Raw genomic sequence first — 57,671 nt, forward strand, 5'->3', positions numbered from 1 at the left:
TTTCTCGGTAGTAGACGCTGAATAAATTTACTTTTTCAAATTGATATATGAAGAAAGCTGGTGTATTCTTTTAACTAAATGTTTTAGTGAAGGTGGGAAAAGGGTTTGTCTGTACGTCTACGGGGGTTTATTTATGTAATCAGTGGTTCGATTTTATGGGGATCATCTGGGAGTGTTGCCCAATACTTTTTTGCAAAAAATGCTGTTAGTACGGAATGTATTGTTGGTTTGCGGTTGTTAGGTGCCGGTTTTTTATTGTCGTTATGGGCTTTTTTTACGCAACGAAAACAGTTAACTCAACTGTTCAGTCGGCCGAAAGATATAGGTCATGTGTTGTTGTTTGGTTTTGCTGGTGTTGTGCCATCGCAATTTACTTATTTTATGGCGATCCGCTTGGGTAATGCCCCGACCGCCACTATTCTGCAGTTTCTAAACCCGGTTTTTATTCTGCTTTATTATTCGATACGTCAGAGAACAGCTCCGCGACGAATTGATCTCTTATCGATTGTTTTAGCGATTGCAGGGACCTTTCTATTGGTGACACATGGTAGTTTGAATCAACTCGTTTTATCCCCTTGGGCGGTTTTTTGGGGGATCATGGCTGGGATTGCGGCAACTTTATACACCTTATTACCGAGAACCCTTTTGCGGACGTATGATGCTACCTTAGTAACTGGCTTGGCAATGTTAGCGGCTGGAATTGCTCTATTGCCGTTTATTTTACGGGAGTGGCCGCTGCATTTATCAAGATCGAGTATTCTTTCTTTGGCCTTTATTATTATTTTTGGTACGTTGTTTTCTTATTTATTTTATCTCAAAAGTTTGCAGTTTATCGATCCCACTACGACAAGTTTGTTGAGTTCGTTTGAACCGTTAACGGCCACTTTTTTATCTGTTTTATTCTTGAACACGTTATTTGATTGGTCTTCTTTGGTGGGAATGGGGTTGATTTTATCTACTACAATTTTACAAGCTTTAGCAAGCAAGTTGCCTTTTAGACGTTACCATGATAAAAGGATAGGTGTTGTGGGAAAGCCGAAATGAGATCTTTTAGGGCTTTTGCAGCACTGTAATGAAGAAAATGACAACCAAAAATGGTATGAGAAGGCCGATGATTGGTTGTTGGATTTTTTGAACGGTAAAAATAGTGATGCTGAGAAGACTATGACTTTGGTCTTCTTAGCATTTTTTACTTTGTTTTCAGAAGGTAAAAGTAGCATAGAAAATTCAATTATGGCAACACACGATCATATGATTTTTACTAGGAGTGAAGGATCATTGAATGGAGAGAACTAAAAGAATGGGGGTCATGTTCTAAATACAAATAAACTGCGGGAGCATAAGCAGTTCCTACATAAACAAACCAAAAGCACTTGGAGTGAAACACATCTGTTTCAGCCTCTTTTCTTTCTTCTATAAAACAACTATAATATAAAGTGACGTTAAAAGAGAAGAGGAAAAAGTGTGCGGGTTTTATTTATTGGTGATGTAGTAGGTTCAATGGGGCGAGAAATGATTACAGAGTATCTTCCTCGATTAAAGAAAAAATTTCGACCACAGGTGACGATTGTCAACGGGGAAAACGCAGCTGCTGGAAGAGGGATCACAGAAAAAATCTATAAGAAGTTCTTACAAGATGGTGTAGACGTGGTCACTATGGGGAATCATACATGGGACAATAGAGATATTTTTGAGTTTATTGACCAAGCAAAAAAAATGGTACGTCCAGCTAATTTCCCAGAAGGAACACCAGGACAAGGGATAGTATTTGTCAAAGTCAACCAGCTTGAATTAGCAGTTATCAATATGCAAGCTCGTTCTTTTATGGTGGATCTAGATGACCCTTTCCGTAAAATGAACGAATTGATCGAAGAAGCAAGAAAAAGAACGCCAATTATTTTTGTTGATTTTCATGGGGAAACAACTAGTGAAAAACAAGCAATGGGTTGGTTCCTAGATGGAAAAGTTTCCGCAGTCGTTGGAACACATACCCATGTGCAAACGAACGATGCGCGTATCTTGCCTCAGGGGACAGCTTATTTAACTGATGTTGGTATGACTGGTCCGTATGATGGAATCTTAGGGATGCGACGTGAACCTGTTATCGAGAAGTTCCTAACTGCCCTACCTAAACGTTTTGAAGTGGTAGAAAACGGCAGAGGGCTTTTGAGCGGTTGTTTGTTAGAGATCGATGATGTGACTGGAAAAGCAAAAACGATCGAGTTGATCCAAATCAATGAAGACCGGCCATTTTTAGAATAGAGAGTGAGCGAATATTGCCAAAAGAAGCGAACATTCAAAAAGAAGCAGACAAGCTTATGGAACAATTAAGTCTGAATGAAGTAATCATCCGCTACAAAGAACTAGAAATGAAAGTACAAGAGAATCACTATCTAACGCAACTTACAGAAGAAATCCAAAAAGCACAAAAAGAAGCAGTGAACTTTGCACATTATGGCAAGAAAGAAGCGGAAAAAGAAGCGATTGCACGAGCGAATGAGCTGACTGAAACAATGGATCAGCATCCGCTTGTCTTGGCTTACCGCCACCAATTGGTTGAAGCAAACGACCTTTTGCAACATTTGACGAAGATGATCCAAGAGGAAATCAATGAATGGATAGAGGAGGAAGAGCATGCCTCAAAAAACTAAGAATACTCCGATGATGGAACAATATTTAAGCATCAAGGCTCAATACCAAGATGCTTTTTTGTTCTATCGTTTGGGTGACTTTTATGAATTATTTTATGAAGATGCTATCAAAGCATCGCAAATTTTAGAATTGACGTTAACGAGTCGTAACCGAAATGCAGATGATCCGATTCCGATGTGTGGCGTGCCACACCATGCAGCCCAAGGGTATATCGATATTCTGATCGAAAAAGGCTATAAAGTGGCAATTTGTGAACAAGTCGAAGATCCCAAGACAACTAAAGGAATGGTCAAACGTGAAGTGATCCAATTGGTCACTCCAGGAACAGTCATGGACAGTAAAGGTCTTTCGGCTAAAGACAATAATTTCTTGACAGCTGTAGTGAATGATGGAACTGATTTTGGTTTTGCCTATGTTGATTTGAGTACGGGAGAATTAAAAACAGCCCATTTACATGATGAGGAAGCTGTTTTAAATGAAACTTCTGCTTTGCAGACCAAAGAACTTGTTCTGGGAAATGAAATCAGCGAAACACTTTCTGAACAATTGAAGAATCGTCTAGGTTTAGTTTTTTCAAAACAAGAAACAAGTGAAGAAAATGCGGAATTTAGTTTTTTGACAAGTGAATTGAATGACCCGCTTGAAAAAGAAGTGACTGGCAAATTATTGACTTATTTAGCAGTTACACAAAAAAGAAGTCTCTCGCACATCCAAAAAGCGGTAGAATATCAACCCGATCATTATTTAAAGATGGACTACTATTCAAAATTCAACTTGGAACTAAGTCAGTCTATTCGGACAGGCAAGAAACATGGGACACTCTTATGGTTGCTGGATGAGACAAAAACAGCTATGGGTGGTCGTCTGTTGAAACAATGGCTAGATCGTCCTTTGATCCAGTTGAAGCAAATCAACGCACGTCAGGACATGGTAGATTCACTTTTAAATAGTTATTTTGAAAGATTGGATCTTCAAAGTGCCTTGACGAAAGTCTATGATTTAGAACGCCTAGCAGGAAGAGTGGCTTTCGGGAATGTCAATGGGCGTGACTTGATCCAATTGAAAACTTCATTAGAACAAGTACCGTTACTTCGTCAGTTGATTGAAGGCATCAATGAAGGACAGTGGACAGAACTATTAAAAGAAATGCAACCGATGGACCAATTAGTACGCCTGATCGATCAAGCGATCCAAGATGAACCTCCTTTACAGATCACTGAAGGAAATGTCATTAAAGATGGATTCAATGAACAATTGGATGCCTATCGTTCAGCAATGAAAAACGGTAAGCAATGGCTAGCAGAGTTAGAAGCAAGAGAACGACAAAATACAGGGATCAAAAACTTAAAAGTTGGTTTCAACCGCGTTTTTGGGTATTATATTGAAATCACGAAAGCCAATCTTGCGAACACTGAACTAGAAAAGTATGAAAGAAAGCAAACACTAGCGAATGCAGAGCGCTTCATAACCCCTGAATTGAAAGAATTAGAAACACAGATTCTTGAAGCAGAAGAAAAATCAGTAGATTTAGAATATCAGTTGTTTTTGGCAGTAAGAGAAGAAGTGAAAAAAGCCATCCAACCATTACAAACACTTGCCAAGGCTATTAGTACAGCAGATGTTTTGCAAAGCTTCGCTACTATCAGTGAACGCTATCAATATGTGCGCCCTGAAATGGTTACAAACCGTCATGAACTGGTGATTCAAGAAGGACGCCATCCAGTAGTCGAAAAAGTTTTAGGACATCAAGAGTACATCCCGAATAGTGTGGAGATGGCAGAAGATGAAATGATCTTGTTGATAACAGGACCAAATATGTCAGGTAAAAGTACGTATATGCGGCAGTTGGCATTGACTGTTCTAATGGCACAAATGGGTTGTTTCGTACCCGCGCAAAAAGCTATCCTACCAGTATTCGATCGGATTTTTACTCGTATCGGGGCAAGTGATGATCTTATTGCTGGCCAAAGTACATTCATGGTTGAAATGATGGAAGCGAACCAAGCATTGCTCCATGCTACACCGAATAGCTTGATTCTATTTGACGAGTTAGGTCGAGGAACGGCAACGTATGATGGTATGGCATTAGCCCAAGCAATCATTGAGTATATCCACAAAAACGTACAGGCAAAGACATTGTTCTCTACGCACTACCATGAATTGACTGTTTTAGACCAAGAATTACCTCAGTTGAAGAATGTCCACGTGGGTGCGGTGGAAAAAGAAGGGGAAGTGGTCTTCCTCCACAAGATGATGGACGGACCTGCAGACAAAAGTTATGGGATCCACGTAGCGAAAATCGCTGGCTTACCTCCTAAATTATTAGAGCGGGCAGCCAAAATTTTAGAAACGCTAGAAGCAGGCGATACTATCCATCATTCAGTTGCTGTCGAAGTTGAAGCGGCATCAAGCAAAGAAATCTCGTATCCAGAAGCTGACACGCTACAAGAAGAGCCAGCAGAAACACAACAACTTTCATTGTTCAGTGAATTAAGTGAATCAGAAACAGCTGTCATCACCGCTTTAAAACAAATGAACCTTCTAGAAATGACGCCGATGGATGCATTGAATCAATTATACGAACTAAAAAAACAACTATAGGAAGAAGGCGTTGAGATGGCAAAAATTCAGGAACTATCGGAACGATTAGCCAATCAGATCGCAGCTGGTGAAGTTGTCGAACGGCCAGCATCCGTGGTAAAAGAACTCGTTGAAAATGCCATTGATGCCGGAAGTACGCAAATTGATATTTTAGTTGAAGAAGCAGGCTTGAAAAAAATCCAAGTCATTGATAATGGCGAAGGTATTTTGACTGAAGATGTGGAAAATGCGTTCAAACGCCACGCTACAAGTAAGATCCATAGTCGTGATGATCTTTTCCGTATCCGTACGTTAGGTTTTCGCGGAGAGGCGCTTCCTAGTATTGCATCCGTATCGTTGCTTACGATTGAGACAGCAAACCAAGACGAACCACAAGGAACCTACTTAGAATTGAAGGGCGGAGAAGTAATAGAGCATCGCCCGGCGCCGCTAAGACAAGGAACAAAAATCACCGTTGACAATCTGTTCTTCAATACACCTGCACGGTTAAAATATGTAAAAACATTGCATACGGAGTTAGCCAATATTGGCGATATCGTCAATCGCTTAGCTTTAAGCCATCCCACGATTGCATTTCGTTTAGTCCACGACGGCAATAAAATGTTGGCAACAGCAGGAAATGGAGATCTAAAACAAACGATTGCGGGGATCTATGGATTAGCTACAGCAAAAAAAATGTTGAAAATCGAAGCGAACGATTTAGATTTTGAAGTCTTTGGGTATGTTTCCTTGCCAGAAGTTACTCGTGCAAGCCGAAATTATTTATCGACGATCATCAATGGCCGCTTCATCAAGAATTTTTCGTTAAACAAAGCAATCGTGGCAGGTTACGGCTCGAAACTGATGGTTGGCCGCTTTCCAATTGCTGTTTTAGAAATCAAAATGGACCCGTTATTAGTCGATGTCAATGTCCATCCTACAAAACAAGAAGTCCGTTTATCCAAAGAACAAGAACTGACAGATTTGATTGCTCAGGCGATCCAAACAGCACTATCACAAGAAAACTTGATTCCTAGTGCTGCAGACAATTTAAGATTTAAGAAAAAAGTACCGGATCAACCAAAAGCTGAACAAATCGAGATTGATTTATCTTATGCGTTTGAAGAGCAGAAACCAAAAACCCCGCAAAGTTTGGGTTACGATCAAGCGACAGGTGCATTCTATGTTTCTGAGGAAAAGAGTCCAGTTGTGAACGATTCTGTTGATAACTCTGTGGAAAGTGTTGAAAACAATGAGAGATTTTCTGAAGAAACAGGGAATTATCCAGAAAAACAGGAAAAAACGGTGGATAAACCTGGTGATACTGTGGATAACTTTGTAGAAAAAATAGTGGATAAGTCTGCAGATGAGTTATCCACTGTGGGTAACTTTTTAGAACAAGAAGTTCCTAGTCAAGATGTAGCGGAAACTGTGTACGAGGAAGAATTAGCTTTACATCCAGAATTTGATCTAGGGAAAAAAGATCGTGGATTGGAGCAAGCAATCCAAAAACTCGAGACTGAAAAGGCAACACAACGTTTTCCTCAGTTGGAATATTTTGGACAAATGCATGGAACATATCTCTTTGCTCAAAGCAAAGAAGGACTCTATATCATTGACCAACATGCCGCTCAGGAACGGATCAAATATGAATATTTCCGGGAAAAAATCGGGGAAGTCACAGATGATCTTCAAGAACTGCTTGTTCCTTTTGTTTTAGATTACCCGAATAGCGACGCATTGAAATTAAAAGAGCAGAAACCTGTACTTGAAGAAGTCGGGATTTATTTAGAGGAATTTGGCCAAAATAGTTTTATTGTTCGTGCACACCCAACTTGGTATCCAAACGGGGAGGAAGAAGCGATCATTCGAGAAATGATCGATATGTTATTGTCCACTGGAACGGTTAGTGTGAAGAAATTTCGTGAGGCGACAGCAATCATGATGAGTTGTAAACGATCGATCAAAGCGAACCATTATCTAAATGAAGCACAGGCTAGGGTACTGTTGAACGATCTTGCCCAATGTGAAAATCCGTTTAATTGTCCACATGGAAGACCAGTACTGATCCACTTTACTAATTCAGATATGGAAAGAATGTTCAAAAGAATCCAAGATCCACATTAAGGGGAAGAGGAGAAACAGATGAAAGTTGTTTTGGCTTCACAGTCACCAAGAAGAAAAGAATTACTGGGACGATTGATTTCCACATTCGAGGTTCAACCTGCTGATATCGATGAAACGCCATTTGAAGGGGAAAACCCTAAACAATATGTACAACGAATGGCTCTTGAAAAAGCGAAGGTTGTGAAAAGTAAACAATTACCAGATACATTGGTCATTGCAAGCGACACGACGGTGGTGCTTGAAGACGAGATCATGGGTAAGCCTGAGAATGAGGAAGAAGCGCAAGAGATGCTTCGAAAACTAAGTGGCACCACCCATGATGTCTATACAGCAGTCGTTCTAACAAATCATCAAAAAGAAGAAAAAATCTTAGCACATGCGGCAGTTACTTTCTACGATCTAACAGATGCAGAGATCGCTGCTTACTTAGCAACTGGTGATTATGCTGATAAAGCAGGCGCATATGGTATCCAAAGCCTGGCTGGTGCATTTGTCAAAGCAATTAATGGCGACTATTACAGTATTGTGGGATTTCCCATTGGTGCCGTCAATCAAGCGCTGAAAAAATTTAACTGAAACTAAAAAAGACTCATTGTCAAAGGATAGTGGTAGTGAGAAATTTTGGAATAAATTAGACGAGGTCGAGACAAAAGTCGTTTAGGTTTGATAAATTGGAGAGAAAAACGAACAATACGCTTTTTGTATTGCTCGTTTTTTTTTTTGAAATTTCCGAAAAACCTGATTTTTAGATTTGTTCCATATTCGTTTATTTCTTCTTATTTTTCGGAGCTAAATACTTCTGTCCCAGCCTCCACTATATCAAAAAATAGGAGATACCCTTCTGTAAAAAGGGCTATAGAAAATGTATAACAAACAGTATTGAAATGTATGGTGCTGTATTAGGGATTTTGACAGAAATAGCAATATCTAAAGCCGATGATTTGGAGAAAAAATTTAACAGTACGTCCTGTACGTGCTATAATGTTTATGTCAGGAGGTAGTGCGCATGCCCATGACAATTAGAGAGGCAGAAAAATTACTCAAAGAAGCTGGCTTTGTCGAAGTGAAAGGTGGGAAGGGTTCTCACAGGAAATTTATCAAAGAGAATTTTCCGCGCCCGGTCATTCTTACCTGTCATTCAAAAGAGTTATCACAACGAGTAGAAAATACTGTCCGAAAGGCAGTGGGCTTATAAGCTCACTGTGTCTATCAGAAAGAGGGGGAGATCTTATGAAAAAAGTATATCCAGCTATTTTTGAAAAAGATCCCGTGGGGTATGGTATTTATTTTCCAGATGTGGAAGGTGCAGTGACTCAAGCTGAAACTATTTTAGAAGGGCTGGAAGTCGCTTCGGATGCTCTTGGCATAATGCTTGGTGATTTGGTAGAGCGTAATCTTCCTTTACCTGAGCCAAGTACTATGAAGGAAATTTCCTATGATCCTGAGACGGAGTTTGCTACATTAGTGTCAGTGGAGTTAGATGACTACTTAAAAGATGTAAAACTTGATAAAAAGACGATAAAGATTCCACATTGGCTAAATGTTAGAGCGACAAATGAAGGCATTAATTTTTCGAAAACGATGACTGAAGCGTTAGCTAAAAAACTGAATATATGATATCTAAGGACTCATTATCAAAGGATAGTGGTAATGAGAAATTATTGGAATAATGGCTATTCGTCAAATCGTATTGATGCAAATTTGTATAAAACTCACGATATGTGGTGCATTCTGTGTGCTACGTATTTTATTTTCATAGATTAGTCCTTGTTGCATATAGATGTCAAATTCATTCTAAAGAATTTCAAGCTATCTTTTCTAAACTTTTGAATCATAAAAAATATCGGCGAACTTCACCAACATCAAAAAGTATAGAACCAAAAAAATGAGCCAAGTAACCTCGTTATGCAGAGGTTATCTGGCTCATTTTGTCTTACTTGATCTTTGCTTTACCGACTTGTTCACCATGGCGGGCAAGTCCTGTTCGATCGAGTGATAATCCAGCTACTTTTTCATCGTTAGTTAGAACAACAAGGATATCTGTCTTTTTCCCTGCTTGCTCAACCGCAGCTAGATCCATTTCAGCTAAACGTGTATTTGGTGTGACAAGGTCGCCTTCTTTCACGTGTATAGTGAAAGGTGCTCCTTTTAACTCAACCGTATCAAGTCCCATATGAACAAGGACTTCAAGGCCTGCAGCACTTAAGATACCGATAGCATGTTGTGTTTCAAAAACGCTAGTGACTCTTCCGCTGACAGGTGCATACACATTGTTGTTTGAAGGTTCGATCGCGTATCCTTCACCCATCATTTTTTGAGAAAAGACAGGGTCATCAACTTCGATGATCTCTTTAATTGGTCCATCTGCTACTGCAAACAATTCTTCAGCAAGAGCTACGCTAGTTGTTGCTGTGTTGACTGGTTCGAACTGTTTTGGAGCAACAGTGCTGCCGTCTGCTGTTTGTAATTGGACACTTGATTCAGCAACGGGTACAGCTGGATCAATTTTATTCAAAATCCCTTGACGTCTAAAGATGACAGTCAAACCGAAAGGAACAATGACTGCAATGACCATTGCAATGATAAAAGGTACCCATGCTTGTGCTTGGATAGCCAAGATGCCAGGCAAGCCTCCTACACCGATAGCATTCGCGCGTACACCCATCAAGTTAGCGAACATCCCTGCTAGACCTGAGCCAACCATTGCTGCCACAAATGGATAAACGTATTTCAAGTTGATCCCGAACATTGCAGGTTCTGTTACACCTAAGTAACAAGAGATCATTGCAGGAATAGAGATTTGTTCTTCTTTTTTATTCCCTCTGTGTAAGAAGATGATTGCCAGTACAGCTGAACCCTGTGCGATATTTGATAGAGCAATCATAGGCCAGAGGTTCGTTGAACCAAAATCAGCAATCAACTGCATATCGATCGCATTTGTCATATGGTGCAATCCAGTAATTACTAATGGGGCATATAAGAAACCAAATACTGCACTGAATAGCCAGCTGATTGAAGAAGTCAACCCTGTATTTACGACATTTGAGATCCAGCTACCAATTGTCCAGCCGATAGGACCTAAAATTACATGAGCCGCTAAGACTGTTGGTACCAAGGAGAATAATGGTACGAAGATCATTGAGATCGACTGTGGGATATACTTACGGAAGAAAATTTCCAAATAAGCTAACATGAATCCGGCAAGCATTGCTGGAATCACTTGTGCTTGATAACCAATCATTTGAACTTGTGCAAATCCGAAATCCCAGAAAGGAATATCAGCAGCAGCAGTTGTAGCTACACTATAGGCATTTAATAATTGCGGTGAAACTAATGTGATCCCTAAAACAATTCCTAAAATTTGTGTAGTACCCATTTTCTTTGCGATACTCCAAGTGATCCCGACAGGTAAGAAGTGGAAGATTGCTTCACCTGGTAACCATAAGAATCCATTGACACCATTCCAGAACTGAGAATGTTCAACGATCGTTCCACCAAGACTCGCAAATTGGATACCTTCTAATACATTACGAAAACCTAAAATCAGTCCACCCACGATAATTGCAGGAATCAGTGGTGTGAAAATTTCCGCTAAAACAGCAATTGCTCGTTGGACCGGATGAAGATTTTGCTTGGCTGCGACTTTACTTTGTTCTTTGGATACGCCTTCAACACCAGATACAGCAACAAAATCATTGTAAAATGTGGCTACATCATTGCCGATAATTACTTGAAACTGTCCTGCGTTAGTAAACATTCCTTTGACACTGGGAATATCTTCGATTGCTTTTTCGTCTGCTTTTTGCTGATCATTCAAAACGAAACGCATACGTGTAGCACAGTGACTCACAGCGGCAATATTTTCTTTTCCGCCGATACTCTCTAGTAGTTTTTCGGCATCTACTTGATACTTTGCCATAGGAATAAACCCCTTTCTTTTCAACTTGTGTATACAAGTTGTTCATATCCATACTATACTGTTTTATTTAGTGAATTGCAAGCGTTTTATTTGAAAATGAAAAAATCTTGTAATCGCTATAAAAACGATGGAGTGAATGGAGTAAGAAAGTAGCCAGAACATTGAAATCATAAAAAAGCTGTAGTATAGTTGATTAACGAGTAAGAGATTTCAACTGTTTAGTGGAGGAGAAACGAATGAATAAATTCAATGAAATTTTTTTAGATTTGGAACAAAAAATTTTGGAAAAAGAATATCCTCCCCATACATTGTTGCCAAGTGAGAATCAATTGATCAAGATTTATGGTGTTTCACGGGAAACAATCAGAAAAGCGCTTAATCTTTTGACAACAGAAGGTTATATCCAAAAAAAACAGGGAAAAGGGTCAATCGTATTAGAACGTAATCGATTTGATTTTCCAATCGCTGGTTTAACTAGCTATAAAGAGCTACAAGAAGCACAACATATTCCTAGTGAAACCATCGTGCAGACGTTAGAAGAAACAACAGTTGATCAAGCACTTAGCGATGTTACTGGTTGGGTAAAAGGAACACCGGTCTGGCATTTGATACGTCAACGAAAAATCAATGGAGAAATTGTAATCTTGGATCGAGATTATCTATTGAAGGATGTAGTTCCTGTGTTGACAAAGCAAATCAGTGAAGGTTCTATTTATGAATACTTTGAAGATGAGTTACAGCTGACGATTGCTTATGCCCAAAAAGAAATCACCGTTGAACCTGTGACAGCAGCGATAGAAGAAGCCATGGATCTAAACGGAGACCAATACGTAGTGGTTGTGAGAGGCTTAGTCCATTTAGAGGATACGAGTTGTTTCGAATATACCGAATCGATCCATCGTTTAGACAAATTTCGCTTTGTAGAGTTTGCAAGAAGACGAAAAGTATAAGCTTGTAGCAAAATGAGCAGATTGTTTGCTTCTCCCTCCTTTGTCATTATGATTAAAAGACAAGGAGGCGTTTTTGATGAACGAAATTGAAAAGAAAAAACAAGAGTTAAAAGAACAAGACCCAATTTCCTATGCAGTGACACAAGAAAACGCGACAGAACGACCATTCACAGGAAAATATGATGATTTTTATGAAAAAGGGATCTATGTCGATATTGTCAGTGGTGAGCCACTATTCAGCTCTGCCGAGAAATATGATGCAGGCTGTGGGTGGCCAGCTTTCAGTAAGCCAATCACAAGAAAAGATATCAAAGAAAAAGCTGATTTTTCACATGGGATGCATCGAGTAGAGGTGAGGAGCAATCAAGCAGACTCACATTTAGGGCATGTCTTCAATGACGGCCCCACAGAAAAGGGTGGCTTACGCTACTGTATCAATTCTGCGGCTTTAAAGTTCATTCCTTATGATGAAATGGAACAGCAAGGATATGGCGACTATCGCTCGTTAGTTGAATGAAAGGTCTGACCATGACAAAATTATCAAGTATAATCAAGAAAACGTCCAAGGCGGACAATCAAACGGCTTTCAGTAAAAGAATGACCAATATCTGAACTTTTTATCCACGATCAAGCGCTGTGAACGATGAAATTTGAGGCTGGGACAGAAGTGTTTAACTCCGAGAAATAAGAAGAAATTAACGAAAATTGCTTTTCAAATTTTTGTTAATTTCGGCTTATTTCCGAAGAAGTTGCTTCTGCTCCCGCCGTTTATTCGTTTTTAAAGAATGCGACAAAAGTGTTTCTTACTTCTGGCCCAGCCTCACCTACTGGGGATAGTCACAAATTTCATTGTTTGCGGCTTTTTTCGTCGTATTTTTTATCCACTTATCGAGTCCAGTACTGTTTTTGATCTGTATCCGAGATGCTGGCTAGAGATGAGGACAGAGAAAGCAACACTATCAGATTCAAACAGCTATTTCTCTCTGTTCCAAAGTTTATATGATTTTAGATACATATGACTTGATGATGCGGGAACAAAAATAGCGACCTCTTTTTTCAAAAGCCAAAGTGTGCTACAATAGGAGAAAATATGCGAACGTATGTGTGTGAAAGAAAGAGGATAACAAGATGTATGAATATCTGACAGGTGTGGTCACTTTTATCAACCCCTATTACATAGTAGTGGAAGCAAATGGGATCGGTTATCAAATTGCTTTGGGAAATCCTTACCGTTATAGCAGTCAAATGAACAAAGAAGTAAAAATCTACGTCCATCAAGTCATCCGAGAAGATGCGCATCTTCTCTATGGCTTCGGTTCTCTAGAAGAAAAACAATTATTCTTACGATTGGTCAGTGTTTCAGGCATTGGTCCTAAGAGCGCCTTGGCTATTATGGCTAGTGACGATCATTCGGGATTGATTCATGCAGTAGAATCTGGAGATGTCACTTATTTGACGAAATTCCCGGGTGTTGGTAAAAAGACAGCGCAGCAGATGATTCTTGATCTAAAAGGAAAATTTGGTGAGTTGAGCATCGAGACGCCCTTCAATTTATTTAATGAGACTGCACTGCAAGATGCAACGGCTCTATCTGAGGCAATGGAAGCTTTATCTGCATTAGGATATAGTGAAAGAGAAGTCAAGCGTGTAGAAAAACAACTAAAAGAAGTGGAAAATCAAACCACTGATGAATATTTACGTCAAGCATTGAAATTGATGATGAAAAAATAAGGAGGGCTATGAATGACAGACGAACATCTATTATCGCCTGAAACGGGTGAAAATGAACTTAGTTTGGAAAAATCCCTCCGCCCGCAGTATCTTTCGCAGTATATTGGGCAAAATAAAGTCAAGCAAGAACTAAAGATCTATATCGAAGCAGCTCGTAATCGGGAAGAGCCTTTAGATCATGTATTATTATATGGTCCTCCAGGTTTAGGAAAAACGACAATGGCCATGGTGATTGCAAACGAAATGGCGGTGAATATCCGGACTACGAGTGGACCGGCTGTTGAACGACCAGGGGATCTAGTCGCGATCCTCAATGAATTAGAAGCTGGAGACGTATTATTTATTGACGAAATCCACCGGTTACCGCGGGTAGCAGAAGAAATGCTTTATTCGGCGATGGAAGATTTCTATGTAGATATCATGGTAGGCCAAGGACCGACTGCTCATCCAGTCCATTTTCCGTTGCCACCATTTACATTGATTGGCGCAACAACTAGAGCAGGAATGCTGTCGGCACCACTTAGAGATCGGTTTGGGATCATTTCCCACATGGAGTACTATGAAGAATCTGATTTAAGAGAGATCGTTATCCGTTCTTCTGATATTTTCCAAACAGAGATCATCGAAGAAGGTGCGTTAGAGATTGCACGACGCTCGAGAGGAACACCTCGTATCGCAAATCGCTTGTTGAAGCGAGTCCGAGATTTTGCGCAAGTCCAAGGCGATGGAAAAATTGATCAGCAGATCGCAGATCGAGCATTGACTTTATTACAAGTGGACCAAGCTGGGCTAGATTATGTGGATCAAAAACTGTTGCGGACAATGATCGAATTATATGGTGGTGGACCGGTCGGACTAAGTACTTTATCTGTCAATATCGGGGAAGAACGAGAAACAGTAGAAGATATGTATGAACCTTTTTTGATACAAAAGGGATTTTTAAAGCGTACACCGCGAGGAAGAATTGTGACTGCCTACGCATACGAACATTTTGGCTACGACTATCAGGTCTGATTTTGTAGTGAATTCAATTCTTTAAGTGGAAAGATAGGAGGAATGTGGATGGGTGATACACTGCACACGAAACAATTGATCAAAACCGTGTTTATCGATCTATGTCAAGAACAGTCTCTACAAAAAATCAGTGTTCAGCGGATTGCGCATGAAGCTGGAATCAATCGTCAGACGTTTTATTATCATTTTACAGATAAATATGATTTATTACGCTGGGTCTATTATGAAGACTGTTTACACTATCTAGATCCTGATTCTCTTTCTTTAGACAATTGGGAAGAACAAGCTTTGAAAATGTTAAAAGCAATCGCTGCTCAAAAAGATTTTTATGCAAGCACAGTCGTTTCAGACCAAGAAGTAATGCAAAAAGAATTTATAACGATCATCCAACAATCATTTATCAAGATTTTTGAAGAAATGGACGAGGAAAAGCAATTATCTTCAACAGATAAATTGTTTTATGCCCGTTTTTTCTCCTACGGTTGTAGTGGGGTATTGATCAATTGGATCACTCACGAGTATACTGAAACGCCAATGGAGATTGCGATGCAACTCTTTCGTTTAGCCAAAGATACAGAGTTGTATTCTTACCGGTTGTATGCAAAAGAAGAACTAGAAGAAAATGAATGAGGGGAGAACCTGTCAATGACTAGCGTTTTATTTGTGTGCTTAGGAAATATCTGTCGCTCACCGATGGCTGAGGGACTGTTGAAAAAGCGGATTGCAGATGCTGGGATGTCGCATCGATTTAGGATTGATTCAGCAGCCACTAGCACGTATGAAATTGGACGTTCGCCTCATCCAGGTACGCAAGCGATCTTAGCAAAAGAAAATATTTCTACAGAGGGTATGATTGCCCGCCAAATCCAGCCACAAGATTTCCAAAAATTTGACTGGATCATTGGTATGGATCAGTCGAATGTCGAGGAACTAAAACAGTTAGCACCTACAGATGCTCAAGCCAAAATCCATTTATTTTTGAGTAGTGTACCAGGGAAAGAAGAACAAAATGTTCCTGATCCATATTACACACATGATTTTGATGAAACCTATCAACTGTTGAGTCAAGGTCTTGATTATTGGCTAAAAATATGGAGAAAGTATTAATAAAATAACAATATATATGATAAGTTAACGCTTACTTTTTTTAACCGAAGCAAATCATATTCTTGTTTTTTCGCTAAAAATTAGGTAAAATAGACTTAATTAAGTAACACTTTCTTAGTTAAAGGAGGAGTGCATTCGATGAATGAAGAACCAGTATCACCTATGAAGAAACTGACCAAGTTAGTGACACATACGTCCTACCAGCTTTTTGATTCTTTTGTAAATGACACTGAGAAAATAGCAGAGAATGTACGTCTGCAAGGAAAGTTTGTTCTTGAACTACAGAAAGCGGCAGCGCAACACAGTTTAGTCATTCTGCAAGTCAGAGAAAATCGCATGAGTAATAAATATGAAACGATCTCGGGCTGGGTCGCAACGAAAACAGTGGAAAAAGAGCGGGTCATGATCCGTTTACAAAACCAAGAACAACAAATACGTATGGTACCAATTGAACAAATCGAAAAAATCACTAGCCTTTCACCAGCGGGAGAGCAAGAACGATTATCAAAATAAATCAAATCGAAGAGGTTGGGACAGAAGTGTTTAACTCCGAGAAATAAGAAGAAATTAACGAAAATTGCTTTTCGAATTTTTGTGAATTTCGGCTTATTTCCGAAGGAGTTACTTCTGCTCCCACCGTTTATTCGGAGTTAGAGTCTGTGGCAAAACTGATTTTTAGTTTTGTCCCACGCTCTTTTTTTTGTATCAAAGGATCGAATAAAAGCAGAAAATATAGTAGAAATAAAAAAAAGGTCCTGCTAGCCGGGGAGCTAGCAGGATAAGGAGTTAAAAATGAAAAAGTGTTGTTAGGGTTGTTTGTTGGTATGCTTATATAATAGCGAGGAGTTGTGAATTTTTTGTGACGAAAGTTTTTGAAAGTTGTTAAATTTCTTTGTAAAAATTATTTCTTATTGATAAAAGTTACTTGTTTATAAGAAATGGAAATAATCATCTCCTTAGATAGTATTTTCTATTTAGCTCATGATGAAAGTACGTTGAAGAACGGATAATTATGAAGCAGTTCGCATTATCTTGTTACTAAAGGATAATTGTACGGCTGTTTATCATAAAAAATGAGACGTATCGTTGCTAAAAAATAAGCCTGATAATCAAAAAATAGGTCACACCATTTTTAAATTATCAGGCTATCAAAGTCGATTGTTTTTTAAGTATCATTCATTTCTTTTTGAGAAAAAGTAACTTCAAAAGAAGCTTTACTCAGTCTAGTGCCGGTTCTTTTTTTATGCTACTCCAGATCAGTCCAATGATAAAACCAATGATAGCAGGAACGATCCAGCCCATGCCTAATTGGAAAAATGGAAGATACTGCTTTGCATAATCCAAGATGTGTTGGGCTATAGCTGACTGTTTGATAAAGTCGGGACAAGCATTCAAACCGTCTAAAATAGAAGCAATTAACGTAAAGTACGTAGTCATTCGATAAACAGCTGGACGTTGTTTAAATAATGGCCCCGCAAGAACCAGTAAAATCAGGGTCATTGCTAAAGGATAGATGAACATCAATACAGGTAAAGAAATCTGAATGATGTTTGTCAATCCCACATTAGCCACCAAACAAGCGAGTACACTAGCCAGCGTCACGAAAAATAAATAGTTTCTTTTTGGGAACAAATCAGTGAAAGTCTCTGCGAAAGCAGTAATCAAGCCGATCCCTGTTTTCAAACAGGCCAATACGACGATCAGTGCGAGTAAGATACTCCCGTAAGTTCCTAGATAGTGATCAGCGATTTGGGCAAGGGCGATTCCACCGTTTTCACTTAGCGCAAAACCACCTAGGCTCATGGCACCTAAATAAGAAAGCAACGTATAGATGATCCCCATCAAAACAATACTGATTGCACCAGATTTGATGGTGCCTTTTGCAATAGCAGAAGGTTTCGTGACACCCATATTGCGGATCGTCGTCACGATGATGATCCCAAATGCTAAAGCAGCTAAAGCATCAAGTGTGTTGTACCCTTGAGTGAAACCAGTAAAAAAAGCATGATCTTGGTAACTCGGTTGGACAGCAGCATGTTGCACTGTACCGAGAGGATGAATAAATGCTAGTAACAATAAGAGTCCAAGTAATACTAAGAAAACAGGATTTAAAAATTTTCCTACATAATCGAGGATCTTCGTCGGCCTTCTTGATAGCCACCATGCAGCAAAAAAGAATAGAATACTAAAAATAGCTAAAAACAAAGTTTGCTGATCAGACTGTATAAATGGGGCTAAACCGATTTCATAAGAAGTAGTTGCTAATCTAGGTAATGCGAAGAAAGGTCCGATCACAAGATAAAGCAGAATAGTAAAAACCATTGCATACGTTTGATTGATTCTTTTAGCTAATTCATAGACGCCAGCCGTCTTCGATACGCCAATGGCAATGACACCTAAAAACGGGAGGCCGATTCCTGTTACTAAAAAGCCGAGGTTTGCCCAAAAAATCGAGGCACCTGCTTCTTGTCCCATGTGGACTGGGAAGATCAAGTTACCAGCTCCAAAAAATAAACCAAAAAGCATGGATCCGATAAACATATATTCTTTAAATGTTAACTTCTTTGTCATAAATAACTCCTTTACTTCTATTTTTTTTAAAGTAACAAAAATAGTACAGATTAGCAACCATTTTCTAGATAACGGCAGTAATAAATCTTTAGATATTCCGACCATTCCGTGCTAAAATATGAGGTAACTTACTAATAGGAAGTGATCATGTGACAAAATCAAGATTAGAAGCGTTCACGGATGGCGTCGTAGCCATTGTTTTGACAGTCTTGGTATTAGATATAAAGATCCCTGATCCGCCAGGTTTCCAGTCATTATGGGGAATTCGAAATACTCTGTTAGCTTATGGTATCAGTTTTATTTTTGTGGGAGTCATTTGGGTCAATCATCACCGTGTATTTCAAATGGCAGATAAGATCAATTATCGTGTCGTATGGGCCAATATTTTTTGGTTGTTCTGGTTGACACTTTGTCCGTCAGTCACAAGTTGGGTCGGCCGTAATCCGACTGAATTTTGGCCAGAGCTGTCTTATGTCCTTGTCTACACGATGTGGAGCTTTTCCTTTAGTATCCTGATGAAACAAGTGATGCGAGCGAATAAACCTGATTCGCATGTAGTCAAGACATTGACGAAAGACCATCGAAGTTTTTTGTCGATGTTCATCAATATTTGTCTGATCGTCGGTGTATTTTTTATTCCAATGATCGGTTTACTCGGTCGTTTCCTCGTCTCTGGTTTGTGGCTTTTATCTTACCGAAAAGCCGATGAATACTACCATATCTTTTTTTCAAGAAAAGTTGAATAAAAAAACACCTGGGAATAATCCATTAAGGAAAATCCCCAAGTGTTTTTTATTTTTTCTCATATTTGATTCGATAGATGACCAATAGGCAAATGAACCAGACAGGTGTCAGTAACAAAGCAATACGTGTATCTTTCCCAAGAAGCAGGACAACACAGGTAAAAGCCATGTATAAGAAGACGAGGTAGTTACTGAAGGGATAAAAAGGCATTTTGAATGAATGAGCTTTTTTTCCAAGTATACTTTTTCGGTATTTTAAATGGGTATAGACAAGCATACTCCAAATGAATAGAAAACAAGTCGTTGCGATGCTACTGATCAAAGTGAAAACCTCACTAGGCATGATATAGTTCAAGACGACTGAAATAAAAATCACAATGGTTGAAAAGACTAATGCATTTCCAGGAACACGATGAGTAGTCAGCCGACGAAAACGTTTTGGGGCACTGCCTTCTTGAGAAAGAGAACGGAGCATCCGTCCAGTACTGTAAATCGCACTATTACAAGCTGAAGCAGCGGCACTCAAGACGACTAGATTGATCAATGAAGCAGCAATCGTAATACCGATTTCTGAGAAAACTTCCACAAAAGGACTGTTGTCTGCATTTAAGCTGTTCCAAGGATAAATAGACATGATCACGAATAAAGATCCCAAATAAAAGAGAATGATCCGAATGGGGATATTATTGATTGCTTCTGGGAGTACTTTTTCAGGATTTTTAGTTTCGCCAGCTACTAATCCGACTAATTCGATTCCAGCAAAAGCAAAGGTGACCATTTGAAAGGATAGGATAAATCCTTTTCCGCCTTTCGGGAAAAAGCCGCCATGCGACCAGAGATTCGAAATACTTATGGTACCGGCACTTGTTTTATAGTGTGTGATGATCATATAGGCACCTATGATAATAAAAGCGATGATCGCTACTACTTTGATCAGTGCAAACCAAAATTCTAATTCTCCAAAAAGAGAAACAGCGACCATATTCAATCCTAATAATAAAACTAAAGCAATTATCTCAGGTAGCCATTGGGGGACGCCAGGTGCCCAATATCGGACATACATACCCATAGCAGTAAGATCAGCCATGGCGATAGCGATCCAACAAAACCAGTAAGTCCAGCCCGTCACAAAAGCTGCTTTTTTTCCAAGATATTCTGCAATAAAATCCAGAAATGAATGGTTATTTGTATTTGATAATAAAAGTTCGCCTAATGCACGCATAATGAAAAAGCAGATGCATCCTGTGATCAGATAGGCAAAGAGGATCGATGGTCCAGCCAATTGGATCGATTTTCCTGAACCGAGAAATAGACCAGTTCCGATTGCACCACCAATTGAGATCAATTGAACGTGCCTGTTCTTGAGACCTCGTTGTAGTTCTTGTTGCTCTTCGTTCATCAGTTTACTCATCCTAACTAAAAATTTGATTACTTCCATATTAAGAGAATTTTCAAAAAATTACAACTTAGATCCAGAAATCGATCACGTGCAGTTTTCATCGATTCATATGAAAAAGCTGACCTTTTTTCATTATAAAAAAGAATCGATAACATATTTACTTGATGTCGATGAAAGAGCCGGCAATCAATCTAAGAGATTTGATATCTTGTTCCGTAAATGGTACGCGTACCAGTAGGAATTTTTGTTTTTTATTTAACTTCATTTTTTGAGGTGTCGTACTGATAACTAAATCTGCTTGTTTTGATTGTGGAACAAAAGTAACAAAATAGCTGTTTTTTAAATTAAGGATGACTTGCTGTTTTAGATAATTGGTCAATAAGTAATTCAAATCAGATTGTAGATTGATTGCCAAACGTGGTCGTAGTTTGTCAAAGGGACACAAAGCAAGACAGATCAGCAATTGATTTTGAAAACGAAAACTATTTTCGGGTACTCGATAGTTGTATTTTTGAGTATATGTGTCAAAGAGAGCGTTGAATTGATGGTAATAAGTTGGTTTTTCATTTTGAACAGCTAAAATCAACTCTTGTTGGTGAAAGAAATTTTCGTCTATTTTGAAGAAGTTGAGGCTGATGAACTCATAGCGATGTAAGCGAACAGCAAGTCTTTTTTCTTCTTCGTCCAACGGTGTAAAGTAACGTTCAAAAAGGTGAAACCAATCGTTTGTAAGTTGATCAAACCACCCACTTAGTTCAGGTGGAAATGGTTGGAAGTCTTCCTCGTATCCAAAGATATCCGATGTCTGGATAAAAGCAATCAGTAGTTGCCAATCAGTTTGGTGCCATTCTGAGAGAAAAGCAGGTTTTTCAGGAATGGAGAGCGTTTTTAACAAGAGGGTTTGCCGTAATGTGAAAGTTAAGCGACTCTCCTGTTCCATTGCATTTAATTGGACGTAAAGCCAGATCGACAATAATTCTAAAGATTGTTCACTGGGGGATACAGCTAAATAAGTAAGGATTTTTCGCGATAGTTCCCAAATGAATTTTTTATTCTTGATCTAATCAATGCGAGAAAACTGACGGTGGATCCCATAGAGAAAAGCGTAGCTAAACATTCGTAGTTGCGCTTCTTCTGCTTTGATCGTTACTTTTGCAGAAACAGAGATGTGCATCTGATAATGATTGACCAACTTATTGATTTCTTTGATCTTCCGTTTTAATTTTGACACACTGACACCGTATTTATCACAGAATTCATTTGTAGAAAATTGTCTCTGCTGGATCAGCTGTTCAATGATTTCATAAAATAAATCTGATGAATAAAAATCATCATATAAATACTGCAGACTAGATGAACGGCGAAATAACTGGATTCCTAAATTAGGAGAGATGATCAGATAAGCCTCTCCATTTGGATAGATAAGTTCCATCTGTTCTTTGATTTCATGACAGCAATTTAAGATCGTCACTTGACTGCCAAATCCTAATTTTTTTTGGATTTCCAAGGAAGTCAAGGGGAGGTTCGTTTCATCCAACAAGTGAACAATCTTGATCTTTAGTTGAGTATTCGTGTCTAAACCGTACATAAAGCACCTCTTTTTTTAGATAAGCAAAAATTAAATGGAGTGGATATTTTACAGTATGTAATAAGGGTATCTTAAACTTTTTCGTTGAACAGCGTATAAAATAGAAGGAATTTTAATTCTTTTTTTATGTCAAACCTTACATTGGATGTTAGTTTTATTCATTTATGAGCGAGTAGAATAATTTTTATATAGGTATAAGAAATGATCTTCGATAATTATTCTTAAAAAGTAACGAATCGAAAAGTGTTCATTTTTGGAGATAACCCAACTTAAAATCTGGTCTTTAATTTAAGAAATAGAAACCCTATAGTTACTTATGAGAATTTTCACGATAAAAAGAAATCTTTATCTCATGGTTGCCTAAAAATAGTAGCAAATACTATTTTTTTGTTTCTGATCATCTAATAGGAGGTGAAGTGAATGAAAAAACAGCAAGTAATCTATTCATTGCTTTTTGTGTGTTTCATTTTATTTGGCACAACGAGTCAAATACGTGCAGCAACAACAGAGACCGTGACGCTCTCCGTTCATAAGCTCCTATTTGAAGATGGACAACTACCAGACTTACAGACAAATGGGGGAGTACTGTCACAAGAAGATTTACCTGCTTATCGTGGTCTAAATGGTGTAACATTCTCTCTTTATGACGTTACTGACCACTATTATTCTTATGTGAAAAAAGGTTTAACGAAAGAACAAGTACGATCTAAGATAGCTAAACAAAATCCCACGCAGTATTTGACATCAGGTGTTACTGAGACACAGCACGCTGAATCGGGAATAGTGAATTTCAATGTTCCAAAGTACAAAGCAAGTGGTTCCTATCAAGGAGAGTACGCTGTTTATTTACTTATTGAAAGCCATGCACCAGCAACCGTTAAAGAAAGAGCAGCGCCACTTGTTGTAACTTTGCCGGTCTACCAAAACGATCAAGAAGAATCAACGATCCATCTATACCCTAAAAATGAAGAAATCGCATATACAAAACCACCTTTCGAAAAACAAGTGTTAGATAAAAAGAACAGTTATGCCTATGGAGATCATGTTTCTTATCAAATTACTACAACGATACCTGTAGACAGCTGGAATTATTCCACCTATCAAATCAGTGACCATGCAGACAATGCCTTAGTCATGAAAGAAGGGTCTCTCCATGTGCAAGTTGGTGAACAAAAAACGATCGATTATCAGAGTTCAGTTGAAAAAAACGGGTTCGCCATCCAGATTTCTCCAAAAACTCTAGCGGAATTTTCAGGAGAAAAAATGACGATCACTTATGAGATGTCATTGGAAAATGCTCAAATCGAACAAACTGATTTTACGAATACGGCGACGTTGACCCCTGGAAATCATCCAGCGATCAAAACGAAAACAACTGTCAAAAGTGGTAGACAAACATTTACTAAAGTTGATTTGAAGAACCGTAAAAAGACGTTAGCAGGGGCAGAATTTATTGTTCAAAATCAAAAAGGTCAAAGTTTGAGTCGTCTTGATGAGAAAAACAAATGGCTTGAGGTAGATAAAACACAACCAGTTGCTTCTTTAGAAAAGCAAGTAGTGATTTTAACATCAGATACAAAAGGAAATTTTAGTATAAACGGATTACCTGATGGAACGTATCAGTTGCATGAGATCAAAGCACCAACGGGATACCAACGTGCAGAAACCCCCGTTGTTTTTAACATTGATGCGATGTTCCCAAGTTCTGAACCTTTATCGGTGATCAATCAAAAAAAGAATGTTCGATGGTTCCCTAAAACAAACGATAGCCAACAAAAAGGTCTGATTGTTTTAGGTATCCTTCTCATTTTTTTAGCAGGCGGCGTGATGGTTTTTAAATGGAAAGAAAAACGAAGGAGAAATAAATGAAAAGAACAGGTAAGGGAAGATTCAACATAGTTTTGGGGCTATTCGTTGTATTGATACCATTTCTTTTAGCAAGTACGGGAGCTGACGTATCTGCTGATGACACAACTAGCAAAGACACAACGGTCACATTGCATAAATTAGGGTATGACAAAGATCAATATCCTGATCAAGCAATTGATAATACAGGTGACTCATTAGCAGATGACGGAACAGTTAAAGCAGGAACACCAATCAAAGGCGTGGTTTTTACTGCCTATGATCGCACAGACATTTATTGGACTGCTTATAAAGCTGCAGATGGGGATGCAGCTGCAAAAATGAAAGCAGGACAGAGTGCAGTCTTAAAAGCCAAGGTTGAACAGACAGAAGCGGGAACGGATTTTCCAGCAACAGATGAGGCAGGGCTTTCAACTGCTAATCTGGCTAACTTAGGCGGAACCAATAGCGACAATGCTGTTTATTTAGTCAAGGAAACAAAAACACCGGATGGAGTAAGCAATCAAAAATCAGGTGATTTCGTGATTGGGTTACCAATTTTTAAGGATGAAGATATTTTAGATAAAAATATCGATATTTATCCTAAAAATATGTTTACTACAAGTACACTAGAATTTATAAAATATGGGATTGCTGTGGATTCGAAAGATGAAACAAAATTGACTCCTGCTTCACCATTAGCGGGTGCGATGTTTGTCTTGAAGGAAGAAAATGGCGATTATCTAAGCAATCAAAACAAGTTCGATGGGACAACTGCTGCGGATGCACAAAAATTCACATCAGATAAGTCGGGGAAAGTCAGCGTACCAGATATTTCATTAACGAGCGGAAAAACATATGAGTTTTACGAAGTGGACTCAACGATTTCAAAGAGCGCAAATGCAGATAAATACCATTACCTTGCAAATCGGGCACCTATCAAAGTAACAGCGAAACGAGGAGCCGCAGACAGCAAGATGGTGTTGACTTATACGTATATAGAACAAGATTCAAAAAAAGAAACTACAGTCATTGGTACTCCAGATAAAGATGGAAAGTATGTATATACTTCAGCAACAGGAGCTAAAACGAATGAAGCAAAAGCATACAACACGGAAGTACCAGAACCCGATAAAACTGTAGATGACAGTGATGTGGATATTGATGAGAATTTGACTTATAAAATCAGTCAGCTTATTCCGAATGATATTGCAGACTATCAGGAGTTCTCTTTGGTCGACACGTATGATCCACAGTTAGCGCTACTAGCGTCAGACAAAGATATTTTAGCAACCGTCACGATCGCTGGAAAGCCAGTATCAGATGTAGCGGGTACTTTTATTGATGATGCGACGCACAATCAATTTACAGTAAACTTTACACCAGCTGAACTAGAAAAATATGTGGGAAAAACGATTCAATTCACCGTGAAAATGAAAGTGAAACCTGGTGCAAAACTGGCTGCAGGGATTGATAATAAAGTAACATTCAACAATGATTTTACACCGAAAGAACACAAAGCAACTGTTAAAACATACGGCAAACAATTCATTAAGACGGAGTGGCTGTCAGGGAAGCAATTAGGTGCCGCAGAATTTATTGTTCAAAGAGGAAACAGCTATTTGCAATATGTATCCAAAGGGCAACCCGTTGCCAAAATCACCGGCTATACCGATACTTCAAAAGATGATCTAGTCTGGGTGACTGATAAAGATCAAGCAACCAAATTGATCTCAGATGATAATGGTCAGTTTGGCGTACAAGGATTAGCACAAGCTGAAGCAGGACAACCAATCGATTATCAGTTGATTGAAACCAAAGCGCCTGAAGGACATGTCATCTTAAAAGATGCAGTGGTATTCAATGCGGATAACGGCACTGAAAAACTTGCCCAAAAAGTAGTGAACCATTCGAAAGGGATCTTACCCCATACAGGAGGAAAAGGAATCATCATCTTTATTGCTACTGGCTGTATGCTGATCCTAGTGTCAATCATCTATTTCAAAAAAAGAAATGGACAAACTGTTTAAGTCTAACCATTCATTGAATGATCATATCAAATAATAATGAATCGTTAACAAATGGATCATTGGAGAAATCAACTGAGATGGTCAATGTTAAAAGAAGATCGTGGGACAAAAGTAAGAAACACTTTTGTCACAGACTTTAAAAACGAATAAACGGTGGGAGCAGAAGCAACTCCTCGGAAATAAGCCGAAATTCACAAAAATTTGAAAAAGCAATTTTCATTAATTTCTTCTTATTTCTCGGAGTTAAACACTTCTGTTCCAACCTCATTTGTTTTTTACAACATCGTACCAAGCACATAATAAAAATTCTTTTCGAAGAAGTCCGTGTCGTTTTATTGGTAATGCGCTAAGGAAGAATGGCAAGATTCTACCAGCAATTTAGCAAAAATTTGCACGGTTTTTTCGGCTACATACCAAAAAAAGGAGGCTTTCAAAATGAAAAAGCCGCCAAGAAAGCGTAAGACTGTTCGAGTAATGGATATCCTTATGCTTTTATTTTTAACAATTGGTGTTTTGTTACTCGCCTATCCTTTTGTTAGTGATGCGTTGAATAATTTCTTGGATCAGCAACTGATCACCGTATATCAACATCAAGCAAACAAAGAAAACCAAGCTGTAGTTCAAAAAGTGATCAAAAAAATGAATGAGAAAAACGCTGAACTAGTTAAAAACAAGGCGGAGCCTGGAATGGATCAGTATGATCAGGCTATCCAAAAAAAAGAAAAACGCAAAGTAGATAAAACCTACTATCAAGAACACACAATTGCTGTGTTGGAGATACCTAAAATCAATCTTTCGTTACCGATTTTTGATGAAACGAATGAATACTTTTTACAAAAAGGGACCTCGTTACTAGAAGGAACAAGTTATCCTACAGGTGGCAAAAACACACATGCGGTTTTATCTGGCCATAGAGGGCTTTCTACTGCCAGGTTATTTACTGATTTACCAAAATTAGCAATCGGTGATACTTTCTACATTGAGATCAATAAGCAACACCATGCGTATAAAGTCGATAATATACAGACGATTGAACCAACGAACACAGAACCTCTGAAAATACAAGCAAATAAAGACTTAGTCACTTTGATGACATGTACACCTTATATGATCAACACGCATCGCTTACTTGTGAGAGGGCATCGAGTCCCTTACAAAGAAACGAATGAAACAACGAAAATGAAGCGAATCTCCTTCATACAATCGCATTTGATCTACTTATGGGGACTGCTAGGGATTATAGGCAGCTGTTTGATTATTTGGATACTTTGGCATTGGACTATTTTAGGAATGTGGGGAAAACGGCAGTATGCTCTGCGGTTTTCATTGATTGACCGAATCAGCTTACCTTTAAACGAAGTACTGATCACAGTCTATGATCCCCACAAAAAGAAAATCATCACTAGAACGCAAGAAGAAATATCGGATGTAACCAATCAGAATGGATTTATTGACTTAGGAGAATTACCTGGGAAATACTATCAGGTGAAAATTTCTCTTTCTCCTACACATTCATTTTTTGTAAAAATACGTCCTAAAAGCAGAACAGAGAACTATTTTATTTTTCGTAAAAATCAATACATCCGAATGATTGGGACAAAGGATCGCCAGTTGGATAGCCCGATCATTCAAATTAGGAGAAAGGATAAGTCATGAAAAAAGCAAGTAACTTTATTATTCTATTATTGATGATCATTCATACGATTATCCCTAGTAGTGCATTTGCCGAACAGACAGCAGAAACGTATCAAACCTATTATGAGAGGCATCCCGGTCAGGAAGATGACTTTTTAGGCGCAGCACAGCATTTCAATGTATTTGCCCGCAATGTCCATATAACAACAGATATAAATGGAAATGTCGCTGCACAAAATTTATATTCTACGCAGCAATCCTTTGATATTTGGCGTGGACGAGAAAAAATGGATCTGATCAAAAATGATGATGACTATATCCAAAATATTTTGGCGGCTGATGGGACCCCTGCACCTATGGGAACTGGAATTCCAGCGAATACGGGAAACAATCAGACAACTTATTTGGCATTAGGAGAGGGCATTGATTACCAGGCGGTTGGAACCGACGGCAAACCAACGATCAATGGGGTAAAAAATGATCAAACAACTGCAAAACAAATTGTTCAAGATCAAAATGGACAAACATTTATTGATTTTGACAGCGAGTTTACTCATTTGAGAAGTGCCAATGATGAGTTAGCAAAAAATGCGCAATCTGCGGATATCGTGGTGGAAAGTGATGATCAATTTCTCAAGGGTACTAAAGGAAAAGATGCAGTCTATACAGCTAGTGGGGATTTGAACAATCGAGTGATTGATGTATCGCAAATTGATAAAGAAGCTGTTGTTATCAAATTGAACGCAGCAGTTTTAGCGGATACTTACACACTGGATATCGTAGGTCTAGAGGCTGCAAATGCCAGTGATACAAATAAAGAAGTATTCATTGTCGTTGATGGCGAAGGTAGTGACAGTGTTACTATCAATGGAAAAATCAAACTGTATTATAAAGCAGGAGAAAATCCTGCAGATGTTACAGGTAATACATTCGTTGATAATCAAGGAAATACGGAACAGGAACGTCTAGAAACTGAGTTGATGGATTTTGCAGATAGTACAGTTTTATGGTCTTTTACAAATACGACCCAAGTGGCTGGAAAACTTTCAATTGGTAAGATGAAAAATATCGAACTCCATTCCCCATGGATCGGCAGTATACTGGCACCAGATGCTACTGTAGACGGGACAGGGGTCAATATTCAAGGATCTGTAATCGCAGATACCTATCTGGGATCAGGCTCGTTATACCGATGGGATTGGCAAGGAGAATTCTCGCCGAACAAAACCAATGGGGAAAAAGTACTGGTCGAAAAGTATGATGGCCATACAAAAGAAAAACTCACAGATGCAAAACTCATGGATACGTTGACTTATACAGTAACGAATTTAGCAAGTAAGCAAACAACTGAGCTGACAGAGAAAAATAACTGGGAGGCTTCTTTTGTACCAGGCGATTATCAAATCGTTGAAACAAATGCGCCTGAAGGGTATGCAGTAGATGCGACCCCGATCAACTTTACCATCGACCAAAAAATGCAAGTGACAAGTGGTAGTCAACTCGTGGATAGCGTTGAGCCAACGTCGAGTGGCCTTTATCTAAAAGACAATCAGCTTGTTTTTCGGCAATTCGATGAACCAAAACAGACATCTGTCAAAAAGAACATCCACCTATTGAAATATGACCAAACAACAAAAAAAGAAGTGGCAGATCTATCAGGCTTAACGTTTAAACTAACGAGTTACCAAGATGAAGCCAGACAACAAGTAAAAGAGCAGATCCCTTTGACAAAAGACTATCAAGCTGAACTAGAACCAGGATTTTATGGTGTCCAAGAAGAAACAGCACCAACAGGGTATGCACTAGAAAATAGTGAATATTATTTTACTATTGATTCAACTGGAGCAGTGAAAGGGGCCGATTCTTCAGCAATCGCCACATGGAGTGATGGTTATTTGACACAAGCTCCTGGATCAGCAGATACGTTATATCAATCAGCGGACCAACTCTATTTCCAGAAGTTTGACCAAAACCAAAAGCAGGCGAAGGAATTCAATTTACAATTATTGAAATATGACAAGTCTACAAAAAAACAAGTTAGTGATCTCTCTGGACTAAGCTTCCAATTGACGCAGTACCAAGCCGGAGAACACAAGCAGGTAATTGAGCAACAAATGATCACAGGTAATCAAATCAGTGACTTTACGATCAAGTTAAAACCAGGTTATGATTATACGATCAAAGAAATCAAAGCACCAAATGAGTATGAACTAAGTAATAGTAATTTTGATTTCAAAATTACCCAAGATGGGCATCAACTTTATTACCAAAAATTTGATAAAAAAATAGCACAAACTGTGACGAAAAAAATCAAATTATTGAAATATGATAAAACTACTCGTACACCAATTGGAACACTGACTGGCTTGAAGTTTACGATCACTCAATATAGTGATGAGAAGTATACAAAAACCAGTCGAGTAATCGATGTAGCGCAGGATTACACTGCTGAATTGACTCCAGGACATTACAGTATTACGGAAACTAGTGCACCAACTGGTTTTTCCGTCGAACATACGCCTTATTATTTTACGATTAAAGCAGATGGAGGAGTGAAGGTGCTTCATGGTAGTTTGAAAGAATGGTCTGCTGGCTATCTTGTAGTAGCAAATACAAATGAAGACCAACTTTATCAAAACAAAGATCAGCTATATTTTGAAAAGTTCGATACAACGCAAATGGATCAGCTACAACTTCATCTGTTGAAATATGATGGGCAAACACAAAAAATAATCAAAAATATCAGTAAATTAAAATTTCAAGTAACGCAATATCAACAAGCTGATCCTACGAAAGTAGTTAAGGTCCAACAGCTCTCTGGAGAAAAAGCCAGCGACTTTACAATGACGGTAAAAGAAAGCAGCATTTATAAGATCCAAGAAATCAGTGCGCCAGAAGGCTACCAGTTAGACGATAGTACCTTTGAATTTACAGTAGATGCAAAGGGGACGTTCCACTTGAAGGGCGGTCAAGCGGCTCCTCAATGGCAAACAAAGGATGAAGCAGTTGCTTCTGCAAAGGTGGACCAGTTGTATCAACAAAAGAGTGAAGCTTATTTTCAAAAAATGGATAAGAAAAAAGCAGTGCCTAGCTTGCCGCAAACAGGTGGACATGGAACGCTTGGATTTTATCTGAGTGCAAGTCTTTTCATCGTATTGGCTGGGATTCTCTATAAAAAAAGAGCAAAAAATTAAACAAGCAAAACAGGGTTAGGCAAAAGTGATTTACTTTTGTCTAACCCTGTTTTGCTTGTTTAAACGCTGAGAACTCTTTTTCAGTTTATTTCTTGGTGCTTAACGATCCTTTTGTCCTGTTTAGTTTTATCCTTTTTGTAAGATACGAGATAAAAATTCTTTTGTTCGTTCTTCTTTCGGATGAACAAAGATGTCTTCTGAAGTTCCTTCTTCTGCAATCACACCTTTATCCATAAAGATCACCCGATCTGAAACATCTTTGGCAAATTCCATTTCGTGGGTCACGATGATCATCGTCAAACCGGTATGGGCCAAATCCTTGATCGTGCTTAATACTTCACCGACCATTTCAGGGTCAAGAGCAGAGGTTGGTTCATCAAAGAGCATGACATCGGGATTCATCGATAACGCACGGGCAATCGCTACCCGTTGCTTTTGTCCACCAGATAGTTGTGAAGGTTTTGCTTCGATATAACGCTCCATACCAACTTTCTCTAAGTTTTCAAGAGCAACTTTTCGAGCTTCCTCTTTGCTTCGCTTCAACACAGTTGTTTGTCCAGAGATACAATTTTCTAAAACATTCATATTGTTAAAAAGATTGAATGATTGGAACACCATTCCAACGTTTGTCCGATATTTAGGTAAATTATATTTAGGTGATAGAACATTGTCACCGTTATAGACGATTTCGCCACCAGTTGGTTTTTCTAATAGATTGATACAACGCAGCAAAGTAGATTTACCAGAACCGGAAGAACCGATGATCGTGACAACTTCTCCTTTGTTGATCGTCATACTGATATCTTTCAATACTTCGTTTTCACCAAAGCTTTTTCTTAAATGGTTGATTTCAATGATTTTTTCGCTCATGATGCTTCCTCCTTATTCCTGCAAGTTTGAATTGTCGATTTCTTCGATCTTTGTATAGGCTGAAGGGCCATCGATTTTCTTCTCAACAAAGCGCAGGATTCTTGTGATAGTGAAAGTCATGATCAAGTAAATGATACCAACGATCGTAAATGTTTGGAAGAACTGGAAGTTCGCACCAGCAGCTGAATTTCCTTGGAAGAACAAGTCAGCAACTCCGATAACACTCAAGACAGCTGTATCTTTGATATTGATAACAAATTCATTTCCTGTGGCTGGCAAGATATTACGCAAGACTTGTGGAACAACTACTTTACGCATCGTTTGACCATGTGTCATCCCGATAGCTTGTGCTGCTTCAAATTGTCCAGGATCGACTGCGAAGATCCCTCCACGAACGATTTCAGTCATATACGCACCTGTGTTGATTGAAACGATGAATAGGGCAGCGATCGTTCGATCCAGTGAGATCCCAAAGGCTAATGCTAAGCCATAGAAGACCACCATTGCTTGAACCATCATTGGAGTTCCACGGAAGACTTCGATATAAATAGAAAGTAGTAGGTTTGCTAATTTCTGGAAGAAACGAGTAACCGCATTGTCTGACTCAGGAATCGAACGGAAGACACCGATCAATAAACCAAGAGTTGTACCAACGATCGTACCGATCAAGGCAATGAATAGCGTTAGTCCTGCACCGCGCAAGAACATGTTGCCATATTGATCCCAGATCGTTTTGAAATCATTTAACAGACCTGAGTCTTCTTCGTCGTCTTCAGTAGAAGCTGGTTGATCTTTAATTGCTTGATCCATGATAGTTGTACGTTCTTTACTTGAGATTCCACCAAGTATTTGATTCACTTTTTGGATGTCAGGATCGCCTTTACGCATCCCAACTGCAATTTGAACATCCTCAGGCTTCGTTTGGAAGCCATTTTCGCCTTTTAATTCAAGCATTTTCAAATCTTTATTGACGCTTGTTGCAGTTACTCCTTCAGGTCGTTCACTGATATAGCCATCGATCATACCTGAAGTTAACGCTGTACGCATTGCAGAAAAGTTGTCCATTGCCTGTTGTTTATCTACTCCAGGGATCTGATCGATCACATCATAATGGAAAGTATTTAGTTGAGCAGTGATCTTTGCGCCAGAAAGATCAGCTAAACTTTTGGCATTTGCGTATTTTCCGTCTTTTTGTACCACGACAACAAGTTGAGATTCATAATAAGGATCGGTAAAGTCGATTTCTTTTTTACGTTCCGCAGTAGGACTCATACCAGCGATGATCGCATCGATTTTACCAGATTGAAGGGCAGGGGCTAAACCATCCCATTTTGTTTGGATAATGACTAATTTTTTTCCTAGACCATCTGCTACTTTTTTGGCGATTTGAACATCATAACCACCAGCATAGCTTTTTTGACCTTGGATCGGTAATCCATTGTTCGCATCGGTTTGCTGTGACCAGTTGAACGGTGCATAACCTGCTTCCATACCTACACGAAATTCATCGTTCGGTGTTTTTTCATCTGCACTTACTAAGTTTCCGATACTGAAAAATGAAAAGATAAATGCAAATAATAGGGTGAGTGTAACTGAACTTTTTTTCATATTCTTTCTCCTTTTCTTTTCACACGCATGAATCAGGATCTTCCAAATAGAAAACCATGAGCCACTTCGTTAGAAAGAACCGCTGAATGGGGAACTTTCTAATCTGTTACGCATAATTTTTGCACGAGCGGTCAAATAAATGCGTTGCAATAGCTTATCAGGAGGAAATAAAAAACGACCACTTCGAGGATATGAAGGGGCCGCTAAATTTCATAGAGTGATAAACCTCTCACAAAACATAGCGCAACTTAGCATCACTGCTAAGACAGTCCATAAGCTCTTAACTTATGTCCCAACGTAAACTTTAAGCAAAAAAGAGTACATTTCGGCGATCCTCCCTAGTCCTGCTTCGACATGTTTGCTTCACTCCACAGGGTTAATGATTCTCGCGACCTCTACCTCATTGATTGAGGTAACTCGTATTCAGTTATTTATACAAAAACAGTTTACGATAGCCAAGATGCTTTGTCAATCCATAACTTGTATTTTTCATAAAAACACTGACTAAACATAGAAAATTTTCATTCGTTTTCATTTTTACCATGATTTTTTGGCGTTTCCCCTTTGATTTGAAAAGAATAAATATTCAATCTAAATCGAAATTGGTCAAAAAAAGAACCTTCCGCAAAAAAATCTTGCAGAAGGTAAAAAAGCGGTGGTATTCAGAAAAAAACTTTGTTTGCCACCATGATCGTTACTGGCTAAAGAAACCAGCAACAACGATCAAGCCGCTTTGTTCACAACCTTTGGCTCGCGGCCTAAGATTGCTTGTAGAATAACTGTTACACCATATATTGCTAATACTAAATAGATCAAACTTGAATATTGTGTGATGCCCCAACCCCAAGTTCGGTAAACAACTAAAGTAATGGCTAAAACGATAGCGGCTAGTACATTGAAAAATGCGAAAGCCCAAAGATTCCCGTTTTCTTTACGTACAAGATAAAAAATCGAGAAATAAATACTTAATGCTAACCAAGCGATACAAGCTAAAATAACGCCCCAATAAATAATGAATGGTACCATGTCAATTCACCTCACTTTGATCTTGTCTGTTTGGTCTAACGAATAAATCTCAGGTTAGTCCCAATGAATACAGCAGTATTGTAGCACGTTTTCATTTTTTTGTCAGTTAAGATTGTGATTTATTTCTCAAAAAATGAAATCGTTTGAAAGTGTATTTCTGCCAGAAGAAACAGGAACAAAAGTGTGCGTGGGGCATATTTTCGATTATAATAGAATTGAGGTGACAAAATATGAAAAAGGTAACTGTAGCAGAAGCAACACAAGCAATCAACGAAAGTAAAAGCATCACCTTTTTGACCGGTGCAGGAGTCTCGACGCCTTCAGGAATCCCAGATTACCGTTCTTTAAAGGGAATCTATCAAGGAATTGAGCAACCCGAGTATTTATTAAGTCACAAGGCAATGGTTCACGAACCGCAGAAATTCTATTCATTTGTTAAAAAAATTTACCATCCGAATGCACAGCCCAATGTCATTCACACAGAAATCGCACGATTAGAAAAACATAAAAAAGTCTGGACGGTGTCCCAAAATATTGACGGGTTACATGAAAAAGCCGGCAGTCAACAACTTGTCAATTTTCATGGAACTCTTTATCATTGTTATTGTAGAAAATGTGGAAAAGAAGTCGCTTGGCAAAGCTATTTGCATAGTGATACGCACGAAAACTGCGGTGGTCAAGTCCGCCCAGCCATTGTTTTATATGGCGAAGGATTTCAAGAAGAAGTATTGGAACAGGCTACATTTGCGGTTAGCCAAGCTGAGCAGGTAGTGATCGTAGGAACGAGTTTCCAAGTACATCCTTTCTGTGATCTGATCCAATTTCGCGCCCCACGCGCAAAAATCTTAGTCATCAATCAGAGTCCGATCTATCTGGATCAGGAATATGACTTTGTCCAGACCGATGGGGTGACGGTGTTCGATAAAATAAAAGAATTAGGAGCAAATTATGACGATTAAATCTGAGAAAGAAAAAATGATAGCAGGCGAATTATACTTTGCGAATGACCCCGAGTTAGTAGCAGATCGCCAATTTGCAAGAAGCCAAAGCCAAATCATCAATCAAGCTGAAACAACAGAACTACGCGCGCAACTCTTGAAAGAAACATTCGGAAAGACGGGCGAAAAAATTTATATAGAACCGATGATCAATTTTGATTATGGGTATAATATTTTTGTCGGCGAAAACTTTTATGCGAACTTTAACTGTACTTTTTTAGATGTAAGTACAATTGAAATCGGAGATAATTGTATGTTTGCCCCAAATGTCCAACTGTATACGGCCACTCATCCGCTTCATCCAGTAAAACGAAATAGTGGACTTGAATATGCAAAGCCGATCAAAATCGGAAACAATGTCTGGCTAGGTGGCGGAGTGATTATCACTCCCGGTGTAACATTAGGGGATAACGTGGTTGTTGGTGCAGGTTCCGTTGTGACCAAATCATTTCCAGATAATGTGGTCATCGCAGGCAACCCCGCACGTATCATCAAAATGGTCGAGGAGGAACAACCGCAAGAAACCCTCGAATCATTGAGACAAACAATCGATAGTCTGGACCAGCAACTGGTGAAACTGTTAGAAAAACGGATGCTGACTGTGACAAAAATCGGTCGAGTCAAAAAAGCAACGAATCATGCGATTTATGACGAAACACGGGAAAAGCAAGTTCTAGATAAAGTAGCAAAATGGGTGGATGATTCCGACTATACGGAAACCATTGTTGCGACCTACCAAGATTTGATGAAACATTCTCGTGATTACCAAAAACAAATGGATAAGGAGAATTCAGATGATTGATGGAGAAACCCGAAGAAAGCAAATCCTTCATACCTTATTGAATGAAGAAAAGCCAGTCAGTGCCAGTAATTTTGCCAAGCGATTTGGTGTCAGTCGGCAGATCATCGTCGGTGATATCGCACTTCTCAGAGCTGCGGGAGAAACTGTTGTCGCAACTGCTAGAGGTTACATTTTAGAAACAAGTGAGTCTACGACTGGTTTAGTTAGTAAAATCGCAGTCCAACACGGACGCGAGCAAACAGAAGAAGAGTTGCGCCTGATTGTTGAAAATGGCGGGGAAGTGCTCGATGTGGTGGTTGAACATCCGCTATATGGAGAACTAACAGGAATGTTACACATCCAAACTGAAAAAGATATCCACTCATTTATGAAACGTTATCAAAAAAGTAATGCTTCTTTGTTATCTGAACTAACAGGTGGTATTCATTTACATACCATCCGCTATCCTGACACGATCACTTTAAAACAAATCAAGCAAAAGTTATTGGAAGCAGGTATTCTATATGAAGGCTAGATAACAGAATTAGCGAAACAACCAGGACTATGTCCGAAAAAAACTAAATAGCATAACAGATAACTGGGCGAAAAAAACGATTATACGTTTCCCCAGTTATTTTATTTACCAGAAAAAAGGAAACCGCTTCATAGACTTAGGTGGTATAAACTAAAAGTCAATGATGGAATAGACTAGAACATTCTGTTTCTCATAAAAAGTTAGGAGTGGAAGATCATGAATGTAGAACTAGGATTACTTTATAAAAGTCCAAAAAGTGAGTTTAAGAATGATGGTGCATTTCCTTTGGTTGAGTCAACAATAGACTATATTGATGCAATTGTACAAGCAATAGTAGTAAACAAGCAAAAACTTGCTGAAAAAGATTTTAGGACACAATTTTTTAATAACCGATTTACTGAACTGGCAAATGCAAAGGATTTGAGTTTATGGAATGAATTTCAACAAGTAAGTCAAAATAGTGCTGTGTTTTCATTGGAAAATATTTTGGCAGAGATCGACTTTGAAGAGGGCGGATTCTCAGAGAAGGACTTGTTCAACCGTTTAGAGGACCCAATCAGTAAACTGGCAATTGAAGTCGTCAAACAAACAGCAACTGTTCAGATGCTCTGTTCCTATGATTATGATCCTCGAGTAGCTTTGTCTGAGCGTATTTATACACGTAAGGTAGTCAAACTGATTGAGAAATTTGATAGTTGGGAGGAGGACGTACGTGAGCAACATAAAATTTATATAAAAGAGAGTAAAGAAATTCCCATCTACGATCTATATAGGGAAAAAGAGGCTTTGAAAGAAAAGATTGTATTATTTGATGCTCAGTCAACTTGTTCCCATCAGTTACCTTGGCAAAAGCAAGAAACCGTGGAAAATAATCAAACAATATATCGCATAAAAGAACCTACCTTTAACGAAAAAACACGTAAACTACTTTGTACAACTAACCCACGACTAGCTGTTGAAGGCGCAGAAAAAATTTCTGATTATACAAAGGTACTTGTTCAGTTTATGAAAGAAAATGAACAAGCGTTAACTAATCCTTTGTTTCGACAAGATTTTTTTGAAAATTTTTCTTTGTATATCTCTTTTAAAGAAAAAAATTTATCGTTGGAAAAGGAATTTCAGCAAGTAAGTAGGGCATTTAAAGAATTTCATTTTGAACATATTTTTCAAAAAATCGATTTTAGCCAAGGAACACTTGAACCCGCAACTTTAACGAAATTATTGAATCACGAAATGAAACGGTTGGCAGTAGAAGTGGCAAAAAAAGACCCTAATGTTGCCCTCTTTTATCGGTATGATCAACAGCTATTCAAACATCTTGCATTTGAAGTTTTCTCGGATGATCAACATGACTATTCTTCAGAGGACCTAGTGGAATTTTTAGATGGATGGAAGGATTTAGTGCGCGAAGAAGAAGAAGGGTTTAGTGCGGATCGGGAAACAAAACTACATGATCTATATCACAGTCGACATGAAATTGAAAAGCAAGTCTTTTTTTTGGATAATAAAAACCAGTTCGTTCGAGCACCATGGGAAAGAGAATTTGATTGGGAAGAATGCTCAAAGCGCTCGCTAACAGAGGCAAGTCTTGCGAAGGTGGATTATCAGGTGTCTAGTTACTCCGAAGAAAAACTGAAACAATTGGCGGATTACATAACGAGGAAAAAAAATTATTTAGTGGATAGGATTTCTGAACAACGTGATGAGGTAGAAAAATCAAGTTTGGTACAAACGATGAATGAATTACAGGAACTACAAGAAAAACTCGTAAATGAACGCGTATTACGGAATAAGAAGGAGCTAGATAAAGTTTTAGCTAAGTTGGATACATATTCTCACACGGAACTTCAGAGCAATATACTTTTGATGAAGGAAAAACTAAATGCAGAATCAGCGAATCCCTACACAAAAGAGGTAATGATAGAGCAATTGAAAACTGCCTTGGAAAAGCTTCAAGTAGAAGCAATATTTTGTCAAAATATAGAGCAGTTAATCAGGAATAGTAGGGACTATTCCCTGAGGCATACTTGTGAATTGATTACGTATGTAGAGGAAAAAACAACCAAATTAGCGAGCCAATCCTTAACTGAAGGGGACTTAATCATCGACCGAGTGAACTATTGGCAGAAGATGCAAGAACAAATGAAGATAGTTATAAGAGTAAAAGAAGAAATTGAACCCATAAAAAAGCTCGTAAACCAAGCTATGCCTAAGAAAAATACTCTTCAAAACGCAGCTCTAAAGGTGGGAGAAGGTATAAGTAAAATAGCCAATCAAGTACCTGAAGCTGATAAATTCTTAGTGTATAACGAATGGAACAAGATAGAATCTGCTATTCGTACTATAATGGAACACTACACGGGTATAGACTTAAATAAGAAAGTAAAACAGTTACTGAGGGATAGTAGAGGCTATGAACTAAATGATGTTTACAGATTTTTTATACAAGTTAGGGATAAAGTAAGTCGATTAGCGAAGCAACCCTCGAATGAAGGAACTTCTATAACAGATCAAGTGAGTTACTGGCAAGGTATGCAAGAGCAAGTGGAAATAATTCTGAGAGTAAAAGAAGAAATAGCACCCATAAGTTGCCTCATAAGTCAAGACTCTCCTGATGAGAGGGAGCTTCAAAACGCACTTCTAAAAATAAAAGAAGCAATAAAGAGAATGAACCGATTGCCCGCAGCCTATCGACCGTTAGTGGATAAAGAGTGGCAAACAATCGAAATTTCTGTCAATCAAGCTATATCGTGGGCTCATTATAAGAAGAATGCTCAAAAAAAACAATCGCTATTTACTAGACTGAGAAAGCTGATATGTAGAAAAAGCCCTCATTCTGCTCAACTGGATAACCACAGCTTGCCTGTTGATCAAAGTGCGTCAAGCACTATCCACAAGGAAGATTTTTCAAAAGAACCATCACTATTTAGTAGGCTGCAAAAGTTGACAAGGGGAGAAAACTCTCGTTCACCTCAAACAAATAAACAAAGATCAGGTGAAAAGGGAGAACGTTGCTGAAATACAGTGATGCTTTACCATCGAGTATATCTTTTTGAGAATTATTTGGGGTGGTTGGTACATAACGGATAGATAGTGGAAATATTAAAAAAGAATATGGAGCAAAAGTAAGAAATACTTTTACTTCACATTCTAAGTATAAACAAATGGCCCAACGGCGAAAACTCGGAAATAAGCCAAGACTCACACAAATTTGAAAAGAAATTTCTGTGAGTCTCTTCTTATTCTTCGAGTCGAGCACTTTTGTCCCGATTTCTTTTTGGGGGCTACTTGTTGAAGTCCATCATATTCGCTTATTCGATCACCAATACGCCTTCTTTAAGGGCGAATGGATTTTGATCATTGATATGGTCATAGAACATGACACCGTTGATATGGTCGATCTCATGTTGGACAACGATCGATTCATAATTTTTCAAACGAATCTTGTGTTTTTCGCCATTCATATCATAGTAAGAAACAGTGATCTTAGCATGACGTACGACATAGCCTGGAACTTCACGATCGACAGAGAGACACCCTTCGCCTTCACCCAAGCAAGCATCTTGTACAGAATGACTCAAAATTTTTGGATTATACATCACAGTACTCAATGTTGGTTCAGTTGCCTCTGGATCAGGACTTGGTACGTGAACAGCAATAATGCGCTTGGAAATATCAAGTTGGGGCGCTGCTAAACCAACACCACCACGTAGATTTAATTCTTCTGCCTTCACAGGATCTTGGCTGTTTTTTAAAAATTCAAGCATTTCTTTTCCTAGTGAGATATCTTCTTCACTTAATGGGAGGGAAACTTCCTCGGCGATTTCGCGCAACGTTGGGTTTCCTTCACGAATGATATTATCCATTGTAATCATGGAATATGTACCCCTTTCTTCTAAAACGATTCATCAGTCTGTTTTCGGATTATAGTTTAACATAAATTTTAAAAAGTAGTAGTAGGATTGTTTGATAAACTAAATTTTCTTAATGATTCTTCACTTGATTTCTAACGTATATTCAGGTAAAGTATAGCTGTGTGCTCAAGGCATACCGCCTGTCACTTGGTTAAGCGAATCACCAACGTTTTACTCAGTCACAGGGGAATAATCGAAAGAGGTGAAAGAAATGGCAATTTCAAAAGAACGTAAAAATGAAATCATCACAGACTATGCACGCCATGAAGGAGATACTGGTTCTCCAGAAGTACAAATCGCTGTATTAACTGAAGAAATCAACCACTTGAACGAACATGCACGTGTGCATAAAAAAGATCATCATTCATACCGCGGCCTAATGAAAAAAGTTGGTCACCGCCGTAACTTGTTAGCTTACTTACGTAAAACTGACGTTCAACGTTACCGCGAATTGATCAAACGTTTAGGTCTACGTCGTTAATTTTAACAAAAAGAGTGGGGTTCAAACGAATCTCACTTTTTTTACTGTGATACCTCAATCAACCATTTCGTGAAAAAGCATGATGGACTCCTACTAACCAAATGAAAGCTATCAAGCTGCGTTTGGCGGTTTTCATTTGTTTAGTAGCGTCTTGCTTTCACGGGAAAGAAAAGGAGTAATTATGTCAGAAAAACAAGTATTCAAAACGACATGGGGTGGCCGTCCCCTACAAATCGAAGTCGGTCAATTAGCAAAACAAGCCAATGGAGCAGTATTAGTCCGTTATGGCGATACAGTGGTCTTAAGTGCGGCTGTAGCATCAAAAGAAGCAAAAGATACAGATTTCTTCCCATTGACAATCAACTATGAAGAAAAAATGTATGCGGCTGGGAAAATCCCTGGTGGTTTCATCAAACGTGAAGGACGTCCAAGTACAGAAGCTACTTTGACTGCTCGTTTGATCGACCGTCCGATCCGTCCGATGTTTGCGGATGGCTTCCGTAATGAAGTCCAAGTAACAAATATCGTGATGAGTGTCGAAACAGATTGTTCACCAGCAATGGCTGCTATGCTAGGTTCTTCACTTGCGTTATCGATTTCTGATATCCCATTTGACGGACCGATTGCTGGGGTAGAAGTTGGCCGTGTCAACGGTGAATATGTCTTGAATCCGACTGTTGAACAATCAGAACAAACAGATATCGAACTAAGTGTTGCGGGAACAAAACAAGCAATCAACATGGTTGAAAGTGGCGCTAAAGAAGTATCTGAAGAAGACATGTTAGGCGCATTGCTTTTTGGTTTTGACGCAATCAAAGAATTAGTGGCTTTCCAAGAAGAAATCGTTCAAGCAGTGGGCAAAGAAAAAATGGAAGTTTCTTTACTACAAGTAGATGCTGGCTTGAAAAAAGAAATTTTTGATGCTTCATACGGTACGATGAAAGCGGCCGTTATGACTGAAGAAAAATTGGCTCGTGAAGACAACATCGAACAAGTGAAGATCGATATTCGTGAAGCGTATGCAGAAAAATTTGCTGGACACGAAGAAGAAGATCACTTATTGAAAGAAGTCAAACAAATCACGGAAGACCTTGAAAAAGATGTGGTACGTGAATTGATCACGATCGATAAAATCCGTCCTGATGGTCGTAAACTAGACGAAATCCGTCCATTGTCTTCTGAAACAGGCTTGTTGCCACGTGTCCATGGTTCTGGGTTGTTTACTCGTGGACAAACACAAGCATTATCTGCATGTACTCTTGCACCATTAGGAGAACACCAAATCATTGATGGACTTGGTGTGGAAGTCAGCAAACGATTTATCCACCATTACAATTTCCCTCAATTCTCTGTAGGTTCAACTGGTCGTGCTGGTTCGCCAGGCCGTCGTGAAATCGGTCATGGAGCATTAGGCGAACGTGCATTAGCACAAGTGATCCCTTCAGAAGAAGACTTTCCTTATACAATCCGTTTAGTAGCGGAAGTATTGGAATCAAATGGTTCTTCTTCACAAGCAAGTATCTGTGCGGGTACATTAGCATTGATGGATGCAGGTGTTCCTATCAAAGCACCAGTAGCAGGTATTGCTATGGGACTTGTATCAGATGGCGAAAACTATACGATTTTAACGGATATTCAAGGATTAGAAGATCATCTAGGCGACATGGACTTCAAAGTAGCTGGAACAAAAGAAGGTATCACAGCACTTCAAATGGATATCAAAATCCAAGGAATCACGGAACAAATCTTAAAAGAAGCATTGACACAAGCAAAACAAGCACGGATGGAAATCTTAGAAGAATTGACTTCAACGATTGCTGCACCACGTGAAGAATTAAGCCAATATGCACCGAAGATCGAAATGATCCAAATCGATCCAGCGAAAATCAAAGATGTGATCGGTAAAGGTGGAGACACTATCAACGGTATCATCGAAGAAACTGGTGTAAAAATCGATATCGATCAAGATGGTAAAGTAAGTATTGCTTCTTCGGATAAAGAAATGATCCAAAAAGCAATTAAAATCATTGAAGACTTAACTAAAGAAGTGAAAGTCGGCGAAGTTTACCTTGGTAAAGTCGTTCGAATTGAAAAATTTGGGGCTTTCGTCAACTTGATCAAAGGAAAAGATGGACTTGTCCATATCTCTCAACTAGCAAACGAACGTGTGAATAAAGTAGAAGATGTTCTTAAACTTGGAGATGAAGTACTTGTAAAAGTTACTGAAATCGACAAACAAGGACGAGTAAATCTTTCAAGAAAAGCAATGCTAGCTGAAGATGGTACTGAAAAAACAACAAACTAATCGAAGAAATTTAGATTCAATGTTTTTTCTAATGAATATGTCTGGAGCAACAGATGGGGAAGAACCTCAATAAATAAGTGGACTTTGCGGGATTTGTTTTTCAAATTTTTGAGAAGACCGATTTTTTGAGAGTAATTCTCACTGTCCACTCCAAACGAAAGAGGTTGGGACAGAAGTGTTTAACTCCGAGAAATAAGAAGAAATTCACGAAAATTGCTTTTCAAATTTTTGTGAATTTCGGCTTATTTCCGAAGGAGTTGCTTCTGCTCCCACCGTTTATTCGGAGTTAGAGTCTGTGGCAAAACTGATTTTTAGTTTTGTCCCAACCTCTTTTTTTTCTGAGCAAAACTATCTGAAACTTACAGTCACATAGCCAACTTCGATAGTTATTGTATCGTGCGCCTACTTTTTTCGGCGTGCAATTCAGCGTTACGTGAAGTGCGGTATTCGCTCATCGTTTGCCCTGTTTCGCGTTTGAATTTTTTATAGAGTACAGAAGGATTGGTGTAACCTAATTTTTCGGCAATCGAGCAAGTCGTCTCATTGGTAAAAGCCAATAATTTTTTGGTATTGGCGATTTTTAGCTGAGTGTAATAAGCGGAAAAACTTAGATTCAAATTGCGTTGGAACAGCTTTTTCAAGGTGCTGATCGAACAGTTCAACTCTTGGGCTAATTCTGATAACCGATAGACTTTGCCAGGGTGGTCATTTAAGATGGCGGTCGCGCGGTCGATTAGAGTCATATTAAGTTCATTTACAGGTGGTAGGGCATCAACAAATGTGGCTTGGTACTTGCCAAGTTTGATTTTATCTTCCAATTGGGTAGTGATCAATTGTACAATGGATTCACCATGACGCACGAGCAAAGTGATTTTTTCATCTTCTGACAGTGGATGCTGATGGTAAAATTGGATCAATTGAGGAGTGAATTGTTCAACTTCTTTTTTCTGAGCGGATACAACAGACGGAATCAATGTGTAGTTTTGTTGATTTTGCTGTTTCAATTGACCGATAAAAAGGGTGCCGACATGCCGTCCATCAACGTAAATCGGGAAAACGATGTTCACGAATTGATAGGGACAACGATAAATCAAATGCGATTTTTTTTGTTGGATACAGTGAGTAGCAGCGCGGCGATCAGATTGCAAACAAACCTCTTTTGAACGGGCGGCTTCACAAAAAAGACAAGCGTTGGTGATTTCCGTTACTGGTTCACCTTGACTATCAATCAATAAGAGTGAGACGCCTAATAATTTGGTGGTTGTTTCTTGGAGAGTTTGCCAAGTCTTTAAATCCTTTTTCAATTGCCATAACATATGATCACCTCCCTTTTTTAATGAAACTATGTATCGAATACAGAACTTTGTAATTTTTCGCTTTGTTTTTGTATTTCTTCATATTACAAATAATGAAGGCTTTCATCTTTGTTGTGAATATTTTATACTAATACTGATAGTGGTAGTTATTGTTGCATCGTAGTGAATTAGTCCTTTATGTGATATTATCCTACAATGATGGAACTAGTTCCCAAATATTATCACCAACTGCGTATAAGTACATACTATCCCCCTCCTCGCTTTTGATAACTTCATTATGTAGGAGGAATTCATCTTCTTCTTAGAAAAGTATGGTATTTCGTCATAAAAAGGAGATGTGATCATGAACCATTCGAGTTTAATCAAAAAGTTAAGACTGGAACGAGGACTATCGCAAGAAAAATTAGCGCAAGGTATTTCACAAAGAAGCACGTTAGCTTCATTTGAAAATAATGCGACAAAAATATCTTATAATATTTAGACCGAATGAATGTCACCTTAGAAGAATACCAATTTATGCTTGATGACAATAATTTGAGTGAAAAAAGAAAGTTATCAAAAGTTTTTTTTGACAAGCTTCGTCGACCATATGACTCAGAATTTGCCAAATTCCTGAATGAGCAATATTATTCGACGGATGATTATTATTACAAACTTTTGCATGCTAGCTATGTTCTGATTAGGAAAAGAGAAAACGATGCTATTCAAGTCGATTCTATAGATGCTCAAAAAATCATTAAGGATTATCTTGATTCCATCGAAAATTGGGGCAGGTTCGAACTATCGATTTTTATCAATACGTTATTTTGTTTTAGTGATGAGTATATTTTCGACCACTCGAAATGCTCGGTCAAAAAAATGAAAACGTATGTTGATGACCTATATTTTAATCGCGATATGGCATCTTTTTTGATTAATGGAACGCAGTTGGCTTTTGAACGAGGTTCAACTGAACTTTTCACTTATTTCTTTAGAGAACTAAAACAGTTTTCTGACAAATTTAATAGCACGGATGCAAAAATTGCATGGAAAGTTTTCTCTTTTTTATCGACGGATGATATTTACGATCAACAGAAAAAGGCGGAACTGGTTTTTGCTTTACATTTTTGGGAGAAGGATAATTATGTACGCTATGTAGAAGAAAAAATCAATTTGCTGGGTTAAAATGAAGGGACAGATAAATGTTCAGCCAACAAAGTAATAAGCCTCAATTCTTTTGATACATAAAAATGCCTAAAAAGTATAAATATCAGTGATGGAATTCAGTTGGTGTAAATTTGGCGAATTGTACCTAGAATTCGATATCCTTGCAAGTATATTATGGTATGTTTAGGTATTATTGATAGTTCATCGAGATTGAAAATGTACAAATACCCCAAATGGAAGCGAAGAGTATCTCTAAAAACATACCAATTCGTTCTTTTTTGCGATATCATAAAGGTGTTCCAAAAAAATTTTAAGAATGAGTAGACACTAAATTATCTGAATTATCAGAAAAAAGAGAGTTTTTTATTGTCGAACAACAGTATCCATACAAAGTAAATGAAGTATTTCGAAATATATAATTTTAAAAATTGAGTCGAGCAACGAAAGAAAATCGTATCGCAACTTGGATAAATCATAAATTGGTAAATATCTAAGTTTGTTGATGTACAAATAGTAGTATGGAAATAGGGGGTAGAAGAAATGAAAAAAATGGGCTATCTCTTTAGTGGCTTAATGGCGCTTGAACCAGTTTTTACTTCATGGGCGTTCTCAAGAGTTTTTGTCTTGGTTTCAGGACATTCTTATCAAACAATTGTTCAATTTATTGGTTTGGTCTTAGCTTTCTTTGTTTTATTTGCTGGGATAAAGGCGGCTAGAACATGGTTTGTCAATCAATATGTCAAAGAAGTAAACGCGGACATCAAGCATTCGGTACTGATGCAAGAATATGAGAATCAAATAAAGCACGAGACAGAAATTACCCCTGGTAGAGTTGAAAAAACGATTTCCTTTATCCAGAATGACTGTAAACAATATGAAGAAAAAAACTTGATGCTTCGGTTTGACGTTGTCAGATTAGGGACGACAGCTGTCTTTTCCATTCTTTTTGCTGTGTACAATAGTGCTTTATTAGCTGTTATTTTTGTTGCATTTTCTTTTTTGCCGATAATTGTCCAACATTTTACGAAAGATAAAGTAAAAAATGCGACTCAAGCATGGACGAAGCAGGCGAAAGAATTTTATTTTGCGATGACTGAATTTTTAAAAGGCCTACCTGCTTTTTATCAGTACGGAGCGATTGGCGAAAATGAAAAAGTGCTCCAAGGGGAAATTGATAAAATCGAAACAAAAAACAAAAATATGAAAACGACGTTATCTTTGGCTGGAGTAATGATTGAATTGATTGGCTATATTGCTTTTTTCATTCCGATCGGCTTTGGGATTGTTTTTGTGAATGCTCAGATGATTACGTTAGCAGCTTTTATGGCTGTTCTTAACGTGAACAATGGCATCATCAATTCAATCATCAGCTTAATGAATATCAAAAATTCGATTGATAGTGTGTCAGCTATCGAAACCGAGATAAAAGATACAACGAGTACTAAGCTGTCACCAGTTATTGATTTGTCATCGAAAAGCAATCAGTTTGAATCACTGAAATTGGAGGGCGTTCAATTTCAGTATAATGGCAAAGAAATCTTGTCCGCCGTTGATTTGCAGATAAATAGTGGAGAAAGAATTTTGATTCAAGGAAAATCTGGCGCAGGTAAATCAACATTACTAAAAATCATTGAAGGGCGGATCATACCAGATGCCGGTCGTTTGACGATGAATGGGACTTTTGCATCAACATCTGATGTGAACCATCTATTTGGTATCATTCATCAAAAACCTATCATTTTTAAAAATACATTGCTTTATAACTTGACGCTAGGAAAAACGGTCGACTTAAAAATAATCGAAGAGGCATGTGAAAAGGCAAATCTGACAGAACTCGTTGCCAGATTTGGTTTAACGGGGAATCAACTTCTTGACCCTGATTCAAATCTTTCAGGAGGAGAGATGAAACGAATCGAAATCGCTAGATCACTGGTTTTTGATCGACCGATTCTAATCGTTGATGAAGGAACGGCTTCTTTAGACGAACAAACTTCAGCAGAAATACACGAGAATCTATTCTCGTTAGGGCGCACGATCATCGAGGTAGATCACCACATTCCGCAGAATTTATTGAATCACTATAGTCAACGGTTGGTGCTGGAATCTGGTAAGTTGAGCAGAGAGATATAGATCTATTTTTGGGGGTAATCTCATTCTTTTATGAAAGTAACACAGTAAAAAGGAAGAAATATTTAGCTCATGGTGGTTTCATCATGATGCTTTTTTGTTTCTCATGATTAGCTAATTGATTCTCTACAAAATTGGGACTAATCTCTATGGATACCAGATAAAAATCGAACCGCTTAATCCTTGGTCGATTCGCTAAATCAGCGTAAAATAGGCATATAATCAGTTTTTAGAAAAAGGAGGGACGGAGATGCTACACTTTTTACTGACATTGATTGTTGGAGGCATATTAGGACTCATTGCTAGCTTGATATTAAATGAAGAAGTACCAGGAGGTGCAACAGGCATGGTATTGATCGGGTTCTTGGGTAGTTGGCTTGGCGAATCCATTCTTGGAGAGTTGGGTCCTTCTATCAGTGGCTTCTATCTTGTTCCTTCCTTGTTGGGGGCACTTTTTTGTCTAGGTGTTTATACGTTTTTAGCCGATTATATTCGCCGACATTATTGGAAATAAAAAATAGCTGAAATGATTGACACATTAGAATCTTCCTAAGATAATGAGGAGACACTTAGAAAAAATCTGAACAAAGGCAGACTTTCAGGAGTGAATGTTAGAGGAAATGAGGAAGAAAGTTGACAACAAAACATAATACTAAGAAGATTTCAATGGCCGGTCTTTTAGTGGCAATGGGCGTTGTATATGGAGATATCGGTACCAGTCCATTGTATGTAATGAAAGCCATCGTCGAAGACAACGGCGGACTACGCGGAATCAATCCGGATTTTGTGATCGGTTCTGTATCATTGATTTTCTGGACGCTGACGTTGCTTACTACAGTCAAATACGTGGTGATTGCATTGAACGCAGATAACCACGGTGAAGGAGGAATCTTTTCTTTATATACCTTGGTAAGAAAAGGTGGCAAGTATCTGATTATTCCTGCGATGATCGGTGGTGCGGCTTTACTAGCAGATGGTGTGTTGACGCCTGCGGTAACTGTCACAACGGCAATCGAGGGGTTAAGAGGTATTCCACAATTTTTTGATCGTTTTGGGAATGATCAAAATATTATTGTTATTATTACTTTAGTGATTATCTTAGTGTTGTTTATGGTTCAACGTTTTGGGACAGAAGTTGTCGGTAAGGCGTTTGGACCAATCATGTTTTTATGGTTTACTTTTTTAGGTGTGATGGGATTGGTGAATTTCAGTCAAGATTGGACAGTGATCCGCGCATTGAATCCTTATTATGCAGTCCAATTGCTGTTAAGTCCGGATAACAAACTAGGATTATTTATCTTAGGGAATATCTTTCTAGCAACAACAGGGGCAGAAGCGCTATATTCAGATCTAGGACACGTAGGAAAATTGAATATTCGCTTAAGTTGGCCATATGTCAAAATATGTCTGGTATTGAATTATTTCGGACAAGCTGCTTGGTTGCTGACTGTGTACCAAAATCCAGAGATGCAGCAGATCAAGAATCTGAATCCATTTTTCCAAATGTTGCCGAATGGCTGGTTGATCATTGGGGTAGCGTTCGCGACTATTGCCGCAGTTATTGCTTCACAAGCTTTGATCACAGGCTCATTTACGTTAGTTTCTGAAGCGATTAAATTGAAGCTATTGCCGCGATTGAAAATCATGTATCCAGGTAGCAGTATTGGGCAAATGTACATTCCAGCAGTCAACTTGATTTTATGGCTTGCCTGTTCATTAGTTGTTGTAACCTTTAGGACTTCCCATCATATGGAAGCAGCGTATGGTCTGTCGATCACGGTTACGATGCTGATGACTACAGCATTGCTCTATTTCTATTTGATCCAAAATGGTTATTCTAAATGGTTTGCGCATATTGTGACTTTCTTTTTTGGCGTAATCGAGATCGTCTTTTTCATCTCAAGTATCGTAAAATTCTTCCACGGCGGCTTTGTTGCAGTCTTGATCGCATTAGTAATTTTAGCGGTCATGTTTATTTGGGAGCGTGGTAATATCATTCGCGAATCTGTAGCGGAAGATGTTGCATTGAAAGAATACATTCCACAACTGGCTAAATTGCGCGATGACAGATCGTTGCCACTTTATCAGACAAATATCGTGTTATTGGTACCTGATATGGCTGAAGGGAAAGTGGGTAGACAATTCGTTTATTCGATCCTTGATAAACGACCAAAACGAGCACGTGTCTATTGGTTTGTCCATGTGGAAGTAACTGATGAACCGTATACAAAAGAATATCAGATCGACATGATGGATACGGATTTTATTGTACAAGTCAACTTATTCTTAGGTTTTAGAGTCCAACAAGAAATCAATGTGTATGTTCGTCAGATCATCCATGATTTAATGAAACAAGGACGTCTTCCTAAGCAACCACAAACTTACTCTTTGACGCCAGGTAGAGAAGTAGGCGATTTTCAGTTTATCTTGATTGATGAAGTTGTTTCAAATGTCACAACGTTGAATAAATGGGATCGCCAAATCATGCAGGCAAAACTCGCAATCAAAAAATACGCAACAACCCCAGAAACATGGTTTGGTCTGGAATACAGCGAAGTCAAGCACGAAACAGTTCCATTGTTGATTGGTTTGACCAGAAAAACGTGGTTAAAAGAACGAAAAAAAATAACTGAAAAACCTCAATAAAAGTTGGGATAAAAAATGAATGAACTACCTGAATGAGGTTGGGACAGAAGTGTTTAACTCCGAGAAATAAGAAGAAATTCACGAAAATTGCTTTTCAAATTTTTGTGAATTTCGGCTTATTTAAGAAGGAGTTGCTTCTGCTCCCACCGTTTATTCGGAGTTAGAGTCTGTGGCAAAACTGATTTTTAGTTTTGTCCCACGCTCATTCGGGTATTTCTTTTGTCTTAGTTTTATTGTCTTCTATCTGTGGTGGGATGTATCTTTGTTTTTACTTGTTACAACAGAGGGACTGTTCGAAGGTAGTGTACGAATATTAGCTTTTTCTTTTACTTGTCTGAGGTACATTGTATCAAGATAGGTTTCGATATCATTTGGTTCTTGTTGAATTTGTTTTATGTAGTTTGGTACACTGATTTGAAGTTGTTCCATTTTGTCATTTAGTCTTTTTTTATTTAGATCAGCCTGCACATCTCGTCCGATTGCTTCTTGTGTTTTTACAATGGCCTCTTTTTTTAATACTTTCACATCATTTTCAGGTAAATCAAAACTATAGATAAGGTTCGTTAATGTATGTAAGTCTAGCTTTTTTTCTGCTAGATCCGGTAGGTCTTTTTTGAACTTCGAAATAACATTCTTGTTTGTACTTTTGATTATTCTTTTTGCTTCAGTTGCTCGGTCCATTGTTTCAGGAAAAGGAAGATTTGCGACGATAAGTTTGATGCTTTTAGCTCTATAACTTGTTTTAGACAAAGATACTAATGTTTCGTTTAGTCCTTGATTTTTAGACCGCATCAGCCATTTGTTCATGATACTGATCAATTTCGTGTTCGTAGTGAAATCTGAGCTGTATCCTTCTTTAGTGTTTTTAATGAGTTTTTCTGCTTCAATCGATTTATCGATTGATTTAGGTAAACGGAGATTGGCTGTAAGAAATTTGATGCTCTGATGGTTATAGTTGCAAGTGGCTAGAAAAGTCAACGTTTCATTTGGTCCATATACGTCTAACATTTTATTTAAATAGGTAACGGTATAGAGCAGATTTTGATTAGATAGAAAATCTGTGTTTGTTTTTATTGGTATTTTTTTTATGATCTTTTCTGCTTCAACTGCTCGATTCAGTGATTTCGGTAAGTGGATGTTAGCGGTAAGAAATTTGATGCTTCCTTTGCTGTAGTTGCAAGAAGCAAGAAAGTCTAACGTCTCTTTAGGTCCGTGTACACCCAGCATTTTATCCAAGTATTTAATGGTGGTCAGTAAATTTTGATTACCTATGAGATCTGTGGCCATTCCCCTGTTCTTGTTTTCAATGATGTTTTCTGCTGCGATTACAGGATTTATTGATGATGGCAACTCAAGGTTCGCTATCAGGAATTGGATGGTCTTAGCGCTATAATTACGTAGAGATAAAAAAGCCAATGTTTCATTTGGACCGTGGATGTTCAACATCGCATTCCAAGCATTGATCGTATTTAGAAGCTCCTGATTGGTTTTGAAGTCGTTGAATACTTGACTCTTATCAAGCTTAAATAATTCTTTGACTATTTTTGCACGGTCTAGTGAACTTGGCAAATCAAGGTTATTGATAATAAATGCAAGGCCCTCAAGACTATAGTTGAATTTAGCTAAAAATGTTAAGGTATCAGGCGGTCCGTAGGTTTTACACATGGTATTCCAGGCTTTAACGCTATGTTCCAGAATAATCTTTTTTTTGTCCACTTGTTTATTAGGCATGATGGATTCTCCTTTTCATCGTTTTTTTCTGTTTTATTGTAGGGGATTATTTTGGGTAGGAGGGATTGCTTTTTTCTAAGGCAAGAATTTTTCGGTTACCGCTAAGAAATTGCTTGATGAAATACTCACTTTATACAGAAGGTAGAGAAAGTCTATTCTATTTTTATCAAAAATTTTTAGAAAAGAGGTACAATGGAGATGGAAAAGAGAGGCGGGAATTTATGGTACTTAATTTTGTCATCTTATTTTTGATGATTGCAATTACTTCATTTTTTGTAGCAAGTGAATTTGCATTAGTAAAGATACGGCGTTCACGTTTAGAGCAACTAGAAAAGGAAAACGTAAAAAATGCGAAACTAGCACTTCATGTCACACATCATTTAGATAACTATTTATCTGCAAGTCAATTAGGAATCACGTTAACAGGATTGATTATTGGGTGGGTTGGAGAAGGCTCTGTAGCTGCTTTGTTAGAACCATGGCTTGGCAAGTTGCCTTTTAGTTCCGCATTAAGTGGTACGATTTCTGTTGCTTTAGGATTTATTATCGTTACCTATATCGATGTCGTGATCGGTGAACTTTTGCCAAAAAGTTATAGTATCGTCAATACAGAACAGGTCGTTTTATTTGTGGTAAGACCATTACATTACTTTTATAAACTCATGTTTCCTTTTATTTGGATACTCAATCACTCAGCGGCAGGTCTTGGAAAATTATTAGGCGTGAAATTGGTATCTGAAGGGGAAGAAACCTTGTCACAAGAAGAACTAACTTTAGTTGCATTGAATTCTTATGAAAAAGGGGAATTAACGAAGGAAGAATACCATTACTTAGAAAATGTCTTTGAATTTGATGACACGCTTGCAAGAGATATCCAAGTGGATCGAACATCGATGCAAGTATTTGAAGCAAGTGATACAGTGAAACAAGCAATCCAAGAATCAATCAAACAAGGACATACGCGATACCCTGTCATTTTAGAATCAAAGGATAATATTATCGGGTATGTGACGTTGCCAGATTTAATCAAACAATCGTATAAAGATGATCAGTTGCCAGTAGAACAGTTGATTGAAGAACCAATTGTGACGACTGAAACGATCCCAATCAAAAAATTATTGACGATCATGCGTAAAAAAGGCAAACACATTGCAATTTTAAAAGATGAATATGGTGGAACAAGCGGGTTAGTGACGATCGAAGATATTTTAGAAGAAATCGTCGGAGAAATTCGTGACGAAACGGATTTGGATGAAGCTCTTGTGGCAAAACAAGCAGATGGCAGTTACATTGTTTCAGGAAAACTGACATTAGATGATTTCGAACGTTACTTTGATGTTTCGATCCCGGCATTTGTTGACTCGCCTTTTATCACATTAGCGGGTTTCATGTCTCACTACGAAAAAAATATCGAAGCAGGTAAGGTGATCTTACTTGAAAGTTTTCAATTCACTGTTTTAGAATACAACCATGCACACATCGACTATTTCAAAGTCATAAAAAAACCAGTTAAAGAAGATAAAAAAGAGCAAAAAGAGCAATAGAACAAGAATAGAGGGTAGAATCAGCGATCGCTGATTCTACCCTCTATTTTCTTAAGCTTATTTCTCGGAGTTAAACGCTTCTGTACCGAACTTTTTCTAATCTTGGATCAGTGGATACTGTCATAACGGACTTCAGCATCATCCAATGAGAAATGTTGTTCGTTGTCCAATTGTTTTAGTTGTTTCATTGAACGAAGGTAAGAGTACAGTAGGACAGCAACAGAACCAGCCCATGCAAGTGGAGAAGCAGCTGCGGCACCGGCATATCCCAACATACCTGTCAAAATAATTGCTGCAAATGAACGCATCAGCAATTCCATCATTCCTGCGATGGTCGGTATTTTGCTTTGTCCAAGTCCTTGTAAAGTGTAGCGCAAGATGAACAAGATCGCTAAGATCCAATACAAAGAACCATTGATGTTGAAATAGGTCTGTGCTAATTCAAATACTCTCGTTTCAGAGGATGAAACAAATAGTTTCATCAATGAATGACCAAAGAAAATCACTGTTGCTCCAGCAACAAGACTAAAGCCAATACTCATCATCAATGTTTGTTTGACACCTTTTAGGATACGACCATATTCTTTTGCTCCGTAGTTTTGAGCACTGAAAGTCGCCATAGCAATCCCAAATGACATCATTGGCTGATTGGCAAATTGATCAATTCGGCTAGCTGCGGCTTGAGCAGCAACGACGTCTGTACCTAGGCTATTTAAAGCTGCTTGAAGAACGATCGCTCCGATAGCAATAATCGATGATTGAAAAGCCATTGGCAAAGCAGCATTTAGATGGACACGGATTTCTTCTTTATCAAATGAAAAATCTTTTTTACGTAGTTGCAGCAATGGAATCTTCTTTTTGATATACACGAGACACAATACACTTGAGCTAACTTGGGCAATCACCGTTGCGATGGCTGCTCCCTCTACACCCATGCCAAAGAAGATAATGAAAATCAAATCAAGCACGACATTGATGATAACTGCGATAATCAAAAAGAACAAAGGCGTTCTGCTGTCACCGAGCGCACGAATAACGTTTGAAAGCAGATTAAAACTCATAGATGCAAAAATCCCTAGTAAAATGATCGAGATAAATGTTTGTGCTTGATCAATGATTTCAGGTGGAGTTTGCATCAATTGAAGCATCGGATGAATGAATACTAGGCTAAGGACAGTTAAAACAATAGTGACAATCAAACTTATTACAACACTTGCAGCAAAGCTTTTCTTAAGGCCACGGTAATCTTTTGCACCATATCGTTGGGCGGTGATGATCGCTAGTCCAGCTGTTAACCCTTGGGCAAACCCAATAATCAAAAAGGTCAAACTTCCAGTAGCGCCAACAGCGGCCAACGCGTTTTTTCCTAATGTCTGTCCAACGATGATCATATCGACCATATTGTAGAACTGTTGAAAGACATTACCAATGAGCAAAGGAACAGTGAACATTAAAATTAGCTTAGCCGGACTTCCTTTTGTTAAATCGCGCATCTTTTAAACTCCTTATTGTCTTTAAAATTTAGTTAGTAGTATATAGTGTTTATCCTAAGAATACCAATTAGAAATTAATGAAAAAACGGAGTGTTTTCTCTGTTTTCTTGGAATTTTCATAATTCATTTTCAATAAACCACACCATGAAACAAGCCAAGAAGTGAGCCACTGAATGAATTCAACGAATAAATTCAAAAGATCAACTGCTTGGCCTGAACGTACGGATCAAAAAGCGACATTGTTATGTGTCAACTTCAATACTGTTTAATCTCACTTGGTAAAAGAATCGTTTCTCTTGTGCCATCATCATAAGCATAGACTTGGCTTGGAAATTGTGAAGAATACCGAAATGGTAAATCAATGTCCATTTCTACCTCACTGCCTGCTTGTGAAAAATGGATGGTTACTTTTCCATTATTCTCTATTAAATCAAAGGCTAAAATATTATCTAATGAGATGACTCCCTTAAGGTCTAGGTCAATAATAAACCAGATACTATCAATCAATTCATCTGGCAAACTCGATACAACACCTACAGAGGCATACCGGTTGCGACTGCTGTCAAAACTTTCAAACATCTGTTTAACCTCCTTTGTTTTATCGAATAGACATGTACACTTTTTCGTTTAGGATAAACGAATGATACTTACTGTAACGATGGTTCATTCTAATAAAGATTTTTAAAAAATGCAACAATAATCGCATACTTTTTTTCAAAATATAAGTTTTTTTTAAAGAGAGAAAAAAATATGCCAAAAGCGCAGTTTCCAACGCTTTTGGCATGAACAATTTTTCTGTTATTCTTCAGGTGAACCAATTACTTCTGGTTCGCTTGCTACATCAGTTGTTTCAGTTTCTTCTGCTGGAGCTACGACAGCAGCGATTTGTTCTTCACTATCCGTTACAACTTTATATTCGTTGTTTTCTGGTAGATCTGCCACAGTGATCGAATCACCTAAGTCTAAGTTTGTTACATCTACTTCGATACGTTCTGGCAAGTTATCTGGTGTAGCAGATACAAGAACTGTGTATAGGTTTTGAGCTAATACACCGCCAGATTTAGCACCTGCAGCTTCACCAATTAGAACAATTTCTGTTTCAACTTCTGTTTCTTCTGACATGTTAACAGATAAAAATTCGACATGTTCAAAATGGTTGGTAAAGGTATTTGTTTGGACTTTATGAACCAATGTGTTGACTTTGTTTCCGTCAATGTTCATTGTCACTACGGCATTCGCACCATTTTCACGTAATAATTTGCTAAATGTTTGACCATCAAACGAGATTGGTGTGCTTTCAACATTGTAGCCATAAACGATAGCTGGGACTTTACCTTCATGACGCAATTTGTTTCTTAACGAACGGGGACGTACTTCTCTTTTACTTACTTCTAATGATACTGACATAACCAAAATTCCTCCTTAAAATGTGACTGCCTGCTTTGGTAACGGGCAGATTTTATTTAAGTGAACTTTTCCGCGGCTATTCTCTTGCACATTATTGGGTAGGGGCGCTTAAAAAAGCGCAAAAGGGTAGATGCACGCATCTACCTTAGAAAGTCAGGATTCAACTTTTCTCCACCAGGTCATTACGCTGTGTATGAGAAATCCAATTCACTTTACTACTTAACCGTAGCGCTAATTTTTGATTAAGTCAAGGAATAACGCTGGTTTTATTATTTGCATGAAGAAATATTCGGGTTATAATGCTTGGTAGGATAAGAAAGGAAACACCTATGCGTTTAGATAAATTGATTGAAGATCAGCTACAAACAACACGGAAAGAAATGAAACGATTATTTGCTTCTAAGCAAGTTCGAATAGATGGACAAATCGAGTTTAGTCAAAACCGTAATGTCGATAGTTTGCTCCACGAGATCGAAGTTTCTGGTAAGCGGTTAACTACAAATGAAGCCTACTTTCTCTTGAATAAGCCGAATGGGGCGGTTACTGCTGTAAAAGATGAAGAAAAGATGACTGTAGTAGATTTGATTGCTTCAGCAGACCGGCCCCAGGCTTTGTATCCTGTAGGACGCTTGGATCGTGATACGACGGGGCTGCTCTT

General features: G+C 38.3%; 47 protein-coding genes and 1 riboswitch (1 of these 48 only partly in view). Of the genes, 33 read left to right on the plus strand and 14 right to left on the minus strand.

The window, feature by feature from the left end; all coding sequences use genetic code 11:
• Positions 1-105 precede the first annotated feature (105 nt).
• The 8 genes from CJZ72_RS05735 to CJZ72_RS05775 all read left to right on the plus strand — a co-directional run bounded on the left by CJZ72_RS05735 (position 106) and on the right by CJZ72_RS05775 (position 8,976).
• A complete protein-coding gene (locus CJZ72_RS05735; protein WP_081133746.1) occupies positions 106-1,044 on the plus strand; it encodes a DMT family transporter in 939 nt (312 codons plus the stop codon).
• Positions 1,045-1,464: 420 nt separating this feature from the next.
• The gene (locus CJZ72_RS05745) at positions 1,465-2,262 is read left to right on the plus strand and encodes a TIGR00282 family metallophosphoesterase (RefSeq protein WP_005875264.1); all 798 of its coding nucleotides are present in this window, start codon (positions 1,465-1,467) and stop codon (positions 2,260-2,262) included.
• Between the two features lie 14 nt (positions 2,263-2,276).
• Entirely contained in the window at positions 2,277-2,651 is a 375-nt protein-coding gene (locus tag CJZ72_RS05750) for a YlbF family regulator (protein ID WP_005875266.1), read from the plus strand.
• Positions 2,635-5,253, plus strand: a complete 2,619-nt coding sequence (mutS, locus tag CJZ72_RS05755; protein ID WP_081133748.1) for a DNA mismatch repair protein MutS — start codon at positions 2,635-2,637, stop codon at positions 5,251-5,253. The genes CJZ72_RS05750 and mutS overlap by 17 nt, the downstream gene beginning before the upstream one ends.
• 15 nt (positions 5,254-5,268) lie before the next feature.
• On the plus strand, positions 5,269-7,359 hold the full coding sequence (gene mutL, locus CJZ72_RS05760; RefSeq protein WP_095443681.1) for a DNA mismatch repair endonuclease MutL: 2,091 nt from the start codon (positions 5,269-5,271) through the stop codon (positions 7,357-7,359).
• An 18-nt stretch (positions 7,360-7,377) separates the two neighbouring features.
• Positions 7,378-7,935: a Maf family protein gene (locus tag CJZ72_RS05765; protein ID WP_081133750.1), complete on the plus strand. Its 558-nt coding sequence runs from the start codon at positions 7,378-7,380 to the stop codon at positions 7,933-7,935.
• A 430-nt stretch (positions 7,936-8,365) separates the two neighbouring features.
• Positions 8,366-8,554, plus strand: a complete 189-nt coding sequence (locus CJZ72_RS05770; RefSeq protein ID WP_179135125.1) for a type II toxin-antitoxin system HicA family toxin — start codon at positions 8,366-8,368, stop codon at positions 8,552-8,554.
• A 35-nt stretch (positions 8,555-8,589) separates the two neighbouring features.
• On the plus strand, positions 8,590-8,976 hold the full coding sequence (locus CJZ72_RS05775; protein WP_081133751.1) for a type II toxin-antitoxin system HicB family antitoxin: 387 nt from the start codon (positions 8,590-8,592) through the stop codon (positions 8,974-8,976).
• Between the two features lie 316 nt (positions 8,977-9,292).
• Here the strand turns inward: CJZ72_RS05775 and treP are convergent, their stop codons facing one another.
• Complete coding sequence (treP, locus tag CJZ72_RS05780; protein ID WP_095443682.1) at positions 9,293-11,278, minus strand: PTS system trehalose-specific EIIBC component; 1,986 nt, start codon at positions 11,276-11,278, stop codon at positions 9,293-9,295.
• Positions 11,279-11,514: 236 nt separating this feature from the next.
• On the opposite strand from treP, the gene treR reads away from it, so the two are divergent.
• The 7 genes from treR to CJZ72_RS05815 all read left to right on the plus strand — a co-directional run bounded on the left by treR (position 11,515) and on the right by CJZ72_RS05815 (position 16,593).
• Positions 11,515-12,228 (plus strand): trehalose operon repressor, encoded by a 714-nt coding sequence (gene treR / locus CJZ72_RS05785; protein WP_005875275.1) that lies wholly within the window; start codon positions 11,515-11,517, stop codon positions 12,226-12,228.
• A gap of 76 nt (positions 12,229-12,304) precedes the next feature.
• Complete coding sequence (gene msrB, locus CJZ72_RS05790) at positions 12,305-12,745, plus strand: peptide-methionine (R)-S-oxide reductase MsrB (RefSeq protein ID WP_081133753.1); 441 nt, start codon at positions 12,305-12,307, stop codon at positions 12,743-12,745.
• Positions 12,746-13,356: 611 nt separating this feature from the next.
• Complete coding sequence (gene ruvA / locus CJZ72_RS05795; RefSeq protein ID WP_081133754.1) at positions 13,357-13,959, plus strand: Holliday junction branch migration protein RuvA; 603 nt, start codon at positions 13,357-13,359, stop codon at positions 13,957-13,959.
• Between the two features lie 12 nt (positions 13,960-13,971).
• Positions 13,972-14,973: a Holliday junction branch migration DNA helicase RuvB gene (gene ruvB, locus CJZ72_RS05800; protein ID WP_081133755.1), complete on the plus strand. Its 1,002-nt coding sequence runs from the start codon at positions 13,972-13,974 to the stop codon at positions 14,971-14,973.
• A gap of 48 nt (positions 14,974-15,021) precedes the next feature.
• On the plus strand, positions 15,022-15,603 hold the full coding sequence (locus CJZ72_RS05805) for a TetR/AcrR family transcriptional regulator (protein WP_005875283.1): 582 nt from the start codon (positions 15,022-15,024) through the stop codon (positions 15,601-15,603).
• Positions 15,604-15,618: 15 nt separating this feature from the next.
• A complete protein-coding gene (locus CJZ72_RS05810; RefSeq protein WP_081133756.1) occupies positions 15,619-16,080 on the plus strand; it encodes a low molecular weight protein-tyrosine-phosphatase in 462 nt (153 codons plus the stop codon).
• Positions 16,081-16,218: 138 nt separating this feature from the next.
• Positions 16,219-16,593 carry a hypothetical protein gene (locus tag CJZ72_RS05815; RefSeq protein WP_081133757.1) on the plus strand — a complete coding sequence of 125 codons (375 nt, stop codon included), beginning with the start codon at positions 16,219-16,221 and terminating at the stop codon, positions 16,591-16,593.
• Positions 16,594-17,298: 705 nt separating this feature from the next.
• Here CJZ72_RS05815 and brnQ read toward each other — a convergent pair.
• Positions 17,299-18,651: a branched-chain amino acid transport system II carrier protein gene (gene brnQ / locus CJZ72_RS05820; protein ID WP_081133758.1), complete on the minus strand. Its 1,353-nt coding sequence runs from the start codon at positions 18,649-18,651 to the stop codon at positions 17,299-17,301.
• 149 nt (positions 18,652-18,800) lie between these two features.
• Between brnQ and CJZ72_RS05825 the strand changes: the two genes are divergently transcribed.
• A complete protein-coding gene (locus CJZ72_RS05825; protein ID WP_005875291.1) occupies positions 18,801-19,397 on the plus strand; it encodes a TMEM175 family protein in 597 nt (198 codons plus the stop codon).
• A 46-nt stretch (positions 19,398-19,443) separates the two neighbouring features.
• Here CJZ72_RS05825 and CJZ72_RS05830 read toward each other — a convergent pair whose 3' ends face one another.
• The 3 genes from CJZ72_RS05830 to CJZ72_RS14670 form a co-directional block, all read right to left on the minus strand.
• Entirely contained in the window at positions 19,444-20,793 is a 1,350-nt protein-coding gene (locus tag CJZ72_RS05830; RefSeq protein WP_081133759.1) for an amino acid permease, read from the minus strand.
• Positions 20,794-20,950: 157 nt separating this feature from the next.
• Positions 20,951-21,766 carry a hypothetical protein gene (locus CJZ72_RS14665; RefSeq protein ID WP_232509787.1) on the minus strand — a complete coding sequence of 272 codons (816 nt, stop codon included), beginning with the start codon at positions 21,764-21,766 and terminating at the stop codon, positions 20,951-20,953.
• A gap of 87 nt (positions 21,767-21,853) precedes the next feature.
• The gene (locus tag CJZ72_RS14670; RefSeq protein WP_232509788.1) at positions 21,854-22,381 is read right to left on the minus strand and encodes a helix-turn-helix domain-containing protein; all 528 of its coding nucleotides are present in this window, start codon (positions 22,379-22,381) and stop codon (positions 21,854-21,856) included.
• Positions 22,382-22,801: 420 nt separating this feature from the next.
• Here CJZ72_RS14670 and CJZ72_RS05840 point away from each other — a divergent pair, with 420 nt between their 5' ends.
• The 4 genes from CJZ72_RS05840 to CJZ72_RS14680 all read left to right on the plus strand — a co-directional run bounded on the left by CJZ72_RS05840 (position 22,802) and on the right by CJZ72_RS14680 (position 31,085).
• Positions 22,802-24,250, plus strand: coding sequence for a SpaH/EbpB family LPXTG-anchored major pilin (locus CJZ72_RS05840; protein ID WP_095443683.1), 1,449 nt, complete (start codon positions 22,802-22,804; stop codon positions 24,248-24,250).
• A complete protein-coding gene (locus CJZ72_RS14675) occupies positions 24,247-26,256 on the plus strand; it encodes a pilin N-terminal domain-containing protein (RefSeq protein WP_227260318.1) in 2,010 nt (669 codons plus the stop codon). The genes CJZ72_RS05840 and CJZ72_RS14675 overlap by 4 nt, the downstream gene beginning before the upstream one ends.
• A 435-nt stretch (positions 26,257-26,691) precedes the next feature.
• Entirely contained in the window at positions 26,692-27,912 is a 1,221-nt protein-coding gene (locus tag CJZ72_RS05860; protein WP_081133762.1) for a class C sortase, read from the plus strand.
• Positions 27,909-31,085, plus strand: a complete 3,177-nt coding sequence (locus CJZ72_RS14680; protein ID WP_232509790.1) for a SpaA isopeptide-forming pilin-related protein — start codon at positions 27,909-27,911, stop codon at positions 31,083-31,085. The genes CJZ72_RS05860 and CJZ72_RS14680 overlap by 4 nt, the downstream gene beginning before the upstream one ends.
• A 126-nt stretch (positions 31,086-31,211) precedes the next feature.
• Here CJZ72_RS14680 and CJZ72_RS05875 read toward each other — a convergent pair whose 3' ends face one another.
• From CJZ72_RS05875 to CJZ72_RS05885, 3 genes are all read right to left on the minus strand, one after another.
• Complete coding sequence (locus CJZ72_RS05875; RefSeq protein WP_005875300.1) at positions 31,212-31,955, minus strand: amino acid ABC transporter ATP-binding protein; 744 nt, start codon at positions 31,953-31,955, stop codon at positions 31,212-31,214.
• A gap of 12 nt (positions 31,956-31,967) precedes the next feature.
• Positions 31,968-33,563 (minus strand): ABC transporter permease subunit, encoded by a 1,596-nt coding sequence (locus CJZ72_RS05880; protein WP_005875301.1) that lies wholly within the window; start codon positions 33,561-33,563, stop codon positions 31,968-31,970.
• Between the two features lie 231 nt (positions 33,564-33,794).
• Positions 33,795-33,969, minus strand: a riboswitch (Lysine riboswitch).
• A gap of 317 nt (positions 33,970-34,286) precedes the next feature.
• Positions 34,287-34,589, minus strand: coding sequence for a hypothetical protein (locus CJZ72_RS05885; RefSeq protein ID WP_005875305.1), 303 nt, complete (start codon positions 34,587-34,589; stop codon positions 34,287-34,289).
• 230 nt (positions 34,590-34,819) lie between these two features.
• Between CJZ72_RS05885 and CJZ72_RS05890 the strand changes: the two genes are divergently transcribed.
• The 4 genes from CJZ72_RS05890 (at position 34,820) to CJZ72_RS05905 (ending at position 39,921) form a co-directional block, all read left to right on the plus strand.
• Positions 34,820-35,548 carry an NAD-dependent protein deacylase gene (locus CJZ72_RS05890; RefSeq protein WP_081133763.1) on the plus strand — a complete coding sequence of 243 codons (729 nt, stop codon included), beginning with the start codon at positions 34,820-34,822 and terminating at the stop codon, positions 35,546-35,548.
• Positions 35,538-36,389: a chorismate mutase gene (locus CJZ72_RS05895; protein WP_081133764.1), complete on the plus strand. Its 852-nt coding sequence runs from the start codon at positions 35,538-35,540 to the stop codon at positions 36,387-36,389. Before CJZ72_RS05890 ends, CJZ72_RS05895 begins: the two co-directional genes overlap by 11 nt.
• The gene (locus tag CJZ72_RS05900; protein WP_005875311.1) at positions 36,382-36,903 is read left to right on the plus strand and encodes a transcription repressor NadR; all 522 of its coding nucleotides are present in this window, start codon (positions 36,382-36,384) and stop codon (positions 36,901-36,903) included. The genes CJZ72_RS05895 and CJZ72_RS05900 overlap by 8 nt, the downstream gene beginning before the upstream one ends.
• A gap of 216 nt (positions 36,904-37,119) precedes the next feature.
• Positions 37,120-39,921: a hypothetical protein gene (locus CJZ72_RS05905; RefSeq protein WP_095443684.1), complete on the plus strand. Its 2,802-nt coding sequence runs from the start codon at positions 37,120-37,122 to the stop codon at positions 39,919-39,921.
• A gap of 293 nt (positions 39,922-40,214) precedes the next feature.
• Here CJZ72_RS05905 and def read toward each other — a convergent pair whose 3' ends face one another.
• Positions 40,215-40,778 (minus strand): peptide deformylase, encoded by a 564-nt coding sequence (def, locus tag CJZ72_RS05910; RefSeq protein WP_081133766.1) that lies wholly within the window; start codon positions 40,776-40,778, stop codon positions 40,215-40,217.
• A 250-nt stretch (positions 40,779-41,028) separates the two neighbouring features.
• Here def and rpsO point away from each other — a divergent pair, with 250 nt between their 5' ends.
• Positions 41,029-41,298 (plus strand): 30S ribosomal protein S15, encoded by a 270-nt coding sequence (gene rpsO / locus CJZ72_RS05915; RefSeq protein ID WP_005875316.1) that lies wholly within the window; start codon positions 41,029-41,031, stop codon positions 41,296-41,298.
• Between the two features lie 181 nt (positions 41,299-41,479).
• Entirely contained in the window at positions 41,480-43,603 is a 2,124-nt protein-coding gene (gene pnp, locus CJZ72_RS05920) for a polyribonucleotide nucleotidyltransferase (RefSeq protein WP_081133767.1), read from the plus strand.
• 386 nt (positions 43,604-43,989) lie between these two features.
• On the opposite strand, the gene CJZ72_RS05930 is transcribed toward pnp, so the two are convergent.
• Positions 43,990-44,919 (minus strand): PocR ligand-binding domain-containing protein, encoded by a 930-nt coding sequence (locus CJZ72_RS05930; protein WP_095443685.1) that lies wholly within the window; start codon positions 44,917-44,919, stop codon positions 43,990-43,992.
• Between the two features lie 343 nt (positions 44,920-45,262).
• Between CJZ72_RS05930 and CJZ72_RS14685 the strand changes: the two genes are divergently transcribed.
• The 5 genes from CJZ72_RS14685 (at position 45,263) to CJZ72_RS05950 (ending at position 50,838) form a co-directional block, all read left to right on the plus strand.
• Entirely contained in the window at positions 45,263-45,400 is a 138-nt protein-coding gene (locus tag CJZ72_RS14685; protein WP_227260211.1) for a helix-turn-helix domain-containing protein, read from the plus strand.
• 5 nt (positions 45,401-45,405) lie between these two features.
• Positions 45,406-46,083, plus strand: a complete 678-nt coding sequence (locus CJZ72_RS05935) for an Rgg family transcriptional regulator (protein WP_232509791.1) — start codon at positions 45,406-45,408, stop codon at positions 46,081-46,083.
• Between the two features lie 522 nt (positions 46,084-46,605).
• Complete coding sequence (locus CJZ72_RS05940) at positions 46,606-48,195, plus strand: ATP-binding cassette domain-containing protein (protein ID WP_095443686.1); 1,590 nt, start codon at positions 46,606-46,608, stop codon at positions 48,193-48,195.
• 247 nt (positions 48,196-48,442) lie between these two features.
• Positions 48,443-48,706, plus strand: a complete 264-nt coding sequence (locus CJZ72_RS05945) for a GlsB/YeaQ/YmgE family stress response membrane protein (RefSeq protein ID WP_005875326.1) — start codon at positions 48,443-48,445, stop codon at positions 48,704-48,706.
• A gap of 119 nt (positions 48,707-48,825) precedes the next feature.
• Entirely contained in the window at positions 48,826-50,838 is a 2,013-nt protein-coding gene (locus CJZ72_RS05950; RefSeq protein WP_016177230.1) for a KUP/HAK/KT family potassium transporter, read from the plus strand.
• A 240-nt stretch (positions 50,839-51,078) separates the two neighbouring features.
• On the opposite strand, the gene CJZ72_RS14690 is transcribed toward CJZ72_RS05950, so the two are convergent.
• On the minus strand, positions 51,079-52,569 hold the full coding sequence (locus CJZ72_RS14690; protein WP_227260207.1) for a hypothetical protein: 1,491 nt from the start codon (positions 52,567-52,569) through the stop codon (positions 51,079-51,081).
• 221 nt (positions 52,570-52,790) lie between these two features.
• Between CJZ72_RS14690 and CJZ72_RS05965 the strand changes: the two genes are divergently transcribed.
• Positions 52,791-54,113 carry a hemolysin family protein gene (locus CJZ72_RS05965; RefSeq protein ID WP_095444032.1) on the plus strand — a complete coding sequence of 441 codons (1,323 nt, stop codon included), beginning with the start codon at positions 52,791-52,793 and terminating at the stop codon, positions 54,111-54,113.
• 107 nt (positions 54,114-54,220) lie between these two features.
• On the opposite strand, the gene CJZ72_RS05970 is transcribed toward CJZ72_RS05965, so the two are convergent.
• The 3 genes from CJZ72_RS05970 to CJZ72_RS05980 form a co-directional block, all read right to left on the minus strand.
• Positions 54,221-55,606: an MATE family efflux transporter gene (locus CJZ72_RS05970; RefSeq protein ID WP_081133771.1), complete on the minus strand. Its 1,386-nt coding sequence runs from the start codon at positions 55,604-55,606 to the stop codon at positions 54,221-54,223.
• Positions 55,607-55,861: 255 nt separating this feature from the next.
• Positions 55,862-56,185 carry a DUF960 domain-containing protein gene (locus tag CJZ72_RS05975; protein ID WP_005875335.1) on the minus strand — a complete coding sequence of 108 codons (324 nt, stop codon included), beginning with the start codon at positions 56,183-56,185 and terminating at the stop codon, positions 55,862-55,864.
• 219 nt (positions 56,186-56,404) lie between these two features.
• Positions 56,405-57,013, minus strand: coding sequence for a 50S ribosomal protein L25/general stress protein Ctc (locus CJZ72_RS05980; RefSeq protein WP_081133772.1), 609 nt, complete (start codon positions 57,011-57,013; stop codon positions 56,405-56,407).
• A 329-nt stretch (positions 57,014-57,342) separates the two neighbouring features.
• Here CJZ72_RS05980 and CJZ72_RS05985 point away from each other — a divergent pair, with 329 nt between their 5' ends.
• Positions 57,343-57,671 carry the beginning of a 16S rRNA pseudouridine(516) synthase gene (locus CJZ72_RS05985; RefSeq protein ID WP_081133773.1) on the plus strand. Its footprint extends 388 nt past the window's final position, so the window shows 329 of its 717 coding nt (coding positions 1-329); its start codon is at positions 57,343-57,345; its stop codon lies beyond the right edge, outside the window.

Origin of the sequence: Enterococcus durans, assembly GCF_002277935.1 — a bacterium.
Lineage (GTDB): Bacteria > Bacillota > Bacilli > Lactobacillales > Enterococcaceae > Enterococcus_B > Enterococcus_B durans.

What these genes read in the sequence shown, in the direction of transcription:
- CJZ72_RS05945 (WP_005875326.1), top strand. Translation starts at nt 48,443, where the DNA reads ATGCTACACTTTTTACTGACATTGATTGTTGGAGGCATATTAGGACTC.
- brnQ (WP_081133758.1), bottom strand. Translation starts at nt 18,651, where the DNA reads ATGACAAAGAAGTTAACATTTAAAGAATATATGTTTATCGGATCCATG.
- CJZ72_RS05930 (WP_095443685.1), bottom strand. Translation starts at nt 44,919, where the DNA reads ATGTTATGGCAATTGAAAAAGGATTTAAAGACTTGGCAAACTCTCCAA.
- CJZ72_RS05830 (WP_081133759.1), bottom strand. Translation starts at nt 20,793, where the DNA reads ATGAACGAAGAGCAACAAGAACTACAACGAGGTCTCAAGAACAGGCAC.
- CJZ72_RS05860 (WP_081133762.1), top strand. Translation starts at nt 26,692, where the DNA reads ATGAAAAAGCCGCCAAGAAAGCGTAAGACTGTTCGAGTAATGGATATC.
- mutL (WP_095443681.1), top strand. Translation starts at nt 5,269, where the DNA reads ATGGCAAAAATTCAGGAACTATCGGAACGATTAGCCAATCAGATCGCA.
- treP (WP_095443682.1), bottom strand. Translation starts at nt 11,278, where the DNA reads ATGGCAAAGTATCAAGTAGATGCCGAAAAACTACTAGAGAGTATCGGC.
- CJZ72_RS05815 (WP_081133757.1), top strand. Translation starts at nt 16,219, where the DNA reads ATGAATGAAGAACCAGTATCACCTATGAAGAAACTGACCAAGTTAGTG.
- CJZ72_RS05875 (WP_005875300.1), bottom strand. Translation starts at nt 31,955, where the DNA reads ATGAGCGAAAAAATCATTGAAATCAACCATTTAAGAAAAAGCTTTGGT.
- CJZ72_RS14675 (WP_227260318.1), top strand. Translation starts at nt 24,247, where the DNA reads ATGAAAAGAACAGGTAAGGGAAGATTCAACATAGTTTTGGGGCTATTC.
- CJZ72_RS05775 (WP_081133751.1), top strand. Translation starts at nt 8,590, where the DNA reads ATGAAAAAAGTATATCCAGCTATTTTTGAAAAAGATCCCGTGGGGTAT.
- CJZ72_RS05935 (WP_232509791.1), top strand. Translation starts at nt 45,406, where the DNA reads ATGAATGTCACCTTAGAAGAATACCAATTTATGCTTGATGACAATAAT.
- CJZ72_RS05980 (WP_081133772.1), bottom strand. Translation starts at nt 57,013, where the DNA reads ATGTCAGTATCATTAGAAGTAAGTAAAAGAGAAGTACGTCCCCGTTCG.
- CJZ72_RS14670 (WP_232509788.1), bottom strand. Translation starts at nt 22,381, where the DNA reads ATGTACGGTTTAGACACGAATACTCAACTAAAGATCAAGATTGTTCAC.
- treR (WP_005875275.1), top strand. Translation starts at nt 11,515, where the DNA reads ATGAATAAATTCAATGAAATTTTTTTAGATTTGGAACAAAAAATTTTG.
- CJZ72_RS05965 (WP_095444032.1), top strand. Translation starts at nt 52,791, where the DNA reads ATGGTACTTAATTTTGTCATCTTATTTTTGATGATTGCAATTACTTCA.
- CJZ72_RS14685 (WP_227260211.1), top strand. Translation starts at nt 45,263, where the DNA reads ATGAACCATTCGAGTTTAATCAAAAAGTTAAGACTGGAACGAGGACTA.
- CJZ72_RS05940 (WP_095443686.1), top strand. Translation starts at nt 46,606, where the DNA reads ATGAAAAAAATGGGCTATCTCTTTAGTGGCTTAATGGCGCTTGAACCA.
- CJZ72_RS14690 (WP_227260207.1), bottom strand. Translation starts at nt 52,569, where the DNA reads ATGCCTAATAAACAAGTGGACAAAAAAAAGATTATTCTGGAACATAGC.
- CJZ72_RS05890 (WP_081133763.1), top strand. Translation starts at nt 34,820, where the DNA reads ATGAAAAAGGTAACTGTAGCAGAAGCAACACAAGCAATCAACGAAAGT.
- CJZ72_RS05810 (WP_081133756.1), top strand. Translation starts at nt 15,619, where the DNA reads ATGACTAGCGTTTTATTTGTGTGCTTAGGAAATATCTGTCGCTCACCG.
- CJZ72_RS05765 (WP_081133750.1), top strand. Translation starts at nt 7,378, where the DNA reads ATGAAAGTTGTTTTGGCTTCACAGTCACCAAGAAGAAAAGAATTACTG.
- CJZ72_RS05900 (WP_005875311.1), top strand. Translation starts at nt 36,382, where the DNA reads ATGATTGATGGAGAAACCCGAAGAAAGCAAATCCTTCATACCTTATTG.
- CJZ72_RS05885 (WP_005875305.1), bottom strand. Translation starts at nt 34,589, where the DNA reads ATGGTACCATTCATTATTTATTGGGGCGTTATTTTAGCTTGTATCGCT.
- pnp (WP_081133767.1), top strand. Translation starts at nt 41,480, where the DNA reads ATGTCAGAAAAACAAGTATTCAAAACGACATGGGGTGGCCGTCCCCTA.
- CJZ72_RS05770 (WP_179135125.1), top strand. Translation starts at nt 8,366, where the DNA reads ATGCCCATGACAATTAGAGAGGCAGAAAAATTACTCAAAGAAGCTGGC.
- CJZ72_RS05880 (WP_005875301.1), bottom strand. Translation starts at nt 33,563, where the DNA reads ATGAAAAAAAGTTCAGTTACACTCACCCTATTATTTGCATTTATCTTT.
- rpsO (WP_005875316.1), top strand. Translation starts at nt 41,029, where the DNA reads ATGGCAATTTCAAAAGAACGTAAAAATGAAATCATCACAGACTATGCA.
- mutS (WP_081133748.1), top strand. Translation starts at nt 2,635, where the DNA reads ATGCCTCAAAAAACTAAGAATACTCCGATGATGGAACAATATTTAAGC.
- CJZ72_RS05895 (WP_081133764.1), top strand. Translation starts at nt 35,538, where the DNA reads ATGACGATTAAATCTGAGAAAGAAAAAATGATAGCAGGCGAATTATAC.
- ruvA (WP_081133754.1), top strand. Translation starts at nt 13,357, where the DNA reads ATGTATGAATATCTGACAGGTGTGGTCACTTTTATCAACCCCTATTAC.
- CJZ72_RS14680 (WP_232509790.1), top strand. Translation starts at nt 27,909, where the DNA reads ATGAAAAAAGCAAGTAACTTTATTATTCTATTATTGATGATCATTCAT.
- CJZ72_RS05840 (WP_095443683.1), top strand. Translation starts at nt 22,802, where the DNA reads ATGAAAAAACAGCAAGTAATCTATTCATTGCTTTTTGTGTGTTTCATT.
- msrB (WP_081133753.1), top strand. Translation starts at nt 12,305, where the DNA reads ATGAACGAAATTGAAAAGAAAAAACAAGAGTTAAAAGAACAAGACCCA.
- def (WP_081133766.1), bottom strand. Translation starts at nt 40,778, where the DNA reads ATGATTACAATGGATAATATCATTCGTGAAGGAAACCCAACGTTGCGC.
- CJZ72_RS05975 (WP_005875335.1), bottom strand. Translation starts at nt 56,185, where the DNA reads ATGTTTGAAAGTTTTGACAGCAGTCGCAACCGGTATGCCTCTGTAGGT.
- CJZ72_RS05805 (WP_005875283.1), top strand. Translation starts at nt 15,022, where the DNA reads ATGGGTGATACACTGCACACGAAACAATTGATCAAAACCGTGTTTATC.
- CJZ72_RS05970 (WP_081133771.1), bottom strand. Translation starts at nt 55,606, where the DNA reads ATGCGCGATTTAACAAAAGGAAGTCCGGCTAAGCTAATTTTAATGTTC.
- CJZ72_RS05905 (WP_095443684.1), top strand. Translation starts at nt 37,120, where the DNA reads ATGAATGTAGAACTAGGATTACTTTATAAAAGTCCAAAAAGTGAGTTT.
- ruvB (WP_081133755.1), top strand. Translation starts at nt 13,972, where the DNA reads ATGACAGACGAACATCTATTATCGCCTGAAACGGGTGAAAATGAACTT.